The sequence below is a fragment of the Sphingopyxis sp. A083 genome, from assembly GCF_001468495.1.
GTDB lineage: Bacteria > Pseudomonadota > Alphaproteobacteria > Sphingomonadales > Sphingomonadaceae > Sphingopyxis > Sphingopyxis terrae.
The window spans coordinates 1-57,671 of the sequence record NZ_LNSK01000012.1 but is presented as its reverse complement, the minus strand read 5'-3'; the positions used below and the strand labels follow the sequence as shown (position 1 = coordinate 57,671).

The 57,671-nt window shown below is 63.4% G+C and carries 47 protein-coding genes (1 of these 47 running past the window's edge); 22 read left to right on the top strand and 25 right to left on the bottom strand.

Annotated features, from left to right (window positions below; genetic code table 11):
* The 3 genes from ATE59_RS15560 to ATE59_RS15550 form a co-directional block, all read left to right on the top strand.
* Positions 1 to 609, top strand: partial view of an enoyl-CoA hydratase-related protein gene (locus ATE59_RS15560; RefSeq protein WP_058813214.1) — the 3' portion only. The gene continues 186 nt to the left of window position 1, outside the view; 609 of the gene's 795 nt are visible here — the last part of the coding sequence; its start codon lies off the left edge, out of view; it ends in the stop codon at positions 607 to 609.
* A gap of 1 nt (position 610) precedes the next feature.
* Positions 611 to 2,116, top strand: coding sequence for an acetyl-CoA acetyltransferase (locus tag ATE59_RS15555; RefSeq protein WP_058813213.1), 1,506 nt, complete (start codon positions 611 to 613; stop codon positions 2,114 to 2,116).
* A gap of 71 nt (positions 2,117 to 2,187) precedes the next feature.
* Entirely contained in the window at positions 2,188 to 4,311 is a 2,124-nt protein-coding gene (locus ATE59_RS15550; protein ID WP_058813212.1) for a beta-propeller domain-containing protein, read from the top strand.
* Here the strand turns inward: ATE59_RS15550 and amaB are convergent.
* Entirely contained in the window at positions 4,308 to 5,792 is a 1,485-nt protein-coding gene (gene amaB / locus ATE59_RS15545; protein WP_197409189.1) for an L-piperidine-6-carboxylate dehydrogenase, read from the bottom strand. The two genes, ATE59_RS15550 and amaB, sit on opposite strands and share 4 nt — an antisense overlap.
* Positions 5,793 to 5,971: 179 nt before the next feature.
* Here amaB and acs point away from each other — a divergent pair, with 179 nt between their 5' ends.
* Positions 5,972 to 7,936 carry an acetate--CoA ligase gene (gene acs, locus ATE59_RS15540; RefSeq protein ID WP_058813210.1) on the top strand — a complete coding sequence of 655 codons (1,965 nt, stop codon included), beginning with the start codon at positions 5,972 to 5,974 and terminating at the stop codon, positions 7,934 to 7,936.
* A gap of 31 nt (positions 7,937 to 7,967) precedes the next feature.
* Here the strand turns inward: acs and ATE59_RS15535 are convergent, their stop codons facing one another.
* The 7 genes from ATE59_RS15535 to ATE59_RS15505 form a co-directional block, all read right to left on the bottom strand.
* On the bottom strand, positions 7,968 to 8,699 hold the full coding sequence (locus ATE59_RS15535) for a proteasome-type protease (RefSeq protein WP_003052754.1): 732 nt from the start codon (positions 8,697 to 8,699) through the stop codon (positions 7,968 to 7,970).
* Positions 8,700 to 8,731: 32 nt separating this feature from the next.
* Positions 8,732 to 9,535 carry a transglutaminase family protein gene (locus tag ATE59_RS15530; protein ID WP_058813209.1) on the bottom strand — a complete coding sequence of 268 codons (804 nt, stop codon included), beginning with the start codon at positions 9,533 to 9,535 and terminating at the stop codon, positions 8,732 to 8,734.
* Positions 9,536 to 9,537: 2 nt separating this feature from the next.
* Positions 9,538 to 10,479 (bottom strand): alpha-E domain-containing protein, encoded by a 942-nt coding sequence (locus tag ATE59_RS15525; RefSeq protein ID WP_058813208.1) that lies wholly within the window; start codon positions 10,477 to 10,479, stop codon positions 9,538 to 9,540.
* Between the two features lie 5 nt (positions 10,480 to 10,484).
* A complete protein-coding gene (locus ATE59_RS15520; protein WP_058813207.1) occupies positions 10,485 to 11,882 on the bottom strand; it encodes a circularly permuted type 2 ATP-grasp protein in 1,398 nt (465 codons plus the stop codon).
* A gap of 222 nt (positions 11,883 to 12,104) precedes the next feature.
* Complete coding sequence (gene secA / locus ATE59_RS15515; protein WP_003052744.1) at positions 12,105 to 14,840, bottom strand: preprotein translocase subunit SecA; 2,736 nt, start codon at positions 14,838 to 14,840, stop codon at positions 12,105 to 12,107.
* Between the two features lie 107 nt (positions 14,841 to 14,947).
* The gene (locus tag ATE59_RS15510) at positions 14,948 to 15,217 is read right to left on the bottom strand and encodes a hypothetical protein (RefSeq protein WP_120694221.1); all 270 of its coding nucleotides are present in this window, start codon (positions 15,215 to 15,217) and stop codon (positions 14,948 to 14,950) included.
* A 107-nt stretch (positions 15,218 to 15,324) separates the two neighbouring features.
* On the bottom strand, positions 15,325 to 15,708 hold the full coding sequence (locus tag ATE59_RS15505) for a hypothetical protein (RefSeq protein ID WP_058813206.1): 384 nt from the start codon (positions 15,706 to 15,708) through the stop codon (positions 15,325 to 15,327).
* A 148-nt stretch (positions 15,709 to 15,856) separates the two neighbouring features.
* Here ATE59_RS15505 and ATE59_RS15500 point away from each other — a divergent pair, with 148 nt between their 5' ends.
* Positions 15,857 to 16,663 carry an SDR family oxidoreductase gene (locus tag ATE59_RS15500; protein WP_003052734.1) on the top strand — a complete coding sequence of 269 codons (807 nt, stop codon included), beginning with the start codon at positions 15,857 to 15,859 and terminating at the stop codon, positions 16,661 to 16,663.
* A 31-nt stretch (positions 16,664 to 16,694) separates the two neighbouring features.
* Here the strand turns inward: ATE59_RS15500 and ATE59_RS15495 are convergent, their stop codons facing one another.
* Positions 16,695 to 17,711 (bottom strand): amidohydrolase family protein, encoded by a 1,017-nt coding sequence (locus ATE59_RS15495; protein WP_231737448.1) that lies wholly within the window; start codon positions 17,709 to 17,711, stop codon positions 16,695 to 16,697.
* 161 nt (positions 17,712 to 17,872) lie between these two features.
* Here ATE59_RS15495 and ATE59_RS15490 point away from each other — a divergent pair, with 161 nt between their 5' ends.
* The gene (locus ATE59_RS15490) at positions 17,873 to 18,862 is read left to right on the top strand and encodes a LysR family transcriptional regulator (protein WP_058813204.1); all 990 of its coding nucleotides are present in this window, start codon (positions 17,873 to 17,875) and stop codon (positions 18,860 to 18,862) included.
* Here the strand turns inward: ATE59_RS15490 and ATE59_RS15485 are convergent.
* The 8 genes from ATE59_RS15485 to ATE59_RS15450 form a co-directional block, all read right to left on the bottom strand.
* Positions 18,817 to 20,202, bottom strand: coding sequence for an amino acid permease (locus ATE59_RS15485; RefSeq protein WP_156416815.1), 1,386 nt, complete (start codon positions 20,200 to 20,202; stop codon positions 18,817 to 18,819). The genes ATE59_RS15490 and ATE59_RS15485 overlap by 46 nt on opposite strands.
* Before the next feature lie 17 nt (positions 20,203 to 20,219).
* Positions 20,220 to 21,467: a kynureninase gene (kynU, locus tag ATE59_RS15480; RefSeq protein ID WP_058813203.1), complete on the bottom strand. Its 1,248-nt coding sequence runs from the start codon at positions 21,465 to 21,467 to the stop codon at positions 20,220 to 20,222.
* The gene (locus ATE59_RS15475) at positions 21,457 to 22,899 is read right to left on the bottom strand and encodes an aldehyde dehydrogenase family protein (protein ID WP_231737446.1); all 1,443 of its coding nucleotides are present in this window, start codon (positions 22,897 to 22,899) and stop codon (positions 21,457 to 21,459) included. Before ATE59_RS15475 ends, kynU begins: the two co-directional genes overlap by 11 nt.
* Positions 22,896 to 24,524, bottom strand: a complete 1,629-nt coding sequence (locus tag ATE59_RS15470; RefSeq protein WP_058813202.1) for a thiamine pyrophosphate-binding protein — start codon at positions 24,522 to 24,524, stop codon at positions 22,896 to 22,898. The genes ATE59_RS15475 and ATE59_RS15470 overlap by 4 nt, the downstream gene beginning before the upstream one ends.
* Positions 24,525 to 24,621: 97 nt before the next feature.
* A complete protein-coding gene (locus tag ATE59_RS15465) occupies positions 24,622 to 25,305 on the bottom strand; it encodes a fumarylacetoacetate hydrolase family protein (RefSeq protein ID WP_058813201.1) in 684 nt (227 codons plus the stop codon).
* Between the two features lie 19 nt (positions 25,306 to 25,324).
* Positions 25,325 to 26,248, bottom strand: coding sequence for a hypothetical protein (locus ATE59_RS15460; RefSeq protein ID WP_156416814.1), 924 nt, complete (start codon positions 26,246 to 26,248; stop codon positions 25,325 to 25,327).
* Between the two features lie 114 nt (positions 26,249 to 26,362).
* A complete protein-coding gene (locus tag ATE59_RS15455) occupies positions 26,363 to 28,117 on the bottom strand; it encodes a hypothetical protein (RefSeq protein WP_058813199.1) in 1,755 nt (584 codons plus the stop codon).
* Positions 28,118 to 28,251: 134 nt separating this feature from the next.
* On the bottom strand, positions 28,252 to 30,633 hold the full coding sequence (locus ATE59_RS15450; protein WP_082657455.1) for a TonB-dependent receptor: 2,382 nt from the start codon (positions 30,631 to 30,633) through the stop codon (positions 28,252 to 28,254).
* Positions 30,634 to 31,355: 722 nt separating this feature from the next.
* On the opposite strand from ATE59_RS15450, the gene ATE59_RS15445 reads away from it, so the two are divergent.
* The 5 genes from ATE59_RS15445 (at position 31,356) to ATE59_RS15425 (ending at position 41,748) form a co-directional block, all read left to right on the top strand.
* A complete protein-coding gene (locus ATE59_RS15445; protein WP_082657454.1) occupies positions 31,356 to 34,784 on the top strand; it encodes a P-loop NTPase fold protein in 3,429 nt (1,142 codons plus the stop codon).
* Positions 34,785 to 34,979: 195 nt separating this feature from the next.
* Positions 34,980 to 36,539, top strand: a complete 1,560-nt coding sequence (locus tag ATE59_RS15440) for a type I restriction-modification system subunit M (RefSeq protein ID WP_058813196.1) — start codon at positions 34,980 to 34,982, stop codon at positions 36,537 to 36,539.
* On the top strand, positions 36,536 to 37,702 hold the full coding sequence (locus tag ATE59_RS17665; RefSeq protein WP_082657453.1) for a restriction endonuclease subunit S: 1,167 nt from the start codon (positions 36,536 to 36,538) through the stop codon (positions 37,700 to 37,702). Before ATE59_RS15440 ends, ATE59_RS17665 begins: the two co-directional genes overlap by 4 nt.
* Positions 37,703 to 37,705: 3 nt before the next feature.
* On the top strand, positions 37,706 to 38,236 hold the full coding sequence (locus ATE59_RS15430; RefSeq protein WP_058813194.1) for a hypothetical protein: 531 nt from the start codon (positions 37,706 to 37,708) through the stop codon (positions 38,234 to 38,236).
* Positions 38,233 to 41,748, top strand: coding sequence for a DEAD/DEAH box helicase family protein (locus tag ATE59_RS15425; protein ID WP_082657452.1), 3,516 nt, complete (start codon positions 38,233 to 38,235; stop codon positions 41,746 to 41,748). The genes ATE59_RS15430 and ATE59_RS15425 overlap by 4 nt, the downstream gene beginning before the upstream one ends.
* A gap of 134 nt (positions 41,749 to 41,882) precedes the next feature.
* Here the strand turns inward: ATE59_RS15425 and ATE59_RS15420 are convergent, their stop codons facing one another.
* The 4 genes from ATE59_RS15420 to ATE59_RS15405 all read right to left on the bottom strand — a co-directional run bounded on the left by ATE59_RS15420 (position 41,883) and on the right by ATE59_RS15405 (position 44,894).
* The gene (locus ATE59_RS15420; protein ID WP_058813193.1) at positions 41,883 to 42,731 is read right to left on the bottom strand and encodes a hypothetical protein; all 849 of its coding nucleotides are present in this window, start codon (positions 42,729 to 42,731) and stop codon (positions 41,883 to 41,885) included.
* An 86-nt stretch (positions 42,732 to 42,817) separates the two neighbouring features.
* Positions 42,818 to 43,318, bottom strand: a complete 501-nt coding sequence (locus tag ATE59_RS15415; protein ID WP_058813192.1) for a hypothetical protein — start codon at positions 43,316 to 43,318, stop codon at positions 42,818 to 42,820.
* A 270-nt stretch (positions 43,319 to 43,588) separates the two neighbouring features.
* A complete protein-coding gene (locus ATE59_RS15410) occupies positions 43,589 to 44,566 on the bottom strand; it encodes a 3'-5' exonuclease (RefSeq protein ID WP_231737444.1) in 978 nt (325 codons plus the stop codon).
* Between the two features lie 85 nt (positions 44,567 to 44,651).
* Positions 44,652 to 44,894, bottom strand: coding sequence for an SOS response-associated peptidase family protein (locus ATE59_RS15405; protein WP_269434540.1), 243 nt, complete (start codon positions 44,892 to 44,894; stop codon positions 44,652 to 44,654).
* A gap of 229 nt (positions 44,895 to 45,123) precedes the next feature.
* Between ATE59_RS15405 and ATE59_RS15400 the strand changes: the two genes are divergently transcribed.
* The 5 genes from ATE59_RS15400 (at position 45,124) to ATE59_RS15380 (ending at position 49,659) form a co-directional block, all read left to right on the top strand.
* Positions 45,124 to 45,726, top strand: a complete 603-nt coding sequence (locus ATE59_RS15400; RefSeq protein WP_058813189.1) for a TetR/AcrR family transcriptional regulator — start codon at positions 45,124 to 45,126, stop codon at positions 45,724 to 45,726.
* Positions 45,727 to 45,752: 26 nt separating this feature from the next.
* Positions 45,753 to 46,898, top strand: a complete 1,146-nt coding sequence (locus ATE59_RS15395) for an efflux RND transporter periplasmic adaptor subunit (RefSeq protein ID WP_231737442.1) — start codon at positions 45,753 to 45,755, stop codon at positions 46,896 to 46,898.
* A gap of 10 nt (positions 46,899 to 46,908) precedes the next feature.
* On the top strand, positions 46,909 to 48,111 hold the full coding sequence (locus ATE59_RS15390) for an ABC transporter permease (RefSeq protein ID WP_058813187.1): 1,203 nt from the start codon (positions 46,909 to 46,911) through the stop codon (positions 48,109 to 48,111).
* A complete protein-coding gene (locus ATE59_RS15385) occupies positions 48,104 to 48,841 on the top strand; it encodes an ABC transporter ATP-binding protein (protein WP_058813186.1) in 738 nt (245 codons plus the stop codon). The genes ATE59_RS15390 and ATE59_RS15385 overlap by 8 nt, the downstream gene beginning before the upstream one ends.
* Positions 48,842 to 49,011: 170 nt before the next feature.
* Positions 49,012 to 49,659, top strand: coding sequence for a peroxiredoxin (locus ATE59_RS15380; RefSeq protein WP_058813185.1), 648 nt, complete (start codon positions 49,012 to 49,014; stop codon positions 49,657 to 49,659).
* Between the two features lie 227 nt (positions 49,660 to 49,886).
* Here the strand turns inward: ATE59_RS15380 and ATE59_RS15375 are convergent, their stop codons facing one another.
* Complete coding sequence (locus ATE59_RS15375; protein WP_058813184.1) at positions 49,887 to 52,004, bottom strand: TonB-dependent receptor; 2,118 nt, start codon at positions 52,002 to 52,004, stop codon at positions 49,887 to 49,889.
* Between the two features lie 140 nt (positions 52,005 to 52,144).
* Entirely contained in the window at positions 52,145 to 52,561 is a 417-nt protein-coding gene (locus ATE59_RS15370; protein WP_058813183.1) for a DUF2946 family protein, read from the bottom strand.
* 329 nt (positions 52,562 to 52,890) lie between these two features.
* Between ATE59_RS15370 and ATE59_RS15365 the strand changes: the two genes are divergently transcribed.
* Positions 52,891 to 53,943 carry a TIGR00341 family protein gene (locus ATE59_RS15365; RefSeq protein ID WP_058813182.1) on the top strand — a complete coding sequence of 351 codons (1,053 nt, stop codon included), beginning with the start codon at positions 52,891 to 52,893 and terminating at the stop codon, positions 53,941 to 53,943.
* Between the two features lie 116 nt (positions 53,944 to 54,059).
* Here the strand turns inward: ATE59_RS15365 and ATE59_RS15360 are convergent, their stop codons facing one another.
* Positions 54,060 to 54,371 (bottom strand): hypothetical protein, encoded by a 312-nt coding sequence (locus ATE59_RS15360; protein WP_156416813.1) that lies wholly within the window; start codon positions 54,369 to 54,371, stop codon positions 54,060 to 54,062.
* Between the two features lie 58 nt (positions 54,372 to 54,429).
* Between ATE59_RS15360 and ATE59_RS15355 the strand changes: the two genes are divergently transcribed.
* The 5 genes from ATE59_RS15355 to ATE59_RS17660 all read left to right on the top strand — a co-directional run bounded on the left by ATE59_RS15355 (position 54,430) and on the right by ATE59_RS17660 (position 56,185).
* Positions 54,430 to 54,807, top strand: a complete 378-nt coding sequence (locus tag ATE59_RS15355; RefSeq protein WP_058813180.1) for a hypothetical protein — start codon at positions 54,430 to 54,432, stop codon at positions 54,805 to 54,807.
* Positions 54,808 to 54,809: 2 nt separating this feature from the next.
* Entirely contained in the window at positions 54,810 to 54,992 is a 183-nt protein-coding gene (locus tag ATE59_RS15350; protein ID WP_058813179.1) for a hypothetical protein, read from the top strand.
* Between the two features lies 1 nt (position 54,993).
* Positions 54,994 to 55,275 carry a hypothetical protein gene (locus tag ATE59_RS15345; RefSeq protein WP_058813178.1) on the top strand — a complete coding sequence of 94 codons (282 nt, stop codon included), beginning with the start codon at positions 54,994 to 54,996 and terminating at the stop codon, positions 55,273 to 55,275.
* Complete coding sequence (locus tag ATE59_RS15340) at positions 55,272 to 55,703, top strand: hypothetical protein (protein ID WP_058813177.1); 432 nt, start codon at positions 55,272 to 55,274, stop codon at positions 55,701 to 55,703. The genes ATE59_RS15345 and ATE59_RS15340 overlap by 4 nt, the downstream gene beginning before the upstream one ends.
* Positions 55,704 to 55,873: 170 nt before the next feature.
* Positions 55,874 to 56,185 carry an excalibur calcium-binding domain-containing protein gene (locus ATE59_RS17660; protein WP_231737438.1) on the top strand — a complete coding sequence of 104 codons (312 nt, stop codon included), beginning with the start codon at positions 55,874 to 55,876 and terminating at the stop codon, positions 56,183 to 56,185.
* A 561-nt stretch (positions 56,186 to 56,746) separates the two neighbouring features.
* Here ATE59_RS17660 and ATE59_RS18070 read toward each other — a convergent pair.
* The coding region (locus ATE59_RS18070; protein WP_197409187.1) for a hypothetical protein at positions 56,747 to 57,671 on the bottom strand (925 nt) is incomplete at its 5' end.

The following is a 57,671-nucleotide window of genomic DNA, read 5'->3' as shown; positions in this document are numbered from 1 at the left end:
TGCGCCGGCGCCGACCTCGTCGCCCTGTCGCGCGGCGAGAGCCTCGCGCCGTCGGACCCCGATCAGCTTGCATGGGGCTTCGCGGGCATGGTGTCGCACCCGATCTCGAAGCCGATCATCGCCGCGGTCAACGGCTTCGCTTTCGGCGGCGGCTGCGAGATCGCGCTGATGAGCGACATTATCGTCGCCGCCGATCATGCGCAATTCGGGCTGCCCGAAGTCAAGGTCGGGCTGTTCGCCGCGGCGGGCGGTGCCTTCCGCCTTGCGCAGCAGATGCCGCGCAAGCTGGCGATGGAGCATATGCTGACCGGCGACCCGATCCCCGCCGCGCGCGCCGCGCAATTCGGCCTCGTCAACCATGTCGTCCCGCTCGCCGAACTGATGCCGACCGCGCTTGCGCTTGCCGACAAGATTGCCGCCAACGCGCCGCTGTCGGTCCAGGCATCGAAGCGCGTCGCGCTCGGCATCCAGGACGGCCGCATCGCCGCCGACGCGCCCTATTGGGAGCACAACACCCTCGAACGCAGCGCCTTGATGCGCAGCGAGGACGCGCGCGAAGGACCGCGCGCCTTTGCCGAAAAGCGCAAGCCCGAATGGAAAGCGCGCTGATATGACCATGACCGATCCCGAGCGCATTCCCGTCATCATCGGCGTTGGCCAGGTCAACGACCGCCCCGCCGACCCCGACGAAGGGCTCGACTCGCTCGGGCTGATGGTCGCGGCGCTGCGGGTCGCCGCCGAAGACGCCGGCGTGCCGCTCGCCGAGATCGACAGCCTCGCGATCGTCGACCAGATCAGCTTTCACAGCCTCGGCAAACTGCCCGAACCGCTGGCCGCCGCCATCGGCGCCAGCCCGGCGATCAATTACCAGTCGGCGGCGCCACACGGAGATACGCCGGTACGCCTGCTCAACGAAGCGGCGAACCGCATCGGCGCGGGCGAGGTGAAGCTCGCGGCCATCGTCGGCGCCGAGGCGCTGCGCACCGCGGCGGGCCGCGCCGCCAAGGCCGCGAGCGGCGAGGACAAGAGCTATAACGCGATCCGCAAGGTCGCGACGCGGCGCGAGCCCGATTATGCGCAGAAGCACGGCCTCGCCGCGCCGGTCGACGTCTATCCGCTCTATGAAAATGCGACGCGCGCCGCATGGGGCCAGAGCCTTGCCGAAGCGCAGGGCGAGAGCGCCGAAATCTGGTCGCGCTTTTCGGCGGTTGCGGCGGCAAACGAAGGCGCCTGGATCCGCAAGCCCGCAACCCCTGCCGACATTCTGCGCGTCGACGAGCGCAACCGGCCGATCGCCTTTCCTTATTCCAAGCTGATGGTCGCCAATTCGTCGGTCAATCAGGGGGCGGGTTTCCTCGTCGCCAGCCTGGCCGAAGCGCGCCGCCGCGGCCTATCCGAGGACCGGCTGATTTACGTGGGCATGGGCGCCGCCGCGAAGGAGCCGCCGAGTATCCTCCGCCGCGACCGCTATAACGGCAGCGTCAGCATGGAAACCTCGATCAACCGCACGCTAGCGCTCAACGGCATGACCGCGCAGGATTTCGATTTCGTCGAACTCTACAGCTGCTTCCCCTGCGTGCCGAAGATGGCACGCCGCACGCTCGGCTGGCCGGTCGACCGCCCCGCGACGATGTTCGGCGGGCTGACCTTCGGCGGCGGCCCGATCGCCAATTATATGAGCCACGCAATCGTCTCGATGGTGGAAAAACTCCGCCGCGAAGGCCGCTACGGCTTCCTCTTCGCCAATGGCGGCTTCGCCACCGACAATCATTGCATCGTGCTGGGCAAGGAGCCGATCGCCGCCGCCAGCTTCCCGCAGGATTTCGACTATCAGGCCGAAGCCGAGGCCAAGCGCGGACCGGTGCCGGATCTGGTCGAAGATTATGCGGGGCCGGCAACGATCGAGAGCTATACCGTCTTCTACGGCCGCGATGGCGCGCCAAGGGCGGGCGTCGTGGTCGCGCGCACGCCCGAGGGTCGGCGCACATTGGCGCATGTCGATGTCGGCGACACCGCGATGCTGGCGTTCCTGACCGATGGCGCGAAGGAACCGGTGGGGACGGCGGGCGAAGTCGTGGCGCTGGGCGACTGCCGCTTCGGCTGGCAGAGCCTCTGACTGGTACCTATTTGCGCTAAACCCTCACCAGCGTTGATGATATTCCTCATCCGGGCAAGGGGGGAAGCGATATGGTGCGTGGTCTGTTGACGGTCGGCATGGCAGCATCGCTCGCGGCCTGCGCTTCGGCGCCCGCAACGCCCCAAACCGCCTCCGCGCCACTCCCGGCGATCGACGACAAGCGGCTCGATCAGACAACTTCGCCCGAGCTCGTCCCTTATGCGAGCGAAGGCGAATTCCGGGCGTATCTCCGGTCGCTCGAACGGCTGCGCGACCGACGTGAACGCTACACCGCGCGATCCTCGGAAATCGTCGTCGCGGCGGCGATGCAAGGCGGCGATCCCTTATGCGAAAAGCCCGAGGACTGCCCCGGCGAAGGTGGCGTGAGAGACGTTATCGTGACCGGGTCGCGCGCCGCGGCGCCGACGTCGATCACGAACGTCCAGACCGCTGGCGTTGACGAGGGCGATATCGTCAAGCAGATCGGAGACTATCTGCTCGTTTTGCAGGACGGTCGGATCTTTGCGATCAATGTGAAGACGATGCAGCTTACCGATCGGGCCGACGTCTATCGGCACCTGCCGCCGGACCGGCCCGGGAAAAAGCGGTGGGACGACGATTTCGACGGTGCCGATTGGTACGATGAGATGCTCGTTCAGGACGATCATGTCATCGTCACTGCCTACAGCTATAAGGACGATGCGACCGAAATGTCGATCTTCAAGCTCGATCAGGCGAGCGGCAAGGTGGCAAGCGAAGGCGTCTTCCTCATCACGTCCGACGATTATTACGACGTCGACAATTATGCCACGCGCATCGTCGGCGACACGCTCGTCGTATACACGCCCTATGCGCTCGACCAGTTCGAGGAACGCGACGCACGCCCGATACTGAGGCGGTGGCTGCCCGAAGCGGAGCGCAAGACGCGCCAAGCGCGCGGCACCCCGTTGCTCGATGCGCGATCGATCTACAAACCGGTGTTGCGGACGGACGACCCGACCGTCCACGCAATCTCGCTCTGTCCGCTTGGCGGCTTCGACAGCAAGCGCAGCCTGGAATGCCGCACGACCGGATTTGTGGGGCCTCGAAAGGCCGAAATGTTCGTGTCGCCCGAAGCCGTCTATCTTTGGACATCGGCGTTCGGCGATCGGGAGTGGTGGCATTTGCCCGGTTGCGACGAAGATCAGGCCGAGGATGGCGCCCCCCTCGATCGGCCGCGCGCCGACCGCCGCGACGTTGCTCCGGGCGCGCTCTATCGCCTGCCGATCGGCAGCCGCGCGCCAGGCGTCGTCGGCGTTTCGGGCGCGCCCTACGATCATCTTTCGATGGATGAACGCGACGGGGAATTTCGCGCCTTGGTCGACTGGCGCAGCATCCGCTGCCGTTCAGGCTATGCTGAGCCCGCGCAAAACGCCTTTCTGAAAATCCGTACCGGCGTCTTCGACACGATCTTCCAACCCGTAGCGGACAGCGCCTTCACGCCGCTTCCATCGACGGGCAAGGCGATTGTCGAAAATCGGTTTGCCGACGATTGGCTCGTGTTCGGCGGACGCAATGGCTGGAGCGGCGATCCGCCCGACCCCGACACGCCCCCGCAATCGAGCAAGGTCGTTGCCGTGCCGGTCAAGCGCCCGAAGGACGCGCTGGTGATCGACGTTCCCCACAATATCGTTCGCACCGAACGCGTGGGCAATGACGTCATCGTCAATGGCTATCGCGACGACCGCGGCCTGACTCTGACGCTGATCGGTCTCGGCAAGGACGCGCATATCCTCTCGTCTGCCTTCCTGCCGGACCGATACGAAAGCGAAGGCCGCAGCCATGCCTTCAACAGCATTGTCGACGAAGCGGGCAATGGGATCATCGGCCTGCCGACCGTCAAGCTGAGCGCGGAGTCGAGACGATGGTGGTGGCGCTCGGATACCTCCGACCTCAGCTTCCTGACCAAATCACCAACCGGGCAGCTTGCCGACGCCGGTGCGCTTGCCGCAACGCCGGACGATCAGGTCGAAACCGACGCCAGCTATATATGCGAAGTTTCGTGCATCGACTGGTACGGCAATTCACGGCCGGTGTTTCTGAACGGCCGCATCTTCGGCCTCATGGGCACCAGCCTGGTCGAAGCCCGGATCGACGATGACAAAATCCGCGAGATCGCGCGGATCGACCTGACTGCGCCGCTTCCACAGCGCTAGCCGACGTCGAACGACACCCCCTGCGCCAGCGGCAGCGCGTCGGAATAGTTTACCGTGTTCGTCGCGCGGCGCATATATTGCCGCCACGCATCCGACCCGCTCTCGCGTCCGCCGCCGGTTTCCTTCTCGCCGCCGAACGCTCCGCCGATCTCGGCGCCCGATGTGCCGAGATTGACGTTGGCGATGCCGCAATCGCTCGCGGCCAGGAAGCGCTCGGCTTCGCGCAGATCGGTGGTGAAGATCGCCGATGACAGCCCTGCCGCGACATCGTTGTGCAGGCGGATCGCGGTGTCGAGATCGTCGTAGCGCATGACATAGAGGATCGGCGCGAACGTCTCCTCCAGCACCGGGCCGGCCTGGCCGGGCATTTCGACCAGTGCGGGACGGACATAATAGCTCGCGCCGTCGCCGACCCGCTCGCCGCCATGCACGACGCCGCCTGCGGCCTTGGCCGCCGACAGCGCTGCCTGCATCGCCTCATAGGCAGCGCGGTCGATCAGCGGGCCGACCAGCACCGTGCTTTCCAGCGGATTGCCGACGCCGACGCTCGCATAGGCTGCCTTCAACCTGGCGACGAAGCCGTCATAGATGCTGTCGTGGACGAACAGTCGCCGCGTCGTCGTGCAGCGCTGCCCCGCGGTGCCCATTGCGCCGAAGGCGACGCCGCGCAGCGCAAGGTCGAGGTCGGCCGATGGCGCAACGATCACGCCGTTATTACCGCCCAGTTCGAGGATCGCACGCGCGAACCGCTGCGCGAGGCGCGGCGCCACCGCGCGGCCCATGCGCGTCGACCCCGTCGCCGAAACGAGCGCGACGCGGGCATCGTCGACCAGCGCCTCGCCCGTCTCGCGCCCGCCGATCAGCACTTGCGACAATCCCGCGGGCGCATCGCCGAACCGCCGCAACGCGCGCTCGAAAATCGCCTGCGTCGCCAAGGCGGTAAGCGGCGTCTTTTCGGAAGGCTTCCAAACCACGCTATTGCCGCAGACGAGCGCTAGCGCGGCATTCCATGCCCAGACGGCGACCGGAAAATTGAAGGCGGAGATGACGCCCACGACGCCCAGCGGGTGCCATATCTCCATCATCCTGTGCCCGGGTCGCTCGGTCGCGATGGTGAGGCCGTGAAGCTGGCGCGACAGGCCGACAGCAAAGTCGCAGATGTCTATCATCTCCTGCACCTCGCCAGCGCCTTCGGACGGAATCTTGCCGGCCTCGATCGTCACCAGCATCGCAAGATCATCCTTGGCAGCGCGCAGTTCCTCGCCGAACAGCCGCACCAGCTCGCCGCGGCGCGGGGCGGGCACGTCGCGCCACGCGCGGAACGCCGCACCGGCGGCCGCGAGCGCGGCGTCGGTGTCGGCGGCATCGGCGATCCGCACCGCCGCGATCTGCTCACCGGTCAGCGGCGAATGGGACGGCATCGAACCCTGGGTGTACAGCGCGTGCTCCACGCCGAGCGTATCGAGCAGGCCTGCTGTCATTTTCTCGATCCCGGCCATCCTTCGTCCTTTCGTCCACGCCATCGGGCAGCCGCATAATACTCCTCCCCCGTTCGTGTCGAGCGAAGTCGAGACACCACGACGGCGCGCAATGACGATAGGGCATCTCGACTTCGCTCGATGCGAACGGCTAAGGGGATAGCAAATAGAGGAGAGATGCAGTGTCCGAACTACCCCCCTCCGAACCCTTCGTCCCCGTGCCCGCCGATGCCGCCGCGAACACGCATTGCAGCGCGGCCGATTATGACCGGCTCTACGCCGCCAGCATCGACGATCCCGACGGTTTCTGGGCCGATCAGGCGCAGCGCATCGACTGGATGACGCCGCCAACGAAGATCGCGGGCTGGTCCTACGATCCCGTCAGCATCAAATGGTATGAGGACGGCGTTCTCAACCTCTGCCACAATGCGCTCGACCGCCATGTCGCCGCGGGCCATGGGATGCGCACCGCGATCATCTTCGAACCCGACGCCCCCGATGGCGAGGTGCGGCACATCAGCTATGCCGCGCTGCTCGCCGACACTATCCGCATGGCCAACACGCTCAAGAAGATGGGTGTCCGCAAGGGCGACCGCGTCACCATCTATATGCCGATGATCCCCGAAGGCGCGATGGCGATGCTCGCGTGCGCGCGCATCGGCGCGATCCACAGCGTCATCTTCGGCGGCTTTTCGCCCGAGGCGATCCACGGGCGGATCGAGGATTGCGGCAGCGACTGGGTGATCTGCGCCGACGAAGGGCTGCGCGGCGGCAAGACGATCCCGCTTAAGGCCAATGTCGACAAGGCACTCGATCGCGTCGAGGTAAAGGGCGTGCTCGTCATCGCGCACACCGGCGGCGACGTCGCGATGCGCGAAGGCCGCGACCATTGGTACGACGCGCTGTCGGCCGATGTCGACGCCGACTGCCCGTGCGAACCGATGGGCGCCGAGGACCCGCTGTTCATCCTCTACACCTCAGGATCGACGGGTAAGCCCAAGGGCGTGCTGCACACCGTCGGCGGCTACAGCGTGTGGACCGCGTCTACCTTCTGGTACGGGTTCGATTATCGGCCGGGCGAAATCTTCTGGTGCACCGCCGACATCGGCTGGGTCACGGGGCACAGCTATGTCGTCTACGGCCCGCTTCAGAATGGCGCGACGACGCTGATGTTCGAAGGCGTACCCAATTATCCGGACCACGACCGTTTCTGGCAGGTCGTCGACAAACACCGGGTCAACATCCTCTACACCGCGCCGACCGCGATCCGCGCGCTGATGCGCGAAGGCGACGATTATGTGACGCGCCACGACCTGTCGACGCTCCGGCTGCTCGGGAGCGTCGGAGAACCGATCAATCCCGAGGCATGGCGCTGGTATCACCAGCTCGTCGGCAAGGGCCGCATCCCCGTCGTCGATACCTGGTGGCAGACCGAGACCGGCGGCATCATGATCACGACGCTTCCCGGCGCGCATCCGATGCAGCCGGGCAGCGCGGGGCGCCCCTTTTTCGGCGTTCGGCCGCAGCTCGTCGATGCGGATGGCGCGGTGCTTGCCGACGAACAGGTCGGCGGCGCGACCGAGGGCAATCTGTGCATCACGCACAGCTGGCCGGGGCAGGCGCGGACGGTCTATGGCGACCATGACCGCTTCATCCAGACCTATTTTTCGACCTACAAGGGCAAATATTTCACCGGCGACGGCTGCCGCCGCGATGCCGAGGGCTATTGGCGGATCACCGGGCGGGTCGACGATGTCATCAACGTCTCGGGCCACCGCATGGGCACTGCCGAGGTCGAAAGCGCGCTCGTGCTGCACGATCTGGTCGCCGAAGCCGCGGTCGTCGGCTTTCCGCACGACATCAAGGGCCAAGGCATCTACGCTTATGTCACGCTCAACGCCGGGGTTGAGCCGACCGAAGAGATTGCCGCCGCGCTACGGCAGCAGGTGCGCACGGAAATCGGCCCGATCGCGACGCCCGACCATATCCACCTGACCCCCGCCCTTCCCAAGACCCGGTCGGGCAAGATCATGCGGCGGATTCTGCGCAAGATCGCGGAGAATGACTTCGGCTCGCTCGGCGACACGTCGACGCTGGCGGACCCGAGCCTGGTCGACGGGCTGATCGAAGGCCGGAAGAACCGGTAACCCTAACCCCTCCCGCATGCGGGAGGGGGATTTAGAAATGGAAGTCCGGCAGTTCGGCTAGTGCGATGCCCAGCGCTTCGGCCCAGCCGTGCGACACATTGTGGAAATAGGGATCGTCGCGTTCGAAGCGGCGTTCGTGGACGCCGTGGAAATCGTCGCGTTCGTGGACCTTCAGGTCGATCGGCAGGTCGACCCCGGCGTTGGCGCGGATCGTCGAATCGAACGAGACGCACAGCAGCTTGACCGCATCCTCAAACGACATAGCGGGATCGTAGGACCGCACGATGATCGGGCGGCCATATTTGGTTTCGCCGATCTGGAAGAAGGGATTATCCTCCCCCGCTTCGATGAAATTGCCCTCGGGATAGATCAGGAACAGGCGCGGTTCGGCGCCGGCAATCTGCCCGCCGACGATCAACGAGGCGCGAAAGATCGATTCGGCGGCCGGCCCTTCGGCGCCGTAGCGCAGCACGATCTGGCGCAGCGTCTCCCCGACGATCGTCGCGACCTGGAACATCGACGGCGCCTGCAGGATCGACGGCTGACGTTCTTCAGGCGCCTTGGTGCGTTCGTCGAGCAGGCTGACGACCGCCTGGGTGGTCGCCAGATTGCCCGCCGACATCAGCGTGATCACGCGCTCGCCCGGCACGTGCCAGCTGCGCATCTTGCGCACCTGCGATATGTCGTCGACGCCGGCGTTGGTGCGGGTGTCCGACATGAACACCAGCCCCTTGTTCAAACGCATGCCCACGCAATAGGTCATCGAATCCCCGTCCCGCCCCTGTGATGTCCCGATTATTGCTGCACCTGCAACTGGACAACCAGATTTTCTTGCGCCGCACCATAGCGCATGCCGCGAACCGGGGCGGCATCGCGATAATCGAGCCCCGTCGCGACGCGGATATAGCGCTCGTCGGGCGAATGGCCATTGCTGACGTCGAAGCCGATCCAGCCGATATGGTCGAAATGCGCCTCGGCCCAGGCGTGGGTGGCGTCCTGATGGGTGCGGTCGTCCATGCTGAGATAGCCCGAAACATAACGCGCGGGGTGGCCCAGATGGCGCATCGCGGCGATGAAGATATGGGCATGATCCTGACACACCCCGCCCTCGCCCCCCAGCGCCTGTTCGGCGGTTGTCTCGGCATCGGTGACGCCGATGCGATAGGCCAGGCGGTCGAGGATCGCCGCCGACAGCGCATGCGCGCGTTCGATATCGTTCGCGAAGTCGCGGCCCAATCCGGCGGTCAGCGCGCGCACGCCCCGTCCCGCACGCGTCAGCGGCGTCGGGCGGAGGAAGGTCCACAGCGGCATCGCCCCGCGATGCGCCCCGATCACCCCGTCGGTGGTGAGCAGTTCGACCGCGCCGTGGCACCGGATGACAAGTTCGGCATCGCCGCCGTGCACCGCGATCAGATCGACGCCATTGCCGTGATGATCGACATAATGGAGCTGTTTTTCCCCGCCCTCGACCTCGATCGTCCAGTCGTGGATCCGCTGCTGGCCCGGCCGGTCCTTGGGGGTCAGGCGCAGTTGTTGCAGCGCATAGCCGACGGGGGCGTCGTAGCGATAATGGGTGGTATGTTCGACACGCAGGAACATCGTCACTCCACGAAACGGTAATCGCGCTCGATCTGCATCGCGAGCGCCGAATTGGCGGACAGGAAATCGGTCAGATATTCGTGCAGGCCACCATCGAAGATCGCCTGGATCGGCCCCGCGAGCTTTTGCCGGCACAGGGCATCGGCCATCCGCCCTGCCTCGGTCTCTTCGCCATAGCCGCGCTGGAGCCAGGCAAGATTGTCCTGCATCTTGGCGCAGCAAAAGGCGAGACTGCGCGGCATCTGGCCATAGAGGATCAGGAATTCGGCGATCTTGAGCGCGCTGATCTCGGCCCCGTAAAGCCAGCGATAGGCGCGGTGCGCCGAGACCGACCGCAGGATCGTTTCCCACTGCACATTGTCGATCGAGGTGCCGATATGCGCGACGGAGGGCAGCAGCAGATAATATTTTACGTCGAGAATGCGCGCCGTGTTGTCGGCGCGTTCGAGGAAGGTGCCCAGCCGCGCGAAATTATAGCCATCGTTGCGCAGCATCGTGCCGGTCAGCGCACCACGCACCTGCGCGCTCTGCTGGCGGATCGCGGCGAGCACGTCGGGCAGATCGTCCTCGCGCACCGGCCGCTTGAGCAGGTCGGTCAACGTCATCCAGCTCGTATTCACCGCCTCCCACACCTCGCGCGTCAGCGCGGTACGCGCGGTGCGCGCATTGTCGCGCGCGTGCTTGACGATCGACAGGATGCTCGACGGGTTGGCCGGGTCGCGCAGCAGGAAATCGACCACGCGCGCCGAGCTGTAATCATCGTGCGTCGCCAGGAATGCCTGATCGACCCCCGCGGTCTCCAATATCGAGCGCCATTCGGCGGGCGCCGTCTGCGACCGGGTGAGCGCGATGCGAAAGCCCGCGTCGATCAGCCGCGCATTATTCTCGCTTCGTTCAAGATAGCGCGCCATCCAGAAGAGGCTGCCTGCGGTTTTGCCTAGCATCGCCGTCAGTCCTCCAACACCCAGGTGTCCTTGGTGCCGCCACCCTGGCTGCTGTTCACGACCAGCGATCCCCTCGTCATCGCGACGCGCGTCAGGCCGCCGGGGGTGATGGTGATGCCCTGCGGCGACATCAGGACAAAGGGGCGCAGATCGACATGCCGCGGCGCAAGGCCCTTTTTGGTGAAGATCGGCACCGTCGAAAGCGACAGGGTCGGCTGGGCGATATAATTGCCGGGGTTTGCCTCCAGCTTGGCGCGGAACGCTGCGATTTCCTTCCGGCTTGCGGTCGGCCCGACGAGCATGCCATAGCCGCCCGACCCGTGCACTTCCTTCACCACCAGTTCGGGAAGCCGGTCGAGCACCTCGCGCAGATGTTCGGGCTCGCTGCATCGCCACGTCGGCACGTTGGGTAACAGCGCCTTTTCGCCGGTGTAGAATTCGATGATGTCGGGCATGTAACTATAGAGCGCCTTGTCATCGGCGATCCCGGTCCCCGGCGCATTGGCAATCGTGATGCCGCCCGCGCGATAGACGTCCCATATCCCCGGCACTCCCAGCATCGAATCGGGACGGAAATTCAGCGGGTCGAGAAAGTCATCGTCGACGCGGCGGTAAAGAACGTCGATCGCGCGATAGCCCTGCGTCGTGCGCATCGCGACCCGGCCATCGACGACGCGCAGGTCATGCCCTTCGACCAGTTCGGCGCCCATCTGATCGGCTAGGAAGCTGTGCTCGAAATAGGCGCTGTTGTGGATGCCCGGCGTCAGCACCGCGACAGTCGGCGTACCGCCGCACATCGGCGGCGCACAGGCCGACAGCGATTTCAGGAGGTTGATCGGATAGTCGCCGACCTCGCGCACCGGCACTTTCGCGAACAGCTCGGGAAACATCTGGAGCATCGTTTCGCGATTCTCGAGCATATAGGACACCCCCGACGGGGTGCGGGCATTATCCTCCAGCACATAGAATTCGTCGGCACCGGTGCGGACGATATCGATGCCGCTGATATGGGTATAGACGCCGCCGGGCGGATCCATGCCCATCATCATCGGCAGGAAGGCATCGTTGCGCGCGATCAACGCGGTCGGCACCCGGCCGGCACGCAAAATCTCCTGCCGGTGATAAATGTCGTAGAGAAAGGCGTTGAGCGCGCGCACCCGCTGTTCGATGCCGCGCGACAGGCGCCGCCATTCGCCCGCCGCGATGATCCGCGGCACGACGTCGAACGGGATCAGTCGCTCGTCGGCGTCGGCCTCGCCATAGACGTTGAAGGTAATGCCAGTGGTGCGAAAAAAGGCTTCGGCCTGCTGCGTCTTGCGCTGGATGCGCTGGGCATCCTCGGCATCGAACCATTCGCAATATTCGCGATAGGGCGGCCTGGTCCCGCCATCCCCGGTTATCATCTCGTCGAAGAAGGAAATGCTCCGACCCTTTCCACGCAACAGCCACGCCAACCGCGCACGATAAACGCGGCGCCCTGTTCCGACCTGCTACGTCGCCCGGCGGCTACACGGCCACCAAGCTTATGGGAAAGATGCTAATCGCGCCGCCGCGCGATGGCAAGCGGCCTCGTCACGGCGCGAAGGGCCGCGCGCACCGGCGCGCGGCCCCGCCGTCCTATGCCGTCAAAGCTGCCCGTGGCAGTGCTTGTACTTGCGGCCCGAACCACAGGGGCACGGCGCGTTGCGGCTGATCTCCAGCGCCGCATAGGGATTTTCGCCTTCGGGAAGATCGGGGCGCGGCACCTGCATCGGCGGCAGCGTGTCGGCGATCACGCCCAGCGAGCCGCCGTCGATATCGGCGCTGTTGTCCTCGCCCGTGAAGGGATCGATGTGCGTGGTCAGGAAGTCCGGCAGATCGGGCAGCGGCATCGGTTCGGGTTCCTGGAACTGGAAATCGATCCGCGCCACGGTGCGCGTCACATCCTCGCGGATATTCTGCAGCATCCGTTCGAACAGCCCGAAAGCCTCGGCCTTATATTCGTTGATCGGCTGCTTTTGCGCATAGGCGCGCAGGAAGATCGCCTGCCGCAATGCGTCGAGCGTCGCGAGATGGTCCTTCCAATGATGGTCGAGCGTCTGGAGCAGGATCGACTTTTCGATACCGCGCCAGCTTTCCTGGTCGACTTGCGCCGCCTTTTCGGCGGCGGCCGCGTCGGCCATCTGCTGGATGCGCTCCTCGAAGATTTCGGCATCGACCGCATCTTCCTGCATCCATTCATCGAACGGCGGGCTGAGGTCGAGGATGTTCGCCACCCGCTCCTTCATCGCCTCGATGTCCCATTGCTCGGGATAGCTGCCCGGCGGGCACGCATCGGCGACGATCGCATTGACCGTTTCGGCACGCATCGCCGTCATCGCGTCATCGACCGTTTCGCTGTCGATGATCTCGCCGCGCTGTTCGTAGATCACCTTGCGCTGGTCGTTCATGACGTTGTCATATTCGACGACCTGCTTGCGGATGTCGTAGTTGCGCGCCTCGACCTTCTTCTGCGCGGTCTCGATCGCCTTCGACAGCCACTTCGATCCGATCGCTTCGCCATCCTCGAGATTCTTGTTCATCATCTTGGCGAACAGCGTGTCGGGACCGAAGATGCGAAGCAGATCGTCGTCGAGGCAGAGGTAGAATTTCGACAGGCCGGGGTCGCCCTGACGGCCAGAACGGCCACGCAGCTGGTTGTCGATGCGGCGGCTTTCGTGGCGCTCGGTGGCGAGCACGAACAACCCGCCGGCGGCCTTCACCGCCTCTCGCTCGGCGGCGACTTCCTCGCGGATTCGTGCCTCGGCGGCGTCGCGTTCGGCGCCTTCGGGCATGTCCTTCAGCTCGTCCTCGATGCGGAATTCTTCGCTGCCGCCGAGTTTGATGTCGGTGCCGCGGCCCGCCATGTTCGTCGCGATCGTCACCGCGCCGGCGCGGCCGGCCTGCGCGACGATATGCGCTTCGCTTTCATGGAAGCGCGCGTTGAGGACGCTGTGCGGCACGCCTTCCTTTTCGAGATAGGAGGACAGAAGCTCGGACTTCTCGATCGACACCGTGCCGACCAGCACCGGCTGGCCGCGCTCGTTCGCATCGCGGATCGTGCGTGCGATCGCGCCGAACTTGTCGGTGATATTCTTGTAGAATTCATCTTCCTCATCGATGCGCGCGATCGGGCGGTTCGTCGGGATGGTGACGACGTTCATCTTGTAGATTTCGAAGAATTCGGCCGCCTCGGTCGCCGCGGTGCCGGTCATCCCGCTCAGCTTGGGATACATGCGGAAATAATTCTGGAAGGTGATCGAGGCGAGCGTCTGGTTTTCGGGCTCGATATTCACGCCCTCTTTCGCCTCGACCGCCTGGTGCAGGCCGTCGGACCAGCGGCGGCCATCCATCATGCGGCCGGTGAATTCGTCGATGATGACGACCTTGCCGTCCTTGACGATATAGTCGGTGTCGCGGCGGAACATCACGATGGCTTTCAGGGCCTGGTTGACGTGATGGACGACCTGCGTGTTCTCGATGTCGTAGAGGTTGCTGCCCTGGAGCAGCCCGGCGTTTTCGAGCAATCGCTCGACATGCTCGGTGCCTTCTTCGGTCAGGCTGATCGACTTCGCCTTTTCGTCCTTCTCATAATCCTCTTCGCCGAGCTGGAGGACCACTTCGTTGACGCGGATATAGAGTTCGGATTTGTCGTCGGTCGGGCCGGAGATGATCAGCGGCGTACGCGCTTCGTCGATCAGGATCGAATCGACCTCATCGACGATGCCGAAATTGAACGGGCGGTGGACCATCTGGCCGCGGTCATATTTCATGTTGTCGCGCAGATAATCGAAACCCAGCTCGTTGTTCGTCGCATAGGTGATGTCGCTGTTATAGGCGGCGCGGCGTTCGGTTTCGTTGAGGTTGGGAACGATGATCCCGGTCGTCAGCCCCAGAAAGCCATAAACGGTGCCCATCCATTCGGCGTCGCGGCGGGCGAGATAGTCGTTCACGGTGACGACGTGAACGCCCTTGCTCTCGAGCGCATTCAGATAGCAGGGCAAAGTCGCCATCAGCGTCTTGCCTTCGCCCGTCGCCATTTCGGCGATTTCGCCGCGGTGGAGGACGATGCCGCCAATCATCTGCACGTCGAAATGGCGCATGCCAAGCGTGCGCTTTGCCGCTTCGCGAACCGTCGCAAAGGCTTCGGGCAGGATGTCGTCGAGCGTTTCGCCGGCATCCAGCCGGGCGCGGAACTTCGGAGTCTGCGCCTTCAGTTCCTCGTCGCTCTTCGCTTCCATTTCGGGCTCGAAGGCGTTGATCTTGGCGACGGTCTTGCGGATCGAATTGACGTAGCGGTCGTTGGACGAGCCGAACAGGCTCTTGGCAATGCTGCCGAACATGGCGGATTTCCTTGGATTATCGAAAAGGGTGGCGGACGCGCCGCACGAATATGCAGAAAAAGGCCCCGATCATTCGGAGCCTGGCCCGTCAGGGCAATGCCGAAAGGCTATTCGAGCGCGCGGTCGCTGCCGGTGAGGAGGCCGGGAAGATGCGGCGGGGCCGCCTTGCGCGGCTTGCCGCTGCCGCCGCTCGTCGTGCGGCGAGTCGGGGTAGCGGTGGTTGGTCGGCGTTCGCTATCGCTCGCCTCGGCCTTGTTCGCGCTTTCGGCGAGCAGGACCAGCGACCCCATTGCCACGGGCGTGGCAGGCGCCGCCATCGCCCGGTCCGCGGTCGCGAAGCCGGTGAGCAGCGCCAAAAGGGTCAGCAATAACCGCAAGAATCGCCCCTATTCCAATCCAACGCGCCGCATATAGCGCGCTGGTGCATGAACATAGGGTGAAAGGAGGCGGACGTCCAGAGGCGGCGCAACGACGTGCGACGCCCTCACGCGCCGCCCGATGGGCAATCCGCGACCACCGGCCCCTTCGTCTTGGCCTTCAGATCGATCGAATCGACGCGCATCGTGATGTGGCTGGACCGGAAAAATTCGGGCGAGGTTTCGCAGAAGCCCGTGACTAGGGCATCGGAAACCTGCTGCGGCGTTGCGTCGGCCCGCCATCCGTCGGGTCCGGTCACGGTAATCACCAGCGTATTGTCCTCGGCATCCACCGCCCGAATCTGGATACCGCCCTCGAACACCATCCCGACCGTCGAGCGCATGGCTTCGACATAGTCGCCGATCGTCGGCGCAGCTTTCGGGGTTTGCGCGGTTGCGGCCGCCGGGATCGAAACGACGGCCAGCGCGGCGGCCAAAAACAGCTTGTTCATCGTCTGATACTCCCCTGCGACCTGCCTTGCTCCATATCGCCGCGCGCATCGCTGTCAAAGCCCGTTTGCTTCGCGCGCCCGCGATTGCGCTTGACGGGCGCGTCAACTTCGCCTGTTCTCTACTGACAAACATGTCAGGGAGGACGGGATGGCACGGAAGGCGATATTCATCACCGGCGGCGGATCGGGCATCGGCCGCGCCACCGCGCAATATTTCGCAGCACAGGGCTGGTTCGTCGGGATCGCCGACGTCAACAAGCAGGGCATCGACGAAACCGCCGCGCTGCTTCCCGAAGGCGCCTCGTCGCGCCACGTCATGGACGTACGCGACCGCGACCAATGGAAAGCTGCCCTTGCCGAATTCGCAGCCGCCAGCGGCGGTCGCCTCGACGTCTTGTTCAACAACGCCGGTATCGGATCGGGCGGCCAGTTCCTCGACATGCCGCCCGAAGAGGCGGACCGGCTGATTGCGATCAATTTCGGCGGCGTCGTCAACGGCATCTACATGGCGATGCCGTTGCTGCGCGCGACCCCCGGATCGGCGATCCTCAACACCGGATCGGCGTCGGGCTTCTATGGCGTCGCCGGGCTTGCCGTCTATTCGGCGACGAAGTTCGCGGTGCGCGGGCTGACCGAGGGGCTGGAGATCGAGTTCGCCAAATACGGGATCAAGGTTCGCTCGCTGATGCCCGGCTTCATCGACACGCCTTTGCTCGATCAGGTCAGCGCCGACAGCAACGAGCCGGCCCGCGACCGCCTGTCGGCGAGCGGTTTCGAAATCTCGCCGGTGCAAGATGTCGCAAAGGCAGCGTGGGATGCCGTTCACGGCGACCGCGTGCATGTCCCCGTCGGCAAGATGGCGCGCCGCCTCGGTCGCCTCGCGCGCTTCTTCCCCGGCCTGATCGCCAAGCAATCGAAAAAGATCGACGGCCTCGGCGGCGCCGCGGCGCATTGACGCGCCGGTCGGGCGCGAAAGACGGTGTGCGCTACAGATTCAGAAACCTGCGGGAATTGCCGCTGAATATCTTGGCCTTCTGCACGCCCGACAGGCCGCTGTGATCGCGAACGAGCTGGCCGATGTCCTGCTCGCCGAGCGGAAACGGATGGTCCGAACCGAGCAGGATACGGTCTTCGCCCATTACTTCGGCGAGCAGGGTCAGCGCGTGCGGATCGAACACCGCTGAATCGACGAAAAAGCGATCGACATAGGTCGAGGGCGGGTTCGGGCAATCGACACGGACGATGTCCCGATATTTCCAGGCATTTTCGACGCGGCCGAGCAGAAAGGCGAAGCTGCCGCCGCCGTGACCGAAACAGATGCGCAGGCTTTTCGGCAGGCGTTCGAAGGCGCCCGACAGGATCAGCGACAGGATCGAAAGCTGCGTCTCGGCGGGCATCGCGACGAGCCAGGGCAGCATATATTTGGGCATGCGTTCGCGTGCCATCATGTCCCACGGGTGGACGAGTACCGCCGCGCCCACTTCGGCGCAGTGGGTGAGAAAGGTCAAAATGCCTTCATCGTCGAGGTTGCGCAGCCCCATGTGATTGCCGATCTGGACGCCGAGGTGGCCGCATTCCATCGCGCGGCTGACCTCGGCGCACGAGCGGTCGATATCCTGCAACGGCACCTGCGCCAGAGCCTTCATCCGATGCGGCGCGTGGCCGCAAAATTCGAGCGCCGCGTCATTGAAGCGCTGCGCACATTCGAGCGCCTGCCCGGCGGGGCGACTATAGCCGAACATGATCGGCGTCGCGCAGATGATTTGCAGGTCGATCCCCTGCTGGTCGAGCGCTTCGACGCGGCGCGCGGGATTCCACAATATATCGTCGACGGGGCGGAACATCTTGGCGCCCGACATGATGAAGCCGCTGCCGTCGCCGTCATCGCGCAGCCACGGCAGACCGTCGGCTTCGGCGCGGGCGCGATAGGCGGCATCCATCGCCGGAAAGAAGTGGCTGTGCATGTCGATCACGGCCGCCCGTTGCGCTGGATTGTCCATCATAATTGTCGCCGCACCCTTGTTCTTCAAACACCCCGCGGGTCGCCGAAGCGCGCGGGCCATGCGGTTGAGTAACGACGGGTAGCTATCAACAATAATCCCCAGACTTGCCCTCGCTATTACAAAATGGCTATATCCTGTCCGAACCGGGTGGGAGATACATCATGCCAAAATTTCACGAGAATTTCCTGCTCGGACGCCTGAAGCTGCGTCAGTTGCGGCTGCTGACCGCCATCGCCGACGAAGGCACGGTGCTGAAGGGTTCGCAGGCGCTCAACATCGCCCAGCCCGCGGCCACGAAGAGCATCAAGGAGTTGGAGGACGCCTTGGGCGTCCAGCTCTTCGAGCGCTCGTCGCGCGGCGTCACCCCGACCGATTTCGGTGCGGTCATGATCAAGCATGGGAAGCTGATCCTTGCGCAGCTTCGCCATGCCGGCGAGGAATTGCAATCGCTGGAAGAAGGTCTGTCGGGGCGGATCCATGTCGGCACATTGCTTGCGGCATCGACATCGCTGCTGCCGCGCGCGCTGGCGCGACTGCGCGAGCGGCGTCCCGGGATCGCGGTGACGGTCGCCGAAGGCACGATCGACCGGTTGATGCCCGGCCTGCGCACCGGTGACATCGACGTCGTGCTCGGCCGCCTGCCCGAATATCGCGAGCGCGAGGGCCTGAAGCAGGATGTGCTGTACCTCGACACCGTGTCGATCATGGTGCGCGCCGGCCATCCGCTGACGCAGCGTGACGCGCTGACGCTCGCCGACCTGGTCGATCAGGCGTGGGTGATGCCGCCGACGCAGACATCGCTGCGCCGCCAGATCGACCAGGCCTTTCGCCACGAAGATCTGGAACCGCCGCTCGACGTGATCGAATCGGTATCTATCCTTACCAATCACGCCCTGCTGATGAGCACCGACATGGTGGCGGCGATGCCGCATCAGGTCGGGATCGGTCAGGCGGGTCTCGTCGCGCTGCCCGTGACACTCGAAGGCGCCAGTTCGCGGATCGGCGCGACGACGCATGCCAATGTCGAACTGTCGGCGGCCGCCGCCTATTTCATGGACGTCGTCCACGAGGTCGCCGCGGAGATCCGCAGCGAACTGGGGCAGGATCAGCCGGCTTCCGCCGAGGGCGACACGCGCCGCCAGACGAAATAGGAAGCAGCGATCAGCACTAGCCACGGGCCACCCGCAAAGACGGCGACCTGCCAGTCGGCATCGACCGCCATCGTCACACCGATCGCCCCCAGCAGCGCCAGCCCCAGAAGCTGGGCATAAGGGAAGAAGGGCATCTGCACCGGCAGATCGGCGCCGCGATGGCGCCGCCGAAAACGCAGGTGACTGACGAGGATTGCACCCCAGACCAGCAGACCGCCGAACAGCACGATCCCGAAAAGATAATTATAGGCGAGCGGGGTGAGGATCGACAGCGAGGCGGCGAGGAGGATGCCGACGCCGGTGACGATCGTTGCGCGCATCGGGACATGCTGCGCATTCAGTTCACCCAGCTTTCGCGGTGCATAGCCGCCGCGCGCGAGCGAAAAGAGCATGCGCGATCCCAGATAGATGCTGGTGTTCATCGCCGACAGCGCCGCGGTCGCGACGACGAAGTTCATGATGCCGGCGGCATAGGGGATCCCCGCACTGGCGAACATCTTCACGAACGGGCTTTCGGTAACGACCTTCGCGCCCGATTCGGTCCACGGCATAAAGGCGACGATGATGAACAAAGCCAGGATGTAGAAGAGGAACAGCCGCGCCGCCATCGTGCGCAGCGCCGCCGGTATCGCCTCTTTCGGGTCTTTCGCCTCGCTCGCGGTGCCGACGACGAACTCCAGCCCCATGAACGAAAACAGCGCCATCAGCACCGCCATCCAGACACCCGAAAAGCCGTTGGGCAGGAAACCGCCAGCGAGCCCCGTGACATTGTGCAGCCCGACCGGATCGCCGACGATACCGAAGATGCGGCTGAGGCCCACGATGATGAAGCCGACGATCGCCGACACCTTGATGACGGTCAGCCAATATTCGACCGACCCGAAATTATGCACCGCGCGCGTATTGACCCAGACGACCGTCGCCGCGCTGCCCAGCGCCCACATCCACACCGGCGTATCGGGGAACCACCATCCCATATAGATGCCGACCGCAACCGCCTCGCTGCCGATCAGCAGCACCTGCTGGATCCAGTAGGTATAGCGCACGATGAATCCCATCATCGGGCCAAGGTAGATTTCGGCATAGGTACCGAACGAACCCGCCGTAGGATGGACGACCGCCATCTCCGACAGGCTGAACACCATGATGACCGCGACCAGTGCCGCGATCAGATAGCTAATCAGGACGCCCGGCCCGGCGTAGCCGATCGCGATGCCCGATCCCATGAACAGGCCGGTGCCGATCGCCCCGCCAAGGCCGATCATGATGATCTGCGCCTTGCTGAGTCCGCGCTCGAGCCCCGCCTCGCGGTCGAGATAGGCCTGTTCGTCCATCGTCATTCCCCCTGCCCTCGCGCTCAGGTCACCGCGTCGCGGATTTGATGTTCGGGTCGTTTCCATATCCCCTCATCCATGATCGTCACCAGCCGATCGACCGCATCCCAGACATCGGCATAGCCGACATAGAGCGGCGTGAAGCCGAAACGCACCGTATCGGGCGCGCGGAAATCGCCGATCACGCCCGCTGCGATCAGCGCGCGCATGATCGGATAGCCGTCAGCGTGAGCAAAGGACACCTGACTGCCGCGCGCCGTCGCCTCGCGCGGCGATGCAAGGGTGAAGCCATGGCCGGCGCAACGTTCATCGACGAGCCGGATGAACAGGTCGGTCAGCGCCATCGATTTGGCGCGGATCGCGCCCATGTCGGCGGCGCGATGGATGTCCAGACCGACTTCGACCAGCGCCATCGACAGGATCGGCTGCGTGCCGATCAGGAACTGGCGAATGTCGCGCTGCGGCCGATAGCCGGGCTCGAAAGCGAAGGGCGCGGCATGACCCCACCAGCCGGTCACGGGCTGCAGCGCCTGACCCTGGTGCCGCTTTGCCGCGAACAGGAAGGCGGGTGAGCCCGGACCGCCGTTCAGATATTTATAGGTGCAGCCGACCGCGAAATCGACGCCCGCGCCACACAGGTCGACCGGCATCGCGCCCGCGCTGTGGCACAAATCCCAGATCGCGAGCGCCCCCGCCGCCTGCGCGCGCGCGGTGATCGCGGCCATGTCGTGGATATGCCCGGTCTTGTAATGGACGTGGGTGATCGCGACCGCGATCGTGTCCTCGTCGATCGCATCCGCGATCTCGTCCTTTTCGCAGAGCCGCACCTCCACGCGCCCGCCGGTCGCGGCGGCAACGCCCTGGGCAATGTAATTGTTGGTCGGGAAATTGCTGCCTTCGAGGATCAAGACCTTGCGGTCCGGGCGGAGCGCGACCGCCGCCGACAGCACCTTGAACAGATTCTGGCTTGTCGAATCGCAGACGATGACCTCGCCGTCCCCCGCACCGATCAGCGGGGCAAGCTTGTCGCCGAGGCGCACCGGCAGGTCGAACCAGCCCGCGCTGTTCCAGCTCTTGATCAGGTCGGCGCCCCATTCGCGGGTCACCACGTCGTGCGCGCGCGCCGCCGCGCCCTTCGGCATCGCGCCCAGCGAATTGCCGTCGAGATAGATCATCCCCGTCGGGATATCGAAGCGATCGCGCAAGGGGGCGAGCGGATCGGCGGCGTCCATCGCCGCACAGGCGGCGCGATCGAGACTATCAAGCGTCATGGTAGCAAATCACCTTCGTCTGCGACATTTCGCGCGCCGCAAAGCGCACCCCCTCGCGCCCCATATTCCCGCGTCCGGCACCGCCGAACGGCATGGCATCGAGGCGGTAGTCGGTCGAATCATTGATCATCACCCCTGCCGCACGCAGGCGCCGCGCCGCGTGGCGGGCGGTGCGGTGCGATTCGGTGAAGATCGCCGCGTGGATCGCGTAGTCGGCGCCGTTCGCGGCGTCGATGGCTTCGTCCAGATCGGCGAAGCGAAACAGGCTCGCGATGGGACCGAAGGCTTCATGACAGGCCACCGGCGCGTCGCCCGGAACATCGGCAAGCAGCGTCGGCCGGACCAGCGCCCCGGCCCGCTCACCGCCCGTAAGCAGGGTCGCGCCGCGCGCGACCGCATCGTCGACCCAGGCGATGACGCGCGCCGCCTCGTCACCGCCGATCATCGGCCCGACGTCTGTTGCCGGGTCCAGCGGATCGCCGACGCGCAATGCTTCGGTCGCGGCGACGAGCGCGGCCTGAAAGACGTCATGGATCGCATCATGGACATAGATTCGCTGCACCCCGACGCAATTCTGCCCCGCCGCGCCAAAAGCGCCCGCCGCGCAGGCGGCCGCAGCCCTCCCGACATCGGCATCGTCCATCACGATCACCGGACCGTTGCCGCCAAGTTCCATCGCCAGCCGCTTGATCCCGGCCGCGCGGCAGATCGCCTGCGCCACCTTTGCTCCACCGGTAAAGCTGACCATCGCCACATCGGCGTGCCCGGTCAGCGCGTCGCCAAAATCGCCGCCGCGCCCGGTGAGCAGGTTGAGCGCTTCGCCGGGCAGGCCAGCGGCGAGCAGCAGGCGGGCGAGCCGGATCGCGACGAGCGGCGCCTGCTCCGCGGGCTTGAGCACAACCGCGTTGCCCGCGGCGAAGGCGGGACCGAGCTTGTGACAGACAAGGTTGAGCGGATCGTTGAACGGTGTGATCGCGGCGACCACCCCGACAGGTTCGAGGACATAGTGGCCCGACCGCGCTTCGCCGCCGGGAAAGCTGTCAAAGGCAAGCGTCTCGCCCGCAAGCCGCACCGCCTCTTCGCCCGACAATCGCAGCGTGTTGACCGCGCGCGCCACTTCGCGCCCGGCGGCGCGGATCGGCTTGCCCGTTTCCGCCGTGATCGCGGCGGCGAAGCTTTCGGCTTCCGCCTCGAGAGCGGCGGCAGCGGCATGGAGGATGCGCGACCGCGCACCGCTCGACAGATCGCGCATCGCCTCGGCACCGCGCAGCGCGCTCGCCACCGCGCGCGCGACGTGCGAAGGATCGGCGCAGGCGACCGCGCCGAGTGCCTCGCTCGACCACGGGTTGGTCACCGGCATCACCTGCTCCGCCGCTTCCCAGCGGCCGCCGATCAGCAGCGACCGTTCGCTGCCCAAGGCGGCGTGCATCATGGCTTATCCTTGCGCAGCACCAGATCGTCATATTCGCGGCTGTCGAGCAGGGCCTCGACGATCACCGGCCCGTCCGCGGCAAAGCCCGCAACGAGTGCCGCCCGAAATTCCGCCGGATCGCGCGCGACCGTTACCGGCACACCGAACAGCGACGGGCCGCCGATCGTTCCCTCGGCGCGCACCGGGGTGCCATAGATGGGATTGGATTTCTTTTCCTGCTTGATGCGGATCAGCGCGAGGTCGTTGTCGGTGAAGATCACGATCACCAGCGGCAGCTTTTCGCGCACCGCGGTCGCCAGTTCGCCCGCGGTCATCAGGAAGCCGCCGTCACCGAGCACGCAGCATACCGGCGTATCGGGGCGACAGAGCTTCGCAGCAATTGCTGCGGGAAGACCGAAACCCATCGCCGACCAGCCGTTGGTCATGATCTGCGTACCGGGCTTCGGCGTGCGCCAGTGCTGGCCGATCAGATGCGTGTGCGCGCCGACATCGCACGTCATGATGCCATTGTCAGGCAGCACGTCGCGCAGCACGTCGAGGGCCGCGCAAGGCCCGAAGGCGCCGTCCCGCCCCGCAAGCTTCGCGAACATCGCAGCCTTGCGTGCCGCGAGCCCGGCGAGATCCCAACGCTTGCTGGCAGCGGGCAGCGCCAGCAGCGCGTCGAGCGCCGGCGCGATCGCTCCGACGACCTCGGCGGCGACCGGATGCTTGTCGCGGTCGATATCGATGGGCGCGACGTCGACGCTGGCGAGCGCCAGCCCGTCCTTCATCCAGCTTTCGTAATTGAACTCGATCGGGTCGTAACCGATCGCGACGACCAGATCGGCCTCGGCATGGGTCTGTCCGACCATATCGGAGAGCGCATGGAAGAGCACCCCGGCGTAATTCGGATGATCCTCGGCGATCATGCCCTTCGCCATCGGGGTGAGCAGCACCGGCAAGCCGAAGCGCTCGGCGAGCGCGGCGATGCGGTCCTGCACCCCGGCATGAACGGCACCGAGACCGATTGCGAGGACAGGCCGTTCGGCGGCGGCAAAGGCGGCGACCAGCGCGGCGGTCGCGGCGGGGTCGGGCATCGGCAGCGGGTCGGCCTCGACCGCACCGATCGCCTGCGCTTCGACGGCTTCGGCGCTCATTCCCTGCGGCAGGCCGACATGCACTGCGCCGGGGCGCCCCGACAGCGCGATACGCGCCGCTTCGGCCAGCGTGTCGGTCGCGCTGTCCGCCGCGATCCGCATCGTCGCCTTGGTCAGCGGCGCGAACAGCGCCTGATGGTCGATCCCCATCTGGACCGTGCGGCCGCGCAGCGGTGCCGGCATCTCGTCGGTCAGCGCGAGCATAGGCGATCGGTCGAGCGTCGCGCCGCCGACGCCGGTCGCAAGATTGGTCGCGCCGGGACCGAAGGTGCCGAAGCACACTCCCGGAACGCCGGTCAGTCGCCCGCAGACGTCGGCCATGAAGCCCGCCCCGCCTTCGTGGCTGGCCAGCACGAAATCGATACCGTCGGTCGTGCGGATCGCTTCCATATAATCGACCCAGCCGCCGCTCGGCACGCCGAAGATATGGCGGACGCCCAGATCGCGCAGCCCCGTTACGACGTTACGGGCGACTGTGGTCGATGTCATGTGCGATCCTTCATCCGAGAGCCAGTTTCGCGACCGGCCTAGGCGCCGAAGCCATACACAAAAAATACCGAATGGCCGCCATGATATATCGATGCGGTTATAGGAAGCGGTTGGCTATGGTCCCGATGCCGTCGACACCGCCTTCGACGACATCGCCCGCGACGATACGGCCTACCCCCGCGGGCGTGCCGGTGTAGATCAGGTCGCCGGGTCGCAGTTCGACATAGGCCGACAGTTCGGCAATGATGTCGGCTACCGGCCAGATCATGTCGGTGATGTCGCCCTCCTGCCGCGACTCGCCATTGACCGACAGCCAGATCCGCGCGCTGGCCGGATGACCGACCGCGGCCACGGGGCGAATCGGCGACAGCACGGCGCTATGGTCGAAGCCCTTCGCCATGTCCCACGGCCGCCCGCCGGCCTTTGCGTCGGCTTGCAAATCGCGGCGCGTCAGGTCGTTGCCGACGGCATAGCCGAAGACGTGCGACAGAGCGTCAGCCGCCGCGATATTCGCACCGCCTTTGCCCAGCGCTACCACCAGCTCGATCTCGTGATGCAGATTGTCGGTGCGCGGCGGCATCGCGATGTCGGCGGTCGCTCCGACGAGCGCGTCGGCGGGCTTCGAAAAGAAGAAGGGTGGCTCACGCGTCGGATCGCCGCCCATTTCGCGCGCATGATCGGCGTAATTCTTGCCGACGCAAAAAATACGGCGAACCGGAAAGCGATCGGCGCTGCCGGCAATCTCGGCAGTAGGTGCGGCAACGGCAAATGGCAGGGTCATGAAAAGGGCGTCCTCGATGTCAGGAAGACGGATAGAGCGCCGCGCGACACTTGCCGAGGTCGGCGCCCGCAAGGCCGCCTTCCCTCACCGCATTCCACGGGCTGCCCATCTTGTCTTCGGGGCGATACCAGAAGCCATAGAGCTTGCCGTTCGCCGCGACCAGCGTCGCCGCGCCAATGCTGCCCTCTGCCTTCGAATACCAGGCAAGCCGCATGATGCGCCCGAATACCGTCCCGCGCAGCGTGCCGAGCCCGTCGTTGTAGCAACCGAATATCTCATTGCCCTGCTGCCGCAACAGGATCGGGCCATATTCGTGCGAATAGACGCCGCTCGCATCGGCATCGGCAACCGCCGCGTCGCCGCGGCGATCGAGCGTGCCGAGCACGGCAAGATCGGAAAGCCGCGTCGGCCCGCGGCCCTTCCAATTGCTGTCGATGCGCAGTCGGAGCCAGCGTGCCGATGCGGCCGTCGGCAGTTTCACGACGGTTCGCGCATCCGCTTTCGCTTCTCCCTCGACCAGCATTTCATAGGGTCCCTCCGGCCCCTTGTTCGAGCCGAGCAGCGCGAAGCGCCGGACCGGCGACCCTTCGGCGGTCTGCGACATCGATCCATCCTCACGCACCACCGGCTCGAACCGGTTATCGAGCGCGACGGCATCGATCTTTGCGGTGCCAGTCAGCTCGAAATTCAGCGCGTGCGGCAGCGTGATGCCCTTGTCCGACAGCCAGCCATAGGCAGGCCCACCGTCGACAAGGTTGATCGCCCAGGTCGACCAGTGGCGCTTCGCCTCGCCCGCATCCGCTTCGGCAATGCCGCCCCAGCTGATGTGCAGGATATTGTCGCCCGCGGGTTCGGCGGGAGCCTGCGGCGCCTGTTTACCGGGCGTGTTCGAGCATCCGGCAAGGAGCAAGGCCCCCGCCAGCGCCATTGTGGCTGTGCGCATCCGTTTGTCCTTCTAAAACATTTCTTCCGTCATCCCGGCGAAGGCCGGGATCCCGACCTCGCGCCTCACCGCCGCGGCGAGACCCCGGCCTTCGCCGGGGTGACGAACAACTTTCTATTTCCGCTCGGGCCAGATTTTTTTCGGCGCGCCGAGGTTCGGCTTGCCGAGCAGCGGGCTCGAGAGCGCGTAGACGCCGTTCACCGAAAAGGCCCAGATGATGTTGCGGTCATATTCGGTGTAGACCGCGAACGTGGAATTGCCGAACGTATAGTCTGGCATTTCCTTTTCGTTGGCGAAGCGCGGAACGAAATAGCCCGCGATCGTCGGCTTTGCCGGGTCCTTGACGTCGAAAATCTGGATGCCGGCGTTGTAAAAGGCATAGATGGCAAGGCCCTGCCGGCCGCGCTGGGGCTGGGTCAGCCCGCCCGACCGTTTCGGTCCGAAACTGCCGCGCCGCTGGCAAAAATCGGTAAAAGAGGCCTCGGGCGGCGGTGTCGGGCGCGGGAAAGTCGCCGCGACCTTCGGATGCGCGGGATCGCGCACGTCGATCGAATAGATCGGCTTGAACGGCTCGTAACAGCTTTCGTTCATCGGATAGCCGTTGGAAAAAACGAAGCCGGTGCGGTCATATTGGCTGACATCGACATTGTCGAACTCGGTCCCCGCATAGCTCGGCGGCACCGAAAGATGGCCGAGCGTCTTCGGGTTCGCCGGATCGCTGAGGTCGAAGCTGTAGAAGCCGAGGCCGCCCATGCCGCCGAAGCCGATCTTGCCACCCGCCTCGACCGGCTTCGACGTCACGATCGGATAGCGCGAACCCATCCAGCTCGTCCGGTTGCCCGCGCGCGGATTGGCGCGGTACGCCGCTTCGCTTTCGGGATCGCCGAGACGCTGGCCGGGGACGGTGATCTGCGAAACGAACTTCGGATCGGCCGGGTCCTCCATGTCCCAGACCTGATAGCCGGGCGAATAGAGATAGTCGGGATATTCGGTGAGTGAATAGCTGTCGTCGGGCGCCGACGAGAGTAGCATATACTTGCCCCCGAACCAGGTCGCCGCGTCGAGTGCGCCCGATCCCTGCTGTTCGCCCACGGGCGCATCGGGATGCTTGTAGTCGGTGGTCCGCGTCGCGATCAGGTCCCATTTGTCGGGTGTCGGCCCGTTCATAACAAAGACTTTGAAACCCTTGAGCGAATTATAGTGCCGCTGCGCGGCGACCTTGTCGGGCTCGCGGCGCTTGTCCTCCATCAGGCCGAAACGACCGATCTCGTAGGAGGCGACCAGGACATTGCGTTGCAGCTTCTTGCTCCAAGCCACCGTGACGCCGCCGAAATAATCGGTGACCGCCGACGGATCCCACGCCTCGCTCGACCCCTTGGCGCTCCATACGCCGCCCTTCGACCAGACAATCTTCGCCTTGCGCGGATCGGTAACGTCAAGAATGCGCAGATAGTCGCGGTCGTGGGTGTAAAGATAACGGCGCCCGGAAAAATCGACGACGTTCGCCCACGCATGCCAGGGTGAGGTCACCGTAGGATAGAAGGCGATGACCTTCACATTCTTGGCATAGCTGTTCTGGTCCCAATGATCGAGCTGCCCCGGAAAGGACGGCGGGTCATTGGTCAATCGGGTCGCAATGGGATGCCGGAAGCTGCCGTCGGGATTCATGCCATAATCGACGCCCGGCACCGGATCCTTGGGAGGATTGTCGGGCGTCACCGCAATCCAGGCTTTCAGCCAGGGATCGCGAACGTCGATCGGCGCGTCGGCATGACTGCCGCTCCAGTCAGCCGCCATAGGCGCGGTCGCGCTGAGCAGAGCGGCGACAGCCAGACTGGTCCCCGCCATGATCTTGATACCGCGCTTCATTACGATTCCTCCTTCTCGTTGACCCACATCGTCATTGCGAGCGAAGCGAAGCAATCCAGGGCGGCTTACGCGAACTCTGGCTTGCCGCGTCGCTTCGCTCCTCGCAATGACGATCGTTGTTGTCCTCATCGACCCTAGAAGCGGAACCGCGCGGTCACACCGTAGGTGCGCGGCGGGATGTAGGTCGAATAGATGGTTCCGAACAGTTCGAGCTTGCTGGTGAAGTTAAGCTCGTTGGTCAGATTTTTCGCCCACGCCGTCACTTCCCATTTGTCGTCGGCATCGCGCAGACCGATCCGTGCATTGAGCAGGATTTCGGAGTCGAACTTCAGGATGGGCGTGTTCGGATTGTCGAAGAAATTGGCGCCGGTATATTGGAAATCGCTGCCCAGGACGAGCACCAGATTGTCGGCGATCGGCTGGTCGAGATTGGCGGCGACATTGAAGGCGTGTTTGGGCGTACGGCGGCACGTATTGCCGTCGAGATCGGTTCCCTCGTCGTCGATGATCAGTTCACCGGTGAAGTTGCAGCGCGAATAGGCATAATTGCCCGACAGGGTGAAGGCGTCGGTGATGCGCGCCTGGAAATCGAGCTCCAGGCCGTAGGCGCGCGTACCATTCTTCGCATTGAAGACGAAATTGTCGGGCGGCATTCCCGGCCCGGGTGACAGGAACTGGTTGGTCTGCAGATTGTCATAGTTGGTATAATAGGCCGCCGCATTGACGAACAGGCGCCGATTGGCGAGCGCAAGCTTTGCGCCGACTTCGAAGCTGTTGGCGGTTTCAGGGTCGAACGACACCAGCGCCTCGGCGGGCGTGTTCGCATCCTCGCCGGTCCAACCGCCGGGCTTGTAGCCCTTGGCATAGCGGGCGTAGAGGGTAACATCGTCGCTCGGTTCGAAACGCAGCGTCGCACTCGGCAACCAGGCATCCCAGCTGCGCGTTTCGCCGACCACGAAATTGACCGCCTCACCCTCGAACGACACGCCGGAGCGGTTGTTCGAATAGCGTTTGTGGTCATAGGCGTAGCGCAGTCCGGCGTCGAAAGTCAGCTTGTCGGTGATGCTGTAGCTGAGCTCGCCGAAGACGCCGACATTGTCGTTGCGCGAGGTGGTGACGGTGTGGTTCGATCCCGGTGACGGCGTCGCGGGGGTGCCGCCATAGGCCATGGCGAAGGCGAATTCCTCAATCGCCTGATAGTCGGGGAAGAGGAAGTTCACATCCTCGGCGCGGCGGATATTCTCGTGCAGATAATAGGCGCCACCTTCGATACGGAGCGGGCCGCCATTATCCCAGCGCAGGCGCAGTTCCTGCGAGAATTGCGTCACATCCTCGCCCTTGCCGCTGTCGAAATAGCTGTCGGGAACGGTGGCCAGATAAGTGTCGAGCCCGGCGACCATCGCCGAGGTGATGTCGGGCGCGTTGGTCGCGGGATCGATCGGGAAGTTGAAAAGCATCCCCGACCCGTCTTCGCGCGCCGTCAGCGAGCTGTCGCGATAGACGGTCTGCGAAGTGACGCTGAGCCCGCCGCCGGCCTGCCAGTCGATCGTACCGCTGACCCCGTACATGTCGCTGTTCTGGAAACCCGTGAAATTATGATTTCCCGACCGCGGATCGGCGCTCTTGAAGGGCGCGTTGCGGTTCGGCAGCACGAAGCCCGGCAGGCTATCGATCGTCGGCGCATAATAGCCGAGATAGGTCACTTCCTCGCTGTCGCCCGGAATGAGGATATCGACCCAGCGCGCCCCGTCGCGGTGGCGGGTGTAGTCGGCAGCCAGATTGACGTCGAGCGATGGCGTCGGTCGCCAGCGAAGCTGGGCACGCACCGACTGCATATTCTGGTCTTCCTCGTCGCCGCCGCGCAGATTCTTCGCATAACCGTCATGGCTGCGCGAACTGGCGACAAGACCCAGGCTCAACGTGTCGGACACCGGCCCGCGCACCGATCCGGCGACGTCGAGCCGGTTGTAATTGCCATAGGTCGCCTCGAACCGTCCCTCGAACGTATCGCCGGGCTTCTTGGTCACATAATTGATCAGGCCGCCGACGACGCTCTTGCCGAAGCGCAACGCCTGCGGTCCCTTCAGCACCTCGACGCGTTCAAGGTCATAGAGGTCGAGCAGCGATCCCGTACCGCGCGACAGATAGGCGCCGTCGACGAAAATGCCGACCGCCGCATCGGCGCCCGCGCCCTGAATATCGGAGCCGATGCCGCGAATGAAGAGTTCGGTATCGACCGCGCGCTCGGCGCTGAGCTTCAGGCCCGGAACGCGGTAAGCGACTTCGGAGAAATCCTTGATTCCAGCGCGTTCGAGCGCCGCGCTGCTGAACGCCTGAACCGAGATCGGCACATCCTGCAGGCTCTCCTCGCGCTTGCGCGCCGTCACCACGATCTCGTCACCCGGTGCCGCGGCCGCAGCCTCGTCGGGTGCCGATTGCGCAAATGCCGTCGCCGGCGTCAATTGTGCCGCCGCGGTTGCCAGAAGCGCCCAGCGCAGATTCCCCCTAGATCCCATTTTCTACCTCCCGAGCAGCCATGCGCCTTTGCCTTCAAATGCGGCACTGTCGACACTGGCCTTGTTGATCGCCGGGTATGGATAGGTCGCCACAATATATCGATATAATAGATTATGCACGCATCACTATTCCAAAATGGCCATATCGCGAGCGACACTTGTTGCGCCGATCACCCGCCGCCGCCGACGACACGACCGCCCGCGCCCGAAGATGCCATTTTTTGAAAGACATAAGCCCGACGCCGACCTTCACGCCCGTGCGAAAGCCGCATGTTATGCAGTTCAACGCCTGCGCTGGGATGCGCTCGAGCGGGCGGACACCCGTGAAAATGCCGTAAGGGACTTGGTGCACCCGACATGAAAGCGATGGGCTCTCAGATCATTGGGAAATTCACGTTAGAAGAGCGGCTTGACGGCCGCCTTCTAATGAATAGAACAGCCCCTAACATAGAATGCGCTCGATGCCGAGGCGTTGGTGTCCTAGTCCGTTGATTGCAGATCGCGCGAAAGCCCACAATTAATCGGTCCGCCATTCCCTACATCGGCAATGATTGCCCATTGCCGACCGAAACAAAATAATCTGCGCATTTGATTTCGTCCATTATGGCATCATTTTTTCCGATTCACGAGAGTCCGGGGACCACGCAGTCTTTATCAGGCATCGGTAAAGCCCTAACTATTGCACACGCGTGGGTAGAATCGCGGCGATAGCGGGGTGGGGCATGACGAATAACAGGGTGGGCGAAGCGCCTAGGATTCGATTTCTAGCCGATCAGCCGGCCGAAGAGGATGCCTTTGGGTCGCACTCGCGAGTTGCAGGTGCTATTGCGCGCGTTGTCCGCGAGGCTGCCAATATCAATGTAATTGGCCTTCTTGGCGGATGGGGCAGCGGCAAAAGCACGGTCGTCCAAAAATTACGGGCCGACCTCGAACCGCGCGCGGGTGAAGGCCCCCTCCATGTGTTCTCCTACGACGCTTGGTTACATCAAAATGATCCGCCGCGCCGCGCCTTCCTTGAAGAGCTAATTGCCGACCTCGACACGATTCCGGGGCTGATCGAGCGCCGCTATTGGAACGATCGGCTCGCCGAGCTTTCAGGTCGATCGGAGAAAACCGAGACCGACACGACGCGCCATCTCTCGCCCACCGGGAAATGGTTGTTCGCGTCCCTCGGCCTCGTCCCCATCGGACTGGCACTCCTCGATTTCGAATTGGTCAAAAGCGCGTTCGCCGATCCGCCGGTGGCAATGGCGTGGAAGCTTCTGCTACTCGCCGTCGCGTGCGTCGCAGCGCCAATACTGGTGGCAATCTTCTTCTACGTCCTTTGGCGTCCGTGGCTGCAAAGCTTTAAGTCGGACGACGGACGCTGGTTCATCCTGCGCTGCCGGTTCTGGAGGCGCCATCGCACACCGCACGAATCAGAGTCGATCCTATCGCTGTTTACCAACCACTCGGTGGAAAACGCCGTCAATGTGACCAAGATCAGTCCCGACCCCACGGCGATCGAGTTTCGCGAAGCCTTCAACGAGCTGCTCGCGGCATGCAAATCGGCCGATCGCCGTCTCGTGGTTATCGTCGATAATCTCGACCGTCTCGGCGAAGACGAGGCGATGCAGCTCTGGGGAACGATCCGCAGCCTATTTCTCGGCAACAACGCCGCGTTTGAAACGCGCGGGCTTCACGCGCCGACTGTGATTCTGCCCATCGACAGCGCCGCGATCGAGCGCATGATCGCAAAATCGCATGTAAAGGAGGCCGAAGACCTTGCTGAAGCCTTCATAGACAAGACTTTCGACATCACTTTCCAAGTTAGCGAGCCCGTGCGGTCGGACTGGCGCGAATTCCTGAGTGCGAGAATGCGCGAGGCGCTCGACACGCTGGCGACCGACCCCAATATTTACTGGACGATCAAATTTGTCGAGCGCGCGAATGCGCGGCCGCGCGGTGGCTCGGAAGAAGTCGTCCGGGGCGTTGCCGCGTCCCGTCGTATGACGCCGCGCAAGATAATTAAATATGTGAATCTGATCGCGGGGATCGCGGTCCAGTGGCCCGCGTCCCATATTCATCTCCTTTCCATGAGCCTGTTCGCGGCGCATCGCGATGAAATTGCGCGTGATCCGGTGGCGTTCATAAAAAGAGATTTTCCAGAACTCGACGCGCTGGGCATCGAGTGGCAGCGCCAACTGCTCGCCATTCATTTCGGCGTCGAGCCTGCCAAGGCTTTTCAGGCAGCGCTCGGAGATCCATTGGTTGCAGCGATACATTCGCTCGATCAGGAGGAATTTGACACGCTGGTCACCAGTCCGGGCGCGCAGGCTGTCGCGGAGGAAATCATGCTCGATCCGCCGCGCGATTCGGGCGGGTCTGCACTCGACGGGACCTATATCGCCAATGCGGCGATGCTGTTGGCCCGGAGCCCGGTCGCCAGTGATTATTGGGCGGCCGACACGCTCGCGCAACTGCAGACCCTGTGGCCCCAGGCGTTACCGGTCGCGCAATGGCGTCAGGACTTTCCGGCTGTCTTTGCAGCCCTTACTCCGGCGGCGGGGAGCGGCAATGCTTTCCTATTGAGTGCCGCAGCGCAGCTTCAACAGGCGATCGGCGCGACCCCGATCTACCCTGATCGAGCGCGCGAGTTCGGTGAAGCCATGGAGGCGTTAGCAGCATCCGCCGAGCTAATCGGTCGCCCGATGCCCGAGGTCCAGCTTTCGACGGAGGGCCATGAATTTTTTCAGTTGGTCGTCGCGCTCCCAGCTGAGCTGCGACCCAGCATTCGCAGCGAGTTTGGCGCCGCTTCGATCGCGGAGTGGATCACCAAGGGCCTTCAAGCGGAATATTTGGCAGCCGACATGCCGGTCATAGTTGCGGTGCTCGCGGCACCTGATACGATCCGTATGAATGGCGATGAGCAGATCGATTGGCAAGGGGTGGCCAATCTCGCCTGCTCAATCCTGGAGCAGAACTCCCTCGAGTATTATTCGTGTATTCCCTCGGTTGAGATATTGGGTCTTCTATACCAGGCAGCGGCGGAAAGTTCCGCGCTCGTTCAGCGAGCGTTCGATGGCGGTGCCTTTGCGCGGCTCCTCGGTGAGGCCAATGAGCAAGGAAATGCCCCTGCGATGGGGCGCATTTTGGGCCTCATGCTATTGCGCGGAAGCGATTTCGGCCCGCCCGATGGCGACGCTTGGGACGAGATCATTGCGCGCTTTCCGAGCCTTCTCAACGAGCTGGACGAGGCACTCGCGCGCTATCTCGGCGAGCCGCCGCTGGACTGGCTTATCGATGATCGCGATGGCTGGCCATCGCTCGGTCCGCTGATCGACGCTCTTGTTCGTTTCGATATCGAAAAGGCGGGAAGCGGCGGTTTTACCACGGCATGGATTCTTGCCAATGCCGAAAACCTACACGCGCTGGTAGGCTCCGAAATGCTGCCGCGCGCAGTCGCAGACGCAGCACGGCGGCCAGGCTTCTGGCAAGAATTCGGCAAGCTCGACCTGGGTCCCAACTATCTTCTTCTGGCCCCGATCCTCGCGCAGATCGATGCGGTCGACCGCACGCGACTAAGGTCGGCGATAATGGCGCGGCTCATGGCGGTCGATGCCGACGGCTGGGCGACAGGTGTGCGCGAGCGCTCGGCTCCGGTCGGTCTCGCGCTGTTCTTTCGCTCGACTTTCGACGAGACGGTCGAGGTGGGCGAACCCCTTCACGACGCGCTGGATGAAGCAGTCGCCACGCTTTCTGGCATCAATGCCGACTGGTTCGCGCTCGGCGAATTTCTAACTCCCGGCCAGCGCAGCATGTTACTTCGCCGCCTTCGCGATCGCCTCCTTTCGGGGGATGAGATCGCTGGTCTTGGCTCTATCCTCGACGCGGGCGGCAGCGAGTTACTCAAGCTTGGCGCATTCGGTGAAGAGCCCGACAAGCTAGTTCGTTATATACTGATCCGCCTGCTCGATGACCCCAATGGCAGGCGCTGGATCGACGCGCACGCCACGATCCTCGCGCCGATCGTTGCCGCCGCACCGCCGGCGACGCGGAGCGCGCTCATCGAGCGAATTGAGGCAGAGGCTGCGGTCGAAGAGATGGCGAGCGAGATCGCGGCGCTGCGGGGACGGCTAGGAATTGGCGGCGGCGGGAACCAGCATCGCTGACGGTGCGACCTAGTTTCACGGCTTCTCGCTGCCGGTGCCATCGAAGGACGATTATGTATAAACCCAGACTCGGCTTGCCGACATCGCCGAAGTGCGCGAACAGATTAATGGACATCAAGGCAACTTGCCGAGAGGCGCCGCCGGCTCTGGACGCACCTCTGGCAGATTCTTGAAGACTTAGAGGCAGAATAACCCATGCTCACCGGCACCATTCGCAGCCAGATCGACAAGCTGCGTGACTCCCTTTGGTCAGGCGGTGTGTCCAACCCGCTGACCGGCGTCGAACAAATCACTTACCTGCTCTTCGCTAAGCGCATCGACGAGATCCAGACCCGTGAGGAAGCCAAGGCGACGCAGCTCAAACGTCCGCTCGCCCGCCGCGTATTTCCTGAAGGGAAAGACGAGCTCGGCACCCCCGGCTTCCCTGATGGCTGTCCCTATGAACTGATGCGCTGGTCGCGGTTCAAGAACGAGCCGCCAGAGCGCATGTATGAGATCGTCGCCGATCACGTGATGCCGTTTCTGCGCACGCTGGGCGGCTCCGAAAGCGTGATGGCCCATCACATGAAAGGCGCGCGGCTGGCCTTCACCAAGCCCGCACTGCTCGATAAATTGGTGCAAGGGCTTGACGAGATTCCGATGGACGATCGGGACACCAAGGGCGACGTCTACGAATATTTGCTCTCCATGATTTCCAGCGCGGGGGAGAACGGGCAGTTTCGAACGCCGCGGCACATCATCGACCTGATGGTGAGACTGATGAACCCCGGACCCGACGATACGGTCTGCGACCCAGCGGCGGGCACAGCAGGATTTCTGATGATGGCGGCTGAACACGTCCGCCGCGAACATCCAGGCGTCTTCTACGATGCCGACAGCCGCAAGCATTTCGAAAGCGCCGCCTTCACCGGCTATGATTTCGATGAGACAATGCTGCGCATCGGCGCGATGAACATGATGCTCCACGGGATCGAGGAACCGCGCATCTTCTATCGCGACAGCCTGGCCGAAGGTGGTGGCGATGAGGTTGGCCACTATTCGATGATCTTGGCCAACCCGCCGTTCGCTGGCAGTCTGGATAATGAAAGCTGTTCGAAAGACCTGCTAAAGGTCGTCAAGACGAAGAAGACGGAGCTGCTGTTCCTCGCCCTGTTCTTGCGCATGCTGCAGACGGGCGGGCGCGCGGCGGTGATCGTGCCCGACGGCGTGCTGTTCGGATCGTCCAAGGCGCACAAGGGGCTGCGCCAGGCCTTGGTGGACGAACATCGGCTGGAGGCGGTCATCTCGCTGCCCTCGGGCGTGTTCCGGCCCTATGCGGGCGTGTCCACGGGGGTTCTGGTGTTCACCAAGACCGGGCGCGGCGGCACCGACAAGGTCTGGTATTACGACATGGCTGCCGATGGCTGGAGCCTTGACGACAAGCGCAACCCGCTACTGGACGAGAGCCTGCTCGGCCCTGCACCCACGCGCGCGTTGTCCGAGGAAGAACACGCGAAGAACAACCTGCCCGACCTGCTCGCCCGCTGGGCGAACCGCGCCGGCGCCGAGTGCGAAAACCCGCGCACCGCGCAGAGCTTCTGCGTTGCGCGCGAGGACATCGTGGCGGCAGGCTATGACCTCTCGATCAACCGCTACAAGGAAGTGGTGCATGCCGAGGTGGAGCACGCCGCCCCCGCCGACATCATCCGCGAACTTCGCGCGTTGGAGGACGAGATCGCCAAGGGGCTGACGGCGCTCGAGGGGATGCTAGCGTGAGCATTGCTAAATTAGTGCCAATTGCTGAGTTTTGCCAAACTGGCAGCGGGACCACTCCTTCTCGCAAGAAGCAGGATGCCTATTACGGAGGCAGTGTTCCCTGGGTGAAGTCCGGCGAACTGCGCGAAACGCTGATCACAACGACGGAAGAAAGCGTAACCGAGCAAGCTTTGCGCGAAACGTCTCTGCGGCTCGCCCCAAAAGGCGCGCTGTTGGTGGCGATGTATGGCGCGACGGTTGGCCGAGTTGCCCGACTAGGTATTACTGCAACAACTAACCAAGCGGTCTGCCACATAGTTCCCGATCCAAAGCGGGCCGACGAGCAATACCTGTTTCACGCATTGAAGGCCAAAGCGCCAGAATTAATTGGTCGAGGCGTCGGTGGCGCTCAGCCGAACATTAGCCAAGGCACAATCAAAGACACAGCGATCTTTCTTCCACCCGTGCCGGAGCAGCGGCGAATTGCGGCGATCCTGGATCAGGCGGACGCGCTGCGCCGCCTGCGCCGCCAATCTCTCTCCCGCCTCTCCGACCTCGGGCAGGCTAAATTCGATGAGGCGTTTGGCAAAGTTCAGGGAACGGTGCCGTTGGAGGATGCCGTAAAGGACACGCTCATTGGACTTGTCCGGGATGCAGAAGAGTTCGGCAACGAATTTGCGTACCCATATGTGAGAATGGATGCCATCACGCGAAACGGCCAGTTCGTGCCCGCACTCGTTCAAAAAACCGACGCGGACCGCTTGGAATTGGAACGTTACGCACTGGTCGATGGGGACCTGCTTTTCAACACTCGCAACTCTCGTGATCTTGTGGGGAAGACGGCAATTTTTCGCGGAATGCCGGGCGCGGTTTTCAATAATAACATCATGCGAATTCGTTTTAATCAAAAATGGGACCCCGTTTTCGTGGAAGCATATTTCAGGTCACGAGCAGGTGCGCGTGAATTGGAAAAGCGCAAGAGCGGCACAACCAGCGTTTGGGCGGTCTATTGGTCCAAGCTCAAATCCTTCCCGCTCCCGGAGGTTGAATACGAAACGCAGCTTGAATTCCGTCGGTTTATTGAAGCAACTTGGATTCAGGAAGAAAGCCTCAAGGTCGAGCAATCTAAATATGAATCCCTTTTCGCCTCCCTCCAACATCGCGCCTTTCGCGGGGAACTCTGACGTATGACTACGGCAGCGACCTATCGGCTCACGCTACCGGGTGCGATGCTGCGTCGCGGCTTCTGGCTCTATGTCTGGGAGGTCAAGGTGGCGGGCGAGCCGGAGCCTTGGCTCTACGTCGGCCGGACCGGCGACAACAGCAGCCCGAATGCCAGCGCTCCCTACACGCGGATGGGCCAGCACCTCGGTTCGCTGGAAAACCAGAGCGCCTTGCGCAAGCACCTGGTCGGCAAAGGGCTGACGCTGGAGGAATGCACATTCCACCTAATCTCTCATGGCCCCATTCATCCCGAGGTCGAACGCCCAGCAAACATTGAAGAGCGCAAGTCGCGTCACGCAGAATTGATGGATCTCCATCGTCCGCTGCGGGACGAAGTCGGCGCATATGAACGAGACCTCGCCGTTGCGCTGGACGTCGCCGGCTATCGCGTGCTCAATACGGTGAAGTGGAAGCCGGTTGGTGATCCCGCGCGCTGGCAGGAAGTGCTCAAAGCGTTTTCCGAGCACTTCCCCAAACTGGGACGAGCCGTATGAGCCAAGATGAACAGGGCGGGCGCAAGACGTTGTCGATCCGGGGGTCGGCCACTCCGCAGCCGTTCGAGCAGCAACCTGCCGCCCAGTTTGCCTTCCTCGCTCCCTTCGCCTTTATGGCCGACCACGTCGCCATGGCCGAACGGCAGGCGCTGCCCGATCCGCGCGGCGCCGCTGTTCACGCCCGCCTCGCGATCGAGGCGATGGTCCGTTGGCTCTATGACCACGATTCGGCGCTGCGGGCGCCTTATGACGATCACCTCGCCGCACTGACCGCCGAACCGAGTTTCCTGAAGCTCGCGGGCACGATGATCCGCACCAAGATCGATCTGGTGCGCAAGATCGGCAACCGCGCGGCGCATCCGGGGCAGTTCGCGCCTGCCCAAGCGGTAAGTGCCTTGCGCGAGTTGTTCCACATCGGCCTGTGGTTCGCTACCCGCTATTCCCAGACGCCGCCGCCCGCCGAGCTAGCTTTCTCCGCGGATCTGTTGCCGCGCGCCGATACGGGTGCTCAGACCAGCCCCGATCAGGTCCGGACGCTGGAAGAGCGTGCAGAAAGGGCACGCGAGGCGCTGGAAGCGGAGCGCAAGGCGCGGCTGGCCGATGCCGACACCCGCGCCGCGCTGGAGGCCGAACTCGCTGCGGTGAAGGCGCAGATGACCGCGCTTCGCCAAGCCAACGAAGGCCGTGATGCCGGGCATGACTATGACGAGGCGACCACTCGCGACCAGTTCATCGACGTGCTGCTGCGCGAAGCGGGCTGGCCGCTCGCCGATGCGCGCGATGTCGAGTTCCCCGTCCACGGCATGCCCAATGATCGCAGCGCCGATGGCAAAGGTGCGGGCTTCGTCGATTATGTGCTGTGGGGCGATGACGGCAAGCCACTCGCGGTGATCGAGGCCAAACGGGCACGCAAGGATCCGCGCGAGGGCAAGGAACAGGCGCGGCTCTATGCCGATTGCCTGGAGGCGCAGTTCGGCCAGCGCCCGGTGATCTTTTACACCAACGGCTATGACCATTGGATCTGGGACGATCTGCGCTATCCGCCGCGGCCCGTTTCCGGTTTTCGCACCAAGGACGAACTGGCGCTGATGATCCAGCGTCGCGCAACGCGCGCACCGCTTGCGCAGGTGCCGACCAACCGCGCGATCGCGGGCGGGGATGGTCGCACGTATCAAGAAAAGGCGATCCGCGCCGTCTGTCATCGGTTTGAGGACGGCGACCATGGCGGCGAAAACCAGCGCACAGCGCTGCTGGTCATGGCTACTGGATCAGGCAAGACGCGTGTCGCCATCGCGCTTTCCGACGTGCTGATGCGGGCGAACTACGCCAAGCGCATCCTGTTCCTCGCCGATCGCGTGCCGCTCGTTCGCCAGGCGGCGGGCAATTTCAAAAAGCACCTGCCGACTGCCGCGACGGTCAACCTTATCCTTGATCCCAATGCCGACGGGCGCATTTTCGTTTCCACCTATCCGACGATGATGAACCTGATCGAGCGCGCTCGTCAGGATGGTCGGCAACGCATGGGGCCGGGCTTTTTCGACCTTATCATCATCGACGAGGCGCATCGATCAGTCTATCGAAAATATAAGGCAATCTTCGACTGGTTCGACGCGCCGCTGCTGGGTCTGACCGCCACGCCCAAGGATGAGATCGACAAGAACACCTATTCGCTTTTCGCGCTCGAGGACGGCGTGCCCACCGACGCCTATGACCTGCCGCAGGCCGTGCGCGATGAGTTCCTGGTGCCGCCGAAAGCAATCGACGTGCCGCTGCAATTCCCGCGCGACGGCATCAGATATGATGACCTGTCCGACGAGGACAAGGAAGCCTGGGATGCGCTCGACTGGGGCGAAGATGGTCCGCCCGACGGCGTCGATGCCGCCGACGTCAACGACTGGCTGTTCAACCAGAACACCATCGACCAGATGCTGAAGCAGTTGATGGAGGACGGTCAGAAGGTGGCCGGCGGGGATCTGCTCGGCAAGACGATCATCTTCGCCAAGAACCACCGCCACGCTGAATTCATCGTCGAACGCTTCGATGCGAACTATCCGGCGCTGCGCGGGACTTACTGCAAGCTAATCGACAACAAGGTGAAATACGCCCACGCGCTGATCGACGAATTCGAGGTGCCGGAAAAGGCACCGCACATAGCGGTGTCGGTCGACATGCTCGATACCGGCATCGACATTCCCGACATCCTAAACCTGGTGTTCTTCAAGATCGTCCGGTCGAAATCGAAATTCTGGCAGATGATCGGCCGCGGCACGCGGCTGCGGCCAGATATTTTCGTCGATGCGGACGGCAATCGTTCCGACAAAGAGTTCTTCTACGTCTTCGACTATCTGGGCAATCTCGATTTCTTCAACGCCCAGATCGAGGGATTCGAAGCCCGCGCCGCCGCGCCGCTCGGCGAACGACTGTTCAATGCCCGCGTTGATTTGCTCGGCCTGCTCCAACCGGGCAACTCTTGCTCCGCGGCGCCGCCCGTAGGTGGCCTATACCAAAGCATCCGCGAACACCTGACCCGCGAAGTCGCAGGCATGCCGTTGGACAATTTCGTCGTGCGTGCCAAGCGCCGGTGGGTTGAAAAGTTCCAGTCGCCCGAAAATTGGGACCGCCTTGGCGATGAGGATCGCCACGAACTTTCCGAACATGTGGCAGGTCTGCCGACGAGTGAGACCGACACCGATACCGACGCGAAGCGTTTCGACCTGCTGTGCATGCGCATCCAGCTCGCCATGCTACGCAGCGCGACATTCGAACCGTTGCGCAAGGCGTTGGTCAAGCAGGTTCACCAGTTGGAAGCCAAGGCCGCCGTGCCTGATGTCGCGCGCGAGATGGAACTGATCCTTGAAGTTCAAACGGGTGACTGGTGGACCGGCGCCACGGCCGACATGGTCGAAGAGGTCCGCCGCCGTTTGCGCTCCTTGATGAACCTGATTGAGCCGGGAAAGCAGGTGGTCATTAACACCAACCTTGCCGACACCATGGGCGAAAAGCGGGCGATTGATCTCGTCGACCTTGGCGGCGCATCGTCACTGGCGCAGTTCCGAAAAAAAGCTCGCGCCTACGTTGACGCCCATTCCAACCACGTGACAATCGCGCGACTTCGGCAGGGGCGTCCGCTGACCCAGAGCGATCTTGATGAGTTACAGAAGCTCTTCGTCGATGCCGGCGTCGCCGAAAATGACGACTTTCAACGCGTCCGCGAATTGCCAGACTTACCTGATTTCATTCGTTCTCTCGTTGGACTTGACCGTGGCGCCGCCCGAGCAGCCTTCAATAGCGCATTGAGCAAGGTGACATTGTCAGCTCGACAGATCGATTTCGTCGAGCAGATCTTAGACCACCTGACCGCTTCCGGAACGATGGACGCGGCACTGCTTTACGAACCGCCCTTCACAGATGGCGCGCCGAACGGCGTCAGCGACGTTTTTGAACGAGACGTGGTAACAACGATCGTCGATACTCTTGCAGAATTCGAGCCCCGGATCGACATTGCACTTTAGGACGGTGCTCACGGCGTTTCTTGGCGCATTGCAAAGTGCTTCATGGTTCGGTGCCTGACCATTGATCGCCTGAAATCAGAAATTGAGTGGACGAGAATATCTCGCCCACTCGAGATCCCCTTACGGGATATAGACTAGGCCGCCATCATGTGACGCGTGGCTTCAGCCAGAAACCGTCGTCGCCGCGCTTGCAGTTCTGCGACATAGCCACGCCCCTCGCGCAATTCGATTATCCGGCGAAGGAGGCGATCCGTCGCGACATTGATATCGGCGCGACCATCGTGGCACCGCCGCCAGCGTGCGAGTAGCAACGCAACGCCAATGGTGTCGCATTCACAGGCTTGCTGCACGGAGTCCCACTCGCCCGCGTAAATGAGCCCCGTGACTGCGAACGCGGGCGCCGTCATCTTGGCCGGGATATCAAGTGCGGCCAACACTTCGGCTAGATGGATCGGCTTCATCTTGAACCCCCCGGTCACGATGCGAGCGAAGTCAAGGTGGCGAACAGGATCGTTGCCGCCGAACGACAGCCAGCGCCAGCCGCGGGGAAGGGTCAGGCCATGCTTGTAGGCCGCCATCATGATCAGCGGAATGTCGTGCACCATCCCCGCCCACGTGACGAGCTCGGCGTCTGGCCAGGTCTGCAGCAGCTGGAACAGGCCGGACACGATCGCCCGCTCGTCATGGTCCGGCTGGCTCAACGTCACGAACTGCGCGATGTCCAGATTACCGTCGGCATGCTCGGTCAGCACCATCACAGACGCGGTAACGATGGTCTGGAACACCCAGCGCGGGCAAGTCAGCGGATCTTCGCTGCGCGTATAACCGCGGCGCGTGGGCTGGTTGTTGTCGTTACCGGGGCTATACCGCTCCGTGGCCTGGTAACGGCGATGGCCGCTTTCATCGATGACGGCGGACTCGACGTCCAGCACGATATAGGAGCGCGGTCGGCGTTCAACGCCGATACGGGGTTCGTATTTCATGGAAATTTCCTTGGAATGCGCGGCAAGCTCGACCTGCCGCGATGTTCAGTCGTTTTGAGAATGATGGGTGCCGGAACCGACCCAGACTAATCGTCGCTGGAGCGCGGCTGGAACATGTGCGTCTTGATACGCGTGCGCGTCTCGGCGGCGACGCGTTCGATGCGAGCCAAGGCGCGGCAATGTCCGCCCGCGATGTCGGAGGGCGCTCCCGCCAAACACTCGAACGCGCCATCGTTGCCGAGCCGGATCGTAACCTTTCCACATTCCGACACCAGGATGACCGGCGCATTGCTGTCGCCCGACCAGGGGCGGCAGCGAAAGATGTGGATCAAATGTTGATTGCGCATAACGGCCAGATACTCACGCGGCCCGGACAAGCCGGCGGGTGCCTGACCCGCATAAATGACGTCCTGGCCCAGCAACATCGCGCGGAGAACCAGTTCGCGCACGATGCCACCGTCGATCGCGCCACCGGTGCCGAATTCGATTGACGGCGTTAGCTTGTGGTCCGCCGGGAAGCCCATCTCGTGGCGCAGAGCCCAGGCGTGTTTCTCCTGCTGCAGCGCCTGCATCATGGTGTCGTTCATGCTGTATTCCTTACTCTTGGTTGACGGCCGCTTTGGCCGGAGCCTTTTTCCGCTCTCTCACGGTGCTCAATCCCGCCGCATCGGCGGAGGCTGGCGCCTGCAGGCGCCAGCAACGGCCGCAGGCTGTTGATTTACCCTAATTTTATAATTGGAGGCTACGGCCACTCTGGGAACGGAGAGGTTGCGACCTCCTGTTCATGCGAGCGTTGTGGATTTGAACGCCCGCTGGCCTCGCTGCTCGCGCGACCTGAGCAGCGAGGCCTCCCCCCTTTACCGATAACGAGTGTGCCAGCTGAGCTGGCGCACGCGCGGTGTTGCGCGCAGTTCCGCATCGCGCGAAAGCCATAGCGCCTCAGTCTCATGCGCAGCCTCGGCGATCTCGCGCCACCAGACTTTCTCGCGCGCATCCCAGCGATAGCCGCGCGCCTTGAGGAGATGGCGCTTGTCGAACGGCGCGCCCGTTGCCTCGATCCGCAGCGACGGCTGCGCTGCCCGCGCAAGCAGCTCCGCGATCAGCGGGCGCGCGCCGTCCGGACAATAGGTCAGCAGATGCGCGAGACTGATCACATCGGCGTCCGCCCGGTGCCCGGTGCTGAAGTAGCCGATCTGCATGAGGAGGTGACCGAGCTTGGCGCCATCGAACCCATGCGCCGCCCAATCGATTTCGCGCATCGAACAGGCCCACGCATGCCCCTTGATCCCGGGCAACAGGCGTTCAACAATGGGAGCATCATAGGCCGCGTTGTGCGCGACAATCAGGTCAGAGCCGCCGAGCAGGGCTTCCCAGCGCGGCACGTTAAGCGCCCGCCCCGCAACGTCGTCATCCGATATTCCGGTGAGCCGCTGCACCTCGGCCGGAATCGGAACACCGGGATCGCGGAGGCCGCGAAGCGCTGTATCGATGGCGCGGATTTCTCCGGCCTCATCGACCAGCACCACTGCGGCGGCGATTTCGATGACCTCGGCGGTCTGGACATCCACCGAGGTTGTTTCGGTATCGACGATCGCTATGCGCCGCGTCCGACCAATTGGCGGTCCGTCGTTCACAAGTTCGGCAATCGGCCGCACGCGGCGGAGGATGCGGACATCCGCGCACGACGCGCAGAGCCGCAGCGCCGCCTCGAACGAGGCAGCGTCGTTTTGGATGGTCATGGATTTCTTCCTGTTGGCTACCCGCCGAGCGGAGGCGAGGCTTTTCCTCCCCTCTTCACCCGGCTGCAGGAGACGCGGTCGCGGCAGCTTTTCCATCCCGGTCACATGCGTGATCCGCCATAAGGCGATACAAGGCTTCAGTTCAGAGCAGATAGCACGGCACGCCGTTCAGGCTCCGAGACTAGGATTGCGCATTCTGCTTCTTGAACCACGGATCCGCGGTGCGCTCGACCGTCAGGCGATCGGCGGGGTATTTGCGCACCAGCGCCATGGCTTCCTCTGCCGGCGCGTTGAGCCATGCGTCGTGATCGTCGGGGTGCAGGATCACCGGCATGCGATCGTGGATGTCCCACAGCTCTTCGGTCGCGTCGACCATGACGCCGGTATAGGCGTTGCCCCGCGTGACGGTTCTCCTGTCCGCGATTCCCGGCGGGGGGCCTGCCGGTCAGCCTGCTCCCTCAGATCAGCTATAGGCCCGTGATCATCGCCGTGAACACGGGCGAACTCGCCCGCCCAGCCTTCATATTTGCGGGCATCGGCATGATGAGGGCGGCATCGGTCATCGCAGGGTCTCCAGAGTTGATCGGCGCACCACAGCGGCGCCATTGAATAAAAAAAGTGACCAATCGCTTTTTTTATTGCAGTGTAGCGCCATGAACCGCCCTTACCTTTCTGCCGAAATACGCCGGGCCGAGGCTGTAGCGACCGTCATCGAATTGGCCGCAACCCAAGATCCGGCGGTGTTGACCACCGGGCAGATCGCAGCGGCCATGGGGGTTTCCCAGGGCGCGCTGTTCCGCCATTTCCCTGACAAGCTGGCGATCTGGACCGCCGTGCTCGAATGGACCTGCGCTGAACTGAACCACCGCTTCGACAGCCTGCCGGAAAGTCCCCCGCTCGTCCGACTGGATGCGATGCTGGCCGCGCATGTCGAATTCGTAATCGAACGACCGGGCGTGCCCCGCGTCCTGTTTGGCGAGCTGCAGCGCGCCGGCGATACCCCGACGAAGGCCATCGCCCGCCAGTTGATGGCCGGATATCGGGCGCGGGTAGCGCAGGCGCTTCATGCTGCGCGCGATTCAGGCGAGATCGCTGAGGCCATCGATGTCGAGGCCGCGACCGTGCTGTTTCTTGCCATGGTGCAAGGCATGGTCATGCAATGCCTCGCAATCGACGATTTCTCGGCCATGCCCATCCTTGCACGGCGCCTGTTCGACCTGTTCCGCCGAAGCCTGGGAGCCGCGCCATGCGCATAGCCCTTCCGCAAAGCCGTCGTGCCCTGATGCTGGTTGCGGTGTTGGCCGTGCTGGCGCTCCTGCTTGCTTTCGTGGCTGTCCGCTCCGGGCCGCTCGCGCCGGTGAAAGTCACGGTGGCCAGGATCGAAGAGCGCGCGATAGCGCCAGCCCTGTTCGGGATCGGGACGGTCGAAGCGCGCTATACGCACCGGATCGGCCCGACCGCGCCGGGCCGCGTCGCAAGTCTGGCCGTTGACGTGGGCGACCGGGTGGAGGCCGGACAAGTGCTGGCTCTGATCGATCCGGTCGACCTCGATCAGCGCATTGCCGCTGCATCGGGCAGCGCCGGTCGCTCTGCCGCGCTGGAACAGGCGGCTGCCTCGCAAGTCACCGATGCCAGTGCCCGCCTGGCCCTAGCCCGCAGCGAGGCCACCCGCGGCGAACAGCTGTTTCGCGGCGGCTGGTTGACCCGCGCGGCACTCGATCAGCGGCGCCAGGCATTGGCAGGCGCCGAGGCGGCACTTGCCGCAGCGCAGGCCAACCGTTCGGCAGCTGTGCAGGATCGCGGCCGCGCCGCGGCGGAACGTGCAGCCCTGCAGGAGCAGAAGGCGAATTTGCGCTTGGTTGCGCCCAAGGCTGGGTTGGTCGTGCGCCGCCTTGCCGAACCGGGGACGACGGTAGTGGCCGGGCAGGCCGTGATCGAAGTGGTCGATCCGGTGGAACTCTGGATCAATGCGCGGTTCGACCAGACCCGCGCGGGCGGAATTACCGCCGGTCTGCCTGCACGCGTCGTCTTGCGCTCGCGGATCGACACACCCATGCGTGGATCGGTTCTACGAGTGGAGCCGGTGGCCGACGCCGTGACCGAAGAAGTCCTGGCCAAGGTGACCTTCGATACGGGCGCGGGCCTTCCGCCGATTGGAGAACTCGCCGAAGTGACCATTGCCCTTCCGGCACGCGGGCGCACGCTCGCGGTGCCCAATGCGGCCATTCACCGCATCGGTAGCGACGTTGGCGTATGGACCTTGCGCGACGGCGACCTGGAATTCGTCGCCCTGAAGCTCGGCGTGGAAGATCCCAGCGGTTGGGTGCAAGTGCTGGATGGCCTTGCCAAGGGCGATCAAGTGATCCTGCACAGCGATCGGCCGCTGACCGCATCGAGCCGAATCACGGTGGTCGACAAGCTGCCATGAGGGGGCTGCCGTGATTAGCCTTGCCGGCCGCGACATCCTGCATGGCTGGGGCAAGTTCGTGCTCACCGGCGTCGGACTCGGCCTGCTGATCGGCGTCACCCTGTCGATGGCCGGGGTTTATCGTGGCATGATCGATGATGCCCAGGCCCTGCTCGACAACAGCGGCGCGGACCTGTGGGTGGTGCAGAAGGACACGCTGGGCCCCTATGCCGAACCCTCCAGCCTGAACGAGGATACCGAACGCCCCATCCGCGCCATGGCCGGTGTGGACCGGGCGGCAGGCGTTACCTATCTGACCATGCAGATCGCGCATCAGGGCAAGGATGTGCGGGTCATGGTGGTGGGGGCAGAAGTCACCCAGCCGGGTGAGCCGGGCCAGCCCCCGCACCTAATGGCGGGGCGCCGGATCGTGCAGGGCCATTACGAGGCCGTGGCCGATGTGAAGACGGGCTTTGCCATGGGCGATCAGGTGAAAGTGCGCCGGAATACCTATCGCATTGTCGGCCTGACTAGTCGGATGGTGTCGTCCGGCGGGGATCCCATGCTGTTCCTGTCGCTCAAGGATGCGCAGGAAGCCCAGTTTGAAAAGGACAGCGACGCCATTGTCCGCCAGCGGGCACGCACGGCGTCCAGCCCAGCACTGAACCCGCCAGGCAATCCCGCCGTGGCCGAGGCGGTAAATGCCACGCAGGCCAACAGCACCAATGTCAACGCAGTGCTGGTGACCGTGGCGGCAGCGTCCGACCCTGAAACCGTCGCCGCCGGGATCCGGCGCTGGCAGCGCGTGACGGTCTATACCCGCGCGCAGATGGAAGAGATCCTGGTCGACAAGATGATCGCCAATTCGGCGCGGCAGATCGGGATGTTCCTGGTGATCCTCGCGATCGTCAGCGCCGCGATCGTCGCCTTCATCATCTACACCATGACCATTGGCAAGATTCGCGAGATCGCCGTCCTGAAATTGATCGGCACGCGCAACCGCACGATTGCCGCCATGATTCTGCAACAGGCGCTGGGACTGGGCTTGATCGGCTTTGCCGTGGGCAAGATTGCCGCCACCTTCTGGGCGCCGTTCTTTCCTAAATACGTGCTGCTGCTGCCGGCGGATTCGGTGCGCGGGTTCGTTGCGGTTATGGCGATCTGTTCGCTGGCCAGCCTGCTGGCGATCCATGCAGCCTTGAAGGTCGACCCGGCGGAGGCCATCGGTGGCTGACGGCATCCGCATCGATAACCTGGTCAAGACCTATGGCCGGGGCGTTACTGCCGTCCACGCCTTGAGCGGCGTCAACATGTCGGTTGCCAAAGGCGAGGTCGTCGGCCTGATCGGGCCGTCGGGTTCCGGCAAGAGCACCCTACTCAAGTGCCTGGGCGCAGTGATCGAACCGACGTCGGGCCGCATGACCATCGGCGACACAGTGATCTACGACGATGGCTGGAAAGTGGGCGATCTGCGCGCCCTGCGCCGCGACCTGATCGGCTTCATCTTCCAGGCGCCCTTCCTGATCCCGTTCCTCGACGTGACAGACAATGTCGCGCTGCTTCCCATGCTGGCCGGTAAGCCCAACGCCCTGGCCCGAAAGGAAGCGCGTGACCTGCTGGAGGCGCTCGACGTGGCGCACCGTGCAGCGGCCATGCCATCTCAGCTTTCCGGCGGCGAACAACAGCGCGTCGCAATCGCCCGCGCCCTAGTCAACCGCCCGTCGGTAATCCTCGCAGACGAGCCGACCGCGCCGCTCGACAGCGTTCGCGCGCTCGCAGTTGTCGACCTGCTAAGCACCATGGCCCGGCAGTTCGAGACCGCAATCATCGTGGTCACCCATGATGAAAAGATCATTCCGACCTTTCCCCGCCTTTATAACATCCGCGACGGCATCACGGTCGAGGAAGCTCCGGCAGGCCGCCCAGGCGCGGACCAGAACCGCGAAGATGCGGGGAAATCATAAAGTGACGCGCGAATCCCAGATCAGCTACCACAGCTCAGCAAGGCATTTTTGGCGATTCGCGGGACACCCCACCATCAAATCGACTGCGTCGATTACTCTGTGTCAAATATTCGCATTATCTAATTTATTAAATTGAGATAGTGATGACCTCAGCCAATAAGGAGGCCATAATGACTGACACCATCACCGCTCCCGCCATGCCGCGCATCAATGAGCCGGCACCCGACTTCAGCGCCAAGACCACGCATGGCCAGCGCACACTGGCCGACTATCGGGGCAAGTGGCTCGTCCTCTTCTCCCACCCGGCCGACTTCACCCCGGTCTGCACGACCGAGTTCATGGGCTTTGCCCGCCATGCCGATGAATTCAAGGCAATGAACACCGAGCTGCTGGGCCTGTCGATCGACTCGAACTACGCCCACATTGCCTGGGTCCGATCGATCAAGGAGAAGTTCGACGTCGAGATCCCGTTCCCGATCATCGAGGACATCTCGATGAAGGTGGCGACCGCCTATGGCATGGTTCACCCGGGGGCATCCGACACCCAGGCCGTGCGCGCTACCTTCTTCATCGACCCCGAAGGCATGCTGCGCGCCATGGTCTATTACCCCATGTCGAACGGCCGCTCGATCGCCGAGTTCGTTCGCCTGATGCAGGCCTTGCAGACGGCCGACGTCAACAAGGTCGCCACGCCCGAAGGCTGGCAGCCCGGCGACAAGGTAATCATCCCCCCGCCGCAGACCGCCCCGGCAGCCGAAGCCCGCGCCGGTGAAGGTTACGACTATGTCGACTGGTATTTCAGCACCAAGACCCTCTGAACAAGGCCAGGCAACCGGCGGCGCGTAGGCGCCGCCGGGAACCCGTCAGGAAAGGAATGCTCATGTCAGACCCCGTCATTGCCGCCGCAACAGAGATCGTGCAGCAGGCAGGCGCGGTGACCGATGAGCGCTGACGTCAACATCACGGTCATTGGGTCGAGCGCAGCCGACTGCTCCCCTACCTGCCCTCCCGGCAGGGAAGCAGTCGGCCTTCGCAGAGCGCGACCTTAGAACTGCGCCGTCAGCCGCGCCCAGACCCCGCGCCCGACTCCCGGCAGGCGCTCGCCAACGGGAACATCCGAGGCACCCACGCGACTGCGCCCGGCAAGATGGGGGGCATATTTTTTGTCGAGCAGGTTCTCCACCCCGGCCTCTATTGCGAGACCCTCTGTAAAGGCATAGCGGGCAAACAGACCGAGCGTGGCATAGCCCTTGGCGGGAAGCTCGCTGTTGGTCCCTGATATCCGGTTCTGATCCGCTGCAGCAAACACCTCGGCACCCAGCGACAGCGCGCCGGCGAGCCAGGTGGCGGAAAGCCTGAGATTCGCAGGCGGGATGCGGTAGAGATTATCGGCAATGTCGCGCCGCTGCCCGCGCACGAGGCTCACCGTGCCTGCTAGTTCGATGCTGGCGAGCGGACGCGCCAAAAAGTCGAGGTCGGCGCCGTAAAGCTCGGCATCGGTGTTGCGGAACATCAGCGGGGTGGGATCGCCGTTCATGTTTGCGACCATCTCGACAGGGCTGTTGATTACTCCCGGCGTGGCATCAAAGGGGGTGCCCTGGATGAAATCGTCCACCCGGCGATAATAGACCGTCGGGCGCAGCGACAACCAGTCGGTTTCCCAGTCAAATCCCACTTCGGCAATCCACGCGACTTCAGGCTTTAGCGCCTGATTTCCAACATAGATATTGCCATCTGCAAGCCCAAAGCTGGCCTCGGTCGGCAGCCAGGCAAATCGTTCAAGCACGCTTGGCACGCGGGTTTTGCGCGCAAGGGTGATGCGCGGGATAAATGCGCCGCTCTCGATCCATGCCCGCGCCACGACATCGACCGTGGTGTCGCGGGCGGTCCGGCCAGACGCAATGAACGCAGCTGCCAGCCCCCGCGGCCCCATTGGCACCGCGACGCCTAGCTGCGGGGTGCCCGCCAATTGCTCGGTCCGGTCGAATCGCCCACCAATTTCGAACTGCATTGCACCCGCTCTGCCGCGCCATTGCAGGTAGGCCCCTATCCGTTCGGAGCGGACATTGGGTTGCGAGTCGATGAAGAAGGCCGGATTGGTCGGGTTCGTGATGGTCACGAAACGATCGGTGATCTCTACATCTGCGCCCACTTCCAAATAGGCACGGGAACCCCCGAAACGCAGCGCCGATTCCGCCGTGATCGTATCGGCATCGGCAAAGGTCGCCCGGGCTTGTGGGGGTGCAGCGGGGGGCTGGCGCAATGTCTGGTTGTCCATCAAGTGCCGCACCGCGACATGCCCTAGCCGCACTGTCAGGCCGACATCTTCGGCGATCTGCCCCCGAAAGCCGCCTTGCACAAAGTCGGTATTGAAATAGACCATGTCGAGCGCAAACGGAGGATTGCCGGACGGGTCGGTCTCGCTGCGGCGATATTCGACAAAGAGTTCGCCCGCGCCGGCACGGAAACCCGCGTGGACGCCGTAGAGGTTGCGCTCGAAGGCGGTGCCATCCGCGGTGCCTCCCGGGAAGCGGTAGTCATGCCCCTGTTCGCGGCTGGCGATGAGGCCGAAGCGCCATTGCTCACTCGCCAGTGCGACGAGACCACCCAACGCATAGCTGTCATCGACGCTGCGATACTGGCTCGCCACGCGCACTTGTGGGCTCATGCTGGCGTTGTCGGTGAACTGCGCCTGCACCAGTTTGGCATTGATCGCTCCGCCGAGTGAGGGGCCCTCTGCCACCGGTGCCACCCCACGGGCAATATCGATGCGCTCGATCAGAATCGAGGGTGCGTAGTGCAGCGGCGGGTCCATTGCGTTGGGGCCCCCGGTAGCGAAGCGCTGACCGTTGATGCGGCCAAGCACGCGCTCGCCCGCCAACCCGCGATAGGAGAGCTGGCCCGAGAGCGCGCCGTTGCCGTAGATGTCGCCCCCGGCCACACGCGCGGCAATCGCCGCAGCATCAGCAGGAAGCGCGATTTGGCGCGACGCGGCGACGGCATCGCTCGCTATCGTATCGTGCCTGGCGGTCACGATGATAGTGTCGGTGAGCTTATCCTCGGGCGCGTGCGGTGTGGTAGCGTCTTGGGCCAGCGCGGGGGGCACGGCAGCAAGAGTGCATCCGGCAAGCAGGCTTGCCCGGATCAGTCGGGTGATATTCATCGGTGATTTGTCCAATTCCAAACGGGTCTGGCGGCAAGCGCCGCGACGCGAAGGCGGAGGCGGGGCTCTGCCTTGGCGGGTTACGTGCGCCCTTGGTTTCCCGCTGCCGAATTGAACCCGCAGCGCGAAGCAAGTAGCGTTCAGAAGTGTGCGAACGGCGGCCCGCGCAGAGGCGGGCGCAAGAACGCAATATCGCGCGGCGGGAGTGCCTGTAGCGGCGCAAAGCCAAGGAGAACGAGGAAGGCAAATGCGGTGGCCAGGAGCACCGGATCAGCCCCGTCGGCCGCGGCATGGCCTTGCCCGGAAAATGCACAGTGTTGGCCGGTGTCAGCCGCGTTCGGCTGACCGCCGGACGTGTCGTCCTCGTTCGGGATTGCAATCTGCATCTGCCTTAGCGCGCCGCTGGCATCGGCGCAGATCGTCACCGTGAGAATCCGTTCTCCGGTAACTGATAGCATGAAGCCTACAGGCACCAGCGCCTTCGCTGCCAGTGCCAACGCCAGCCACACAAGCGTGAGCCGGGCATGCTTCAAAATGTGGACACGAAAGCCAGACATCCGCGCCCCTTAGCCTTCAGCGTAGAGATTGCAACGGCGCGAAGATATTCGCCGATACCCTTAAGCGTGCCATCTGCCCAAAAAAACACGCACTCGGCGCTGACTTTCTTATCCCCACCAGACCCTCAATTGCAAACCTCAGAGGCTTGCTGGCAATCGGGATTTTCGGCATGAAACGCCTCACTTTGAACGCTATGCCGGAATGGGATCGAGAGATCGCCGTCGCATCTTGGATGGCGTTTGCCCAGCGAACTAAGGCAATCGTTCATTATAGAAGTTCGACTTGATGCCACGCTTAAACCTCACAATCGGAGTCTTGATAGCCCCCCATGCCAGCGCGCATCGTCCAAATTTTTCTGCCTGAAAGTCAAATAGGGCAGCTGGAGACCATCCTGCCGCGCCACACACGGCGGTTTCGGCGCGAGAGTGTGCCCGGTGAGCATGAAAAGTATTCCTGCATCGTCCAGCAGCGCTACACCGAACGGCTACTCGTAGATCTCGACGAGGCCTTTGGCCACATCCCTTCGTTCACGACATATGTAGCCGAGCTCGAGGCCGTGCTGCCGCCTCTGCAGGAAAATGCCGATACCGAACTGCCGCTTTCTCGGGATCTCCCGCCGCCCACATGGCTGGAGCGCTTTTTCAGCCGAGATCGCCTGAGCACGGACGAAATCTACGACGATATCGAGGACAGCCTCAAGCTGCGCCCGTCCTATCTTTTGACTGTCACGTTGTCGGCGATCATTGCCGGTCTCGGGATGCGCAGTGGGCAAACGGCCGTTGTTATCGGTGCAATGATCATTGCGCCCTTGCTTGGCCCCACGATGGGCCTCGCGCTGGCGGCGACGGTGGGCAATTGGAAGCTAGGCAGTCAGGCAATGGTCACGCTGGCCGTTGGCAGCGCTCTCGCTGTCTTGGCGGGCATTGCGATTGGTGTAATCGCGACGATCGACCCTCTGACCCCAGAATTGCGCAATCGGACGCTGGTCCAGCCCTCTGACGTTGCCCTTGCCCTTGCATGCGGCGGTGCCGGGGTGCTGGCATTCAGCCGAGGGGCATCGCTCTCCCTGGTTGGCGTGATGGTGGCGGTTGCGCTGGTTCCCCCGTTGACCGCTGCAGGCATCTATACAGGCGCTGGATATCCTGCTGCTGGCGCCAACGCGCTTTTCCTATTCACGGTCAACCTGGTATGCGTAAACGTGGCAGGTATCCTGACATTTCTCTTCCAAGGCCTCCCGCCCAAGAGCTGGCGGATGACAGCAAGCATCATTCTGGTGTGGTTGCTGATCCTAACCCTGCTCATGTCGATGATGGCCGGGACTATTTTTCTCGACATCGGCTCTTGGGACAGTCTGATCGGCAATATCGCGCCCGCAGAGTGAACTGCTATTGCGATCTGCAAGGCCAAGGGTTTCCAGTTCTTCATAGCGATTACCGAGGCGCACTTGAGGCAACCGTGCCATTAGCGGAAAGTCAGACAACCACCTAATTTCGGACATCACCGCCTCCGCCGAAGCTGCCGCTTCCACTCGCTGATATCGGGCATCGGCAACTGCCGCGTGTGGTTCTCGTTGCTCAGCTCGATCGCTGCGGGCGTCCGCTTTCGCTTGGCGACATAGCATTGCAGGCACCGCATGCGGCGCTGGACGTCGCCCAGCCGGTCGTTCCAGCCCCGGCGCTCAAACAGCCACCACAGCGCATGCGGATCGAAGATGCCGACATTGCCGCACCGGCACGACACCTTGATCGTCCGGTGCCGCACGGCCGCGTCGAACAGGTCGCGGATGGGGTTCACTAGCTCTCGACTCATCTTGCCAAATGAGAACATCGGTGGAACATTTGAGCAACAGACGAATCGGAGTTGTGTGATGATGAAGGCGATTTCAGAGCGGATCGAGCTGCGCGACGTGGGCGATGTGGCGCCGGAAATCGTTGCCGAAGCCGCCGCCGCCGCGCTCGCCCGGCTGGACGCGCTGGGCGTGTCGCCGCTGCAAGCCTGTCTTTCGCAGGGGCGCCTCGAAGCCATGGACGATCAAGGCCAGCTAGACGGAGGGGAACCGGCCTTCGCCGACCATGGCGTTGATCCGGCCCACGTCGATGCCTATGGCGCCGCGGTGGATGCGGCGGCCGCCGTCTTCGCGGCGCGCGGCGTCGGACCTCGCACCGGCGGCATCATCGTCACTGTCCCCGATGCCGTGCTCGCCGAAGAGCGCGCCACCGGCAAAGATCTGTCGGTCGCGGCGTGATCATGGAAGCGAAAATCGAACATAACGGCCCTTCTGAAGCCGAGCGCATCGCAGATTATCTCGATCGCCGCGCCGACCGCTTTCTGGCCTATGCCCGCAAGACCGGCAGCGGCGACGCGCGCACTCGCGCGAACGCGCTGCAGGTCGAGGCAGGCAATATCCGCGCCAGCCTGGTCGAGGACTGACATGCACCGCGTCGACCGCGATTATCTCGGCATCTGCATTTCGGTGGCCATCAAGACGATGCGCTCGGGCAAGAATGGCAAGGGCAAGCATCCGATCGAGGAACTGCGCGAAGACAGGAACGTCAGCGAGCTGAGCGCGCTCATCTTGCGGCAGATCGATAATGAAAGCAGCTTTGTCTGCCGCGCTGGTTATGCCCCGACCGATCCGCGATGCACGCCGCGATATGCGCCGATGAAATTCGGCGTCGATGAGCCTTGGCCTGAGGGGTGCGAGCCGAAATGATAGTTGCGCTTGTTCTGGCCGCCGCGGTCGTTCCTGCCGGCCAATCCTTCGATTGCACGCCCACGGCCGTTTGGGATGGCGACGGGCCGATCTGGTGCGCAGAGGGGCCGCACGTTCGCCTGTCGGGCATCGCGGCGCGCGAAATGGATGGCTCGTGCCGTCCCGGCCATCCCTGCCCGGCTGCCGACCCCATTGCAGCCCGCGATCATCTCGCCGGGCTCGTTGGCACGCCGCAGGGCAAGCTGCGAACCGGCCATGTGAAGGTCAGCGGCCCGACGATGCGCTGCCGCTCCGCAGGCGGCGCCGGGGGAACCCGGACAGCGGCCTTTTGCGTGTCGCCGAAGTCGGGGGATCTTTCCTGCGCAATGGTGCGCGACGGATATGCAGCCAGGTGGGACCGCTATTGGCAGGGACACCGCTGCCCATGAAGGACCGCGCCACCGTCGCTATCGGCCTGGCGCTTGCCGTCGCCGTGCTCGGCAGCATCGCCTATGCTCTCTGGGGGCGGCTTTTCGGCTGAATCGACTCGTTAACCCCTTCGTGGCAGTCTTCCGGCATGGGCAAGAGGGGCAACACCAACATCGGAACGATTGCGCTCGTGGCGCTGTTCGCGTTCGTTGCCGGCAAGCTGTCCAGCGAAGATCCGAAGCGTAGCGCAGACGAGGCACCCCAGGCTTTTGTTGGCCAGGCGCCAGCCAATTTCGATCCCAGCGCCTCCTATGCCGTGCCCGATCCCTTTGCGCCCCAGCCGCAGAGCTTTGTCTCCGACGAACCGCAACGGGCCTTCGGAAGTCGTCCGTTTCGCAATTGTCGGGAAGCACGGGCGGCTGGCGCTGCTCCTGTTCGCATCGGCGATCCCGGCTATGCGCCGCGGCTCGATCGCGATGGCGACGGCATCGGTTGCGAATGATAATCCAGAAACATGCTGGGAATGTAGCCGATGATCGTCGTGGCGCGACGCCCTGTTTCCTAGCCATCGCTCAGTTGCAGGACACGCGTTCGCGGCCGCTTTTCCATCCCGGTCACATGCGTGCACCGTCAGAATGGGAAACGGACTTTTAATTTCGATTGCCGATAAGAGCGGACACCGAGGAGTTGGACGGCAAGTAATGAGCATTGACCGCGGATCCTTCGCAACGCTCTCGAGCGATTACGTCAGTCCCACGCTCAAAATGCTGGAGGCGGACCGAAAGAGTGATAACCCGCGCTATGCGATCCATGAGCCAGAAGCCGCTTGCACCAGTTGCCCCATCGCTGTGTGGTATCTGGAGGGAGACGATCTGGAGTGCTTCTGCCCAGCCCTTCATAAAGGTGTCTGGGGCCTCAAAATGTCAGCGATCAAACTTTGCGACGCCCGCGAACAGGCAATCGCCGACTGTAGAGCCACGGGACGAGCGGCAGCAATTCCTGAGTAGGCCCTCCCACAATTAACGGCCGTGGTGATAAGGGACGGTCAAGGAGTTATGGTTGTCTACCGCCCGAAATCTAGGCCGGGCGGGAATGGGCGGAGGCTCTTTCTCGGCTCCTTAAGGTCATGCTTTCGCTCGCTCGGTGAACCCAGCGCATTCGATGGATCCGGCATATCGAGGCGCCGTGAACGACGCCATCGTGCATCGTGCTTTGCACGCGCTTCGGCCGCGGCAACCAGCGTCAGTTCGTAGGGCGACAGGCTTTGCGGCGGCGTTGGAGGGCTAATGGACCGTTCAGCTGCAGAAGAAAGTTCGTCCCCAGGAATTCCTGCGCCGCCCGTCGTTGATCGATCAGGTGGGACAGCAGACATTTCTTTAGATGGTGGAGGTGAAAGCAAGGTCGTGGCAATCGGATTATGTTGGGGCTGAGGTGGCGTATGCGCCAGACGTTCCAATGCCGCCTGGACCATGGGTTCTTCTTCCCAAGCTCTGACAAGGTTGCGAATTTGCAGCGGTGCGCTTTCAGTGACCGTCCACTTGTTTCCGACCTTGCGGATGCTGCCCGGTGACGACCTGCAATATTGAGAAATCTGGGAGATTTCACTCCTCTGCCGCTGCAGAATTTCCTGAATATTGCGCTCGAGTTCCGTCGGCAGGATTGCGGAGCGTTCAAGTCCATGGCGGCCAAGCATTGCAGGACGCCACACCGGCTTTCCGTCCTTGATCGCAATGTAGCGCCGCTTCATGCGGAGCTCCTCCACGAAATCATTCCACGCTCGCTGGTGCTGCGCCTGTTGGGCCTCCGCTGCCGCTGCAATATCTGCAGCACGTCGACGATCATTGCGATGGCGCTCCGAGAGCGCCGCGCGGCGGGCATTGTCATCCATGGCCTGCACACGTGCGGCCTCGGAAGCATCGAGCCGCGATAAATCCAACTCAAGTCCGAGCTTGCCAGTCTGATATGGCGCAACTTTCGCCCCGAGCAAA

Excerpts from the sequence above, each read along its gene's own strand:
- ATE59_RS15555 (WP_058813213.1), top strand. The coding sequence starts at position 611 with ATGACCATGACCGATCCCGAGCGCATTCCCGTCATCATCGGCGTTGGC.
- ATE59_RS15550 (WP_058813212.1), top strand. The coding sequence starts at position 2,188 with ATGGTGCGTGGTCTGTTGACGGTCGGCATGGCAGCATCGCTCGCGGCC.
- amaB (WP_197409189.1), bottom strand. The coding sequence starts at position 5,792 with ATGACAGCAGGCCTGCTCGATACGCTCGGCGTGGAGCACGCGCTGTAC.
- ATE59_RS15535 (WP_003052754.1), bottom strand. The coding sequence starts at position 8,699 with ATGACCTATTGCGTGGGCATGCGTTTGAACAAGGGGCTGGTGTTCATG.
- ATE59_RS15530 (WP_058813209.1), bottom strand. The coding sequence starts at position 9,535 with ATGTTCCTGCGTGTCGAACATACCACCCATTATCGCTACGACGCCCCC.
- ATE59_RS15525 (WP_058813208.1), bottom strand. The coding sequence starts at position 10,479 with ATGCTAGGCAAAACCGCAGGCAGCCTCTTCTGGATGGCGCGCTATCTT.
- ATE59_RS15520 (WP_058813207.1), bottom strand. The coding sequence starts at position 11,882 with ATGATAACCGGGGATGGCGGGACCAGGCCGCCCTATCGCGAATATTGC.
- secA (WP_003052744.1), bottom strand. The coding sequence starts at position 14,840 with ATGTTCGGCAGCATTGCCAAGAGCCTGTTCGGCTCGTCCAACGACCGC.
- ATE59_RS15505 (WP_058813206.1), bottom strand. The coding sequence starts at position 15,708 with ATGAACAAGCTGTTTTTGGCCGCCGCGCTGGCCGTCGTTTCGATCCCG.
- ATE59_RS15500 (WP_003052734.1), top strand. The coding sequence starts at position 15,857 with ATGGCACGGAAGGCGATATTCATCACCGGCGGCGGATCGGGCATCGGC.
- ATE59_RS15495 (WP_231737448.1), bottom strand. The coding sequence starts at position 17,711 with ATGATGGACAATCCAGCGCAACGGGCGGCCGTGATCGACATGCACAGC.
- ATE59_RS15490 (WP_058813204.1), top strand. The coding sequence starts at position 17,873 with ATGCCAAAATTTCACGAGAATTTCCTGCTCGGACGCCTGAAGCTGCGT.
- ATE59_RS15485 (WP_156416815.1), bottom strand. The coding sequence starts at position 20,202 with ATGACGATGGACGAACAGGCCTATCTCGACCGCGAGGCGGGGCTCGAG.
- kynU (WP_058813203.1), bottom strand. The coding sequence starts at position 21,467 with ATGACGCTTGATAGTCTCGATCGCGCCGCCTGTGCGGCGATGGACGCC.
- ATE59_RS15475 (WP_231737446.1), bottom strand. The coding sequence starts at position 22,899 with ATGATGCACGCCGCCTTGGGCAGCGAACGGTCGCTGCTGATCGGCGGC.
- ATE59_RS15470 (WP_058813202.1), bottom strand. The coding sequence starts at position 24,524 with ATGACATCGACCACAGTCGCCCGTAACGTCGTAACGGGGCTGCGCGAT.
- ATE59_RS15465 (WP_058813201.1), bottom strand. The coding sequence starts at position 25,305 with ATGACCCTGCCATTTGCCGTTGCCGCACCTACTGCCGAGATTGCCGGC.
- ATE59_RS15460 (WP_156416814.1), bottom strand. The coding sequence starts at position 26,248 with ATGCGCACAGCCACAATGGCGCTGGCGGGGGCCTTGCTCCTTGCCGGA.
- ATE59_RS15455 (WP_058813199.1), bottom strand. The coding sequence starts at position 28,117 with ATGAAGCGCGGTATCAAGATCATGGCGGGGACCAGTCTGGCTGTCGCC.
- ATE59_RS15450 (WP_082657455.1), bottom strand. The coding sequence starts at position 30,633 with ATGGGATCTAGGGGGAATCTGCGCTGGGCGCTTCTGGCAACCGCGGCG.
- ATE59_RS15445 (WP_082657454.1), top strand. The coding sequence starts at position 31,356 with ATGACGAATAACAGGGTGGGCGAAGCGCCTAGGATTCGATTTCTAGCC.
- ATE59_RS15440 (WP_058813196.1), top strand. The coding sequence starts at position 34,980 with ATGCTCACCGGCACCATTCGCAGCCAGATCGACAAGCTGCGTGACTCC.
- ATE59_RS15430 (WP_058813194.1), top strand. The coding sequence starts at position 37,706 with ATGACTACGGCAGCGACCTATCGGCTCACGCTACCGGGTGCGATGCTG.
- ATE59_RS15425 (WP_082657452.1), top strand. The coding sequence starts at position 38,233 with ATGAGCCAAGATGAACAGGGCGGGCGCAAGACGTTGTCGATCCGGGGG.
- ATE59_RS15420 (WP_058813193.1), bottom strand. The coding sequence starts at position 42,731 with ATGAAATACGAACCCCGTATCGGCGTTGAACGCCGACCGCGCTCCTAT.
- ATE59_RS15415 (WP_058813192.1), bottom strand. The coding sequence starts at position 43,318 with ATGAACGACACCATGATGCAGGCGCTGCAGCAGGAGAAACACGCCTGG.
- ATE59_RS15410 (WP_231737444.1), bottom strand. The coding sequence starts at position 44,566 with ATGGAAAAGCTGCCGCGACCGCGTCTCCTGCAGCCGGGTGAAGAGGGG.
- ATE59_RS15400 (WP_058813189.1), top strand. The coding sequence starts at position 45,124 with ATGAACCGCCCTTACCTTTCTGCCGAAATACGCCGGGCCGAGGCTGTA.
- ATE59_RS15395 (WP_231737442.1), top strand. The coding sequence starts at position 45,753 with ATGCTGGTTGCGGTGTTGGCCGTGCTGGCGCTCCTGCTTGCTTTCGTG.
- ATE59_RS15380 (WP_058813185.1), top strand. The coding sequence starts at position 49,012 with ATGACTGACACCATCACCGCTCCCGCCATGCCGCGCATCAATGAGCCG.
- ATE59_RS15375 (WP_058813184.1), bottom strand. The coding sequence starts at position 52,004 with ATGAATATCACCCGACTGATCCGGGCAAGCCTGCTTGCCGGATGCACT.
- ATE59_RS15370 (WP_058813183.1), bottom strand. The coding sequence starts at position 52,561 with ATGTCTGGCTTTCGTGTCCACATTTTGAAGCATGCCCGGCTCACGCTT.
- ATE59_RS15365 (WP_058813182.1), top strand. The coding sequence starts at position 52,891 with ATGCCAGCGCGCATCGTCCAAATTTTTCTGCCTGAAAGTCAAATAGGG.
- ATE59_RS15360 (WP_156416813.1), bottom strand. The coding sequence starts at position 54,371 with ATGAGTCGAGAGCTAGTGAACCCCATCCGCGACCTGTTCGACGCGGCC.
- ATE59_RS15355 (WP_058813180.1), top strand. The coding sequence starts at position 54,430 with ATGATGAAGGCGATTTCAGAGCGGATCGAGCTGCGCGACGTGGGCGAT.
- ATE59_RS15350 (WP_058813179.1), top strand. The coding sequence starts at position 54,810 with ATGGAAGCGAAAATCGAACATAACGGCCCTTCTGAAGCCGAGCGCATC.
- ATE59_RS15345 (WP_058813178.1), top strand. The coding sequence starts at position 54,994 with ATGCACCGCGTCGACCGCGATTATCTCGGCATCTGCATTTCGGTGGCC.
- ATE59_RS15340 (WP_058813177.1), top strand. The coding sequence starts at position 55,272 with ATGATAGTTGCGCTTGTTCTGGCCGCCGCGGTCGTTCCTGCCGGCCAA.